The sequence below is a fragment of the Rhodococcus sp. NPDC059179 genome (assembly GCF_042754885.1).
In the GTDB taxonomy this organism is placed as follows: domain Bacteria; phylum Actinomycetota; class Actinomycetes; order Mycobacteriales; family Mycobacteriaceae; genus Rhodococcus_G.
This window is the reverse complement of record NZ_JBHZBV010000004.1, coordinates 57,672-103,344: the sequence shown is the minus strand read 5'-3', so window position 1 is coordinate 103,344 and position 45,673 is coordinate 57,672. Positions and strand designations below refer to the sequence as shown.

Genomic DNA, 45,673 nt, shown 5'->3' with positions numbered 1-45,673 from the left:
TTTGGTTTGTTTTTTGTTTATTAGACCCAGAACGGCCCCCGCGGCCCCCGACCACACCCCCGCTCAGATCTACGCGGGCTGCGCCGCCCGTGCGCGGTTGACGGGTCCAGGGACCCGTCAACCGCGCACAGGGCCGAAGGCCCTACACGTGGACCGGGTAGACCGGTTCCTGGATCTGCGGCACGATCCGCTTCTCCACGAAGATGCCGTGCCAGACCATGAAGCACAGCACCGTCCAGAGGCGACGGCTGTGGTCCGACGCGCCCGCCCGGTGCTCGTTCAGCATCGCCGCGACCGCCGCCTTGTCGAAGATGTGGTCGGTCTGCGAGTCGGCGATCTGCTGATGCGCCCAGTCGAACAGCTCGGTGCCCGCCAGCCAGTGCCGCAGCGGGACCGGGAATCCGAGCTTCGCCCGGTGCAGCACGTGCGGCGGGACGATGCCCTCCAGCGCCTGCCGCAGCGCGTACTTGGTCGTCGTCTTGGTGATCTTCTGGTCCAGCGGCACCCGCGACGCGACGTCGAAGACCTCGGTGTCCAGGAACGGCACCCGCAGCTCCAGCGAGTTCGCCATCGTCATCTTGTCGGCCTTGACGAGGATGTCGCCGCGCAGCCAGGTGAACAGGTCCAGGTGCTGCATCCGGGCGACCGGATCCCAGTCCCGCGACTGCGCGTAGATCGGTGCCGTCACGTCCTGATGCGTCCACTCCGGCCGGAAGTCGCGCAGCACGGCGCGCAGCTGCGCGTCGTTGAAGCTGCGCGCGTTGCCGTAGTAACGCTCCTCGAGGGTCATGGAGCCGCGGTTGAGCAGGCTCTTGCCGCGGGTGCCCTCGGGGATGCGTTCCGACAACTTGCCCGCCGCGCGCCGCAGGGACTTCGGCAGGTACTCGAACGGCTTCAGCGAGAGCGGCTCCCGGTAGATCGTGTAGCCGCCGAACAGCTCGTCCGCGCCCTCGCCAGAGAGCACCACCTTGACGTGCTTGCGGGCCTCCTTGGCCACGAACCACAGCGGCACCAGCGCCGGGTCGGCGACCGGGTCGTCGAGGTACCAGATGATCTCCGGGATCGCCGCCGCGAACTCGGCGGGGGAGACGACCTTGACGACGTGGCGGGCGCCGATCGCGGCGGCCGACTCGGCGGCCACGTCGACCTCGGAGTATCCCTCGCGCTCGAAGCCGGTGGTGAAGGTGATCAGGTTGGGGTTGTGCCGCATCGCCAGCGCCGCGATCGCGGTGGAGTCGATGCCGCCGGAGAGGAACGAGCCGACGGTCACGTCCGCGCGCATGTGCTTGGCGACCGAGTCCTCGAGCGCCTCGGCGATCTCCTGGTAGCGCGCCTGCTCGGAGCCTGCCGCGAACGGCTTGACCGGAAACGTCGGGGAGAAGTAGCGGGTGATCTTCGGCGCCTCGCCGACCCGCACCCAGGCGTGGCAGCCGGACTCGAGGCGTCGGATGCCGGCGTGCAGCGACTCGGGCTCGGGCACGTACTGCAGCACCGTGTAGTGCTCGATGGCGCGCGGATCGAGGTCGGTGCCGATGCCGACCAGCTCGGTCAGTTCCAGCAGGCTCTTCTTCTCGCTGCCGAACGCCGTGCCGCCGGTGCCCGTCGCCAGGAACAGCGGCTTGATCCCGAACGGGTCCCTGGCCAGGAACAGGTCCTTGGTCTCGGTGTCCCAGATCGCGAAGGCGAACATGCCGCGCAGCCTGCGGACCGCGTCGGCTCCCCAGTAGTGGAACGCCGCGACGATCGCCTCGCTGTCGCCTTCGGTGTGGAACTGGGCGTCGTGGTCCCTGGCCAGCTCGGCGCGCAGCTCGAGGTAGTTGTAGATCTCACCGTTGAAGGTGAGCGCGTACCGGGTCGGGTTCTCCGGCGGCCCCCAGCGCAGCGGCTGATGCGAGTGCTCGATGTCGATGATCGAGAGACGGTTGAAGCCGAAGATCAGGTCGTCGTCGTTCCAGGTTCCGTGCTCGTCCGGCCCGCGGTGCCGCAGGCAGTGCATCGCCGAGTCGACGCGCGAGACGGCGTCATCGGTGGTGCCGGAGGAGGTCAGTAGCCCGAGCAGTCCGCACACGGCGTCCATTACCTCTATTCGCTCTTGGGGAAGGCTCCACACTGGTATGCAGCGGATTGCCGAATAACTCTGCCGAGTATGCCGCAGACTCGCCGAAGTGATGTTGTGACCCGACGGTGGAGAGGCGCCAGCTTTGGTCTACGCTGCGTAGTATTCGGGCGTCCGGCTGGGGCTGCCCTTATTCATTGCGGCGATCAGGAAGGCGTGAACGTGGCGCAGAGTCGGATCCTTCGGCGAGCAGGGCTAGCAGCATCTTTGGGCCTTGCTGCCATGCTGCTGTCGGGATGTTCGATCGACAATTCGGTGCTTCGGTTCGGATGGCCGTCGGGCATTACCCCGCAGGCTGAGCGGATGCGTGAACTGTGGACCTGGTCGGTCATTGCGGCCCTGTTCATGGGCGTGATCGTGTGGGGCCTGACGTTCTGGGTGGTCATCTTCCACCGGAAGAAGAAGGACTCTCCGGAGTTCCCCCGGCAGACGGCATACAACGTCCCGCTGGAGCTCTTTTACACCGCGGTGCCGTTCGTCATCATCGCCGTGCTCTTCTACTTCACCGTGGTCGTGCAGAACTATGTCCACGAGAAGAAGGACGACCCGAACGTGGTGGTCGACGTGACCGCGTACCAGTGGAACTGGAAGTTCGGGTACCGCAGCATCGATCTGCGTGAGGGCGGCGCCAAGTACGACGGTGTCGACGTGGCCGCGCAGGCGTACGCCGAGGCTCCGGCCGAGGGCCAGATGCATGACGGCGAGGAGCTTCCCGCGCCGAACGCGGGCTTGGGCGCGAACGACATCTCCTACCTGCGATTCGACAAGATCGAGACCGTCGGATCGAGCGAGGAGATCCCGATCCTCGTGCTGCCCACCGGCAAGCGCATCGAGTTCGTGCTCAACGCGGCGGACGTCATCCACGCGTTCTGGGTGCCGGAGTTCCTCTTCAAGCGCGACGTCATGCCGAACCCGGAGCAGAACCACTCCGACAACGTCTTCCAGATCAGCGAGATCGAGAAGGAAGGCGCGTTCGTCGGCCGCTGCGCCGAGATGTGTGGCACGTACCACTCGATGATGAACTTCGAGGTCCGCGCGGTCAGCCCGGTGAAGTTCGCCGAGTACATCGAGCTGCGCAAGCCGGCCGACGAGGGCGGCCAGGGCCTGACGACCGCCGAGGCACTCGCGAAGATCGGCGAGTCGCCGGTCGCGACGTCCACGCAGCCGTTCAACACGGAGCGGACGTACCGGCAGGCCACCACCGTCCTCGAGGGCGAATACCAGTAGCAGTGCCGACGGCACCCAGACCCATCAACCGCTGAAGGACTTGCTGAAATGAAGATCGAAGCCAAGCTCTTTGAGATCTTGACGGTGTTTTTCATCCTCGTCGCGATCGTGTACGGCGTCTTCACCGCCGCCTCGCGCACCGGAGTCGAGTGGGCCGGACTGACCGCGATCGTGCTGTCCGCCGGACTGACCCTGATCGTGGGCACCTACTTCCGGTTCGTGGCGCGTCGTCTCGACACCCGCCCCGAGGATTACGATGACGCCGAGATCTCAGACGGCGCGGGCGACCTGGGCTTCTTCAGCCCGGGCAGCTACTGGCCCGTCCTGCTCGCGTTCTCCGCGGCGTTCACCGCGGTCGCGCTGGCCTTCTTCCAGCCGTGGCTGATCGTGGTCGGCACCGCGCTGATCCTGGCCTCCGCGGTCGGCCTGATCTTCGAGTACCACGTGGGACCCGAGAAGCACTGACCCGCACCACCTGAACACGGCGAGGGCGCCGAATCCCGACTGGGGTTCGGCGCCCTTTCGCCGTTCCGGGTGTCTCACCGGCCGGGGCCGGGCTCCTGGCTGGCAGTACGAGACGCATGCGCAATCACCTGTGGGCCGGTGATCAAGGCCTTCTTCCACGGTGGAACGCCGTCGATCTCGATCTCGATGGACAGACTGAGCACCGTCCGAATGAGCACGATCATGCCCAGCACGGCCGCATCCGTCAGTGATGGGGTGGACGTGACGGTCTTGACGATGTCGGCAGCGACGAGCAGTTCCAGCCCGAGCAGGATTGCTCCTCCCAGCGAGTCCCGCAAGGTCTTGAACGTTCTGCCGCCGTCCGTCGTCCGCTTCCACGTTCGCACGGCGAGCGCGAAGGCGAAGAGAACTCCCAGAATCATCGACAGGACGCCGAGCACTTCAAAGGATTTCGTGGCCAGCTCGAAGAACCTGTGAGTGTCCATGCTGTCGTGGGTCCTGTTCGGGGATGGCTGCGGCGGCGTCCATTCGGTTCGAGCTTCCCTCCATCCTCCGGTACATGTCGGTGACATGGTGGTCCTTTGACACGGTGATCGACGGAGGGGTCGCTGGAGCGGTGTCCCGCCCGTGCAGCACCAGGGCGTAGGCGAGGGCCGCGAAGGCGGCAGTGCAGGCGACCGCCCGCACGATATTCCATGTGACCCAGCGTGATTCGAAGTGCTTGCGGACCAGGTCGGGGTCAACCATGGCGTCGCCTGCGCGCGCCAGCTCGTTGTTGAGGGGCACGTTGACGACGGCGGTGATGGCGAGCATCGCGACGTAGAGCACCAGCGCGGCGGCGATCCAGGGGAGCGCGCTGCGTGCGGACCGCAGGTGCAGGAACAACGTCGCGACGGTGAGCACCAGGCCGCCGAGGAAACAGATCATGAACCAGCCGTTCAGGATCGCGACGTTGATCTTCTGCATCGCCGCGATGAAGGTGCGGTCGTCGGTGCGTCCCAGTCCCGGCATCACCGCATAGGCGAAGGCCGCGAACAATCCGGCCATGAGCCCGGCGGTGACGCCTGCGCCGAGCAACGTGATCGTCTGGAGGAGTTTGACGTTCATCCCGGTCACCCCACGTTCCAGGTGCCGGTGGCGGCAGCGGCCGATGCGTACTCGGCGAAGTCGCGGGGTGCGCGGCCAAGCGCGCGTTCGACTCCGTCACCCGGGACCGCGTTTCGTCCGTCGAGCACTGTGGTGAACAGATACATCAGCAGGTCGACGACGTCGGCGGGCACCTGATCGGCGGCGAGACCGGCGGCGAAGTCCTCGGCGGTCACCTGCACGTAGGCGACGGTCCGACCGGCGGCCGCAGCGATGGTGGTGACGGCCTCGGCGAAGGTGATCGCGCGGGGCCCGGTGAGCTCGTAGATCTTTCCGCTGTGCCCCGGCTGGGTGAGCGCGGCGAGGGCGACGTCCGCGATGTCCTCGACGTCGACAAACGGTTCGGGGATGTCCCCGGCGGGCAGGTACACCTGGCCGGCGAGGATCGGATCGAGCAGGTAACCCTCGCTGAAGTTCTGGGCGAACCAGCTCGCCCGCAGGATCGTGGTGTCCGCGCCCGAATCGATCAGCGCCTTCTCGCAGGCCTGCGCCTCGACCTCGCCGCGGCCCGAGAGCAACACAAGGCGCCGCACACCGCGGTCCACGGCCAGCGCGGAGAACGATGCGATCGCCTCCACCGAGCCCGGTACCGCCAGGTCCGGGAAGTAGGAGATGTACGCCGCCGTCATGCCCTCCAGCGCCGGTTCCCAGGTCGCGGTGTCCTCCCAGTCGAACGGAACCCCACCCGAGCGGGTGCCGAGGCGCACGGGCAAGTCAAGGCCGGTCAACCGCTGAGCGACGCGGCGGCCCGACTTGCCGGTGCCGCCGAGGACGAGGGTCGTGGGGTTCGAGGCGTGGACGTCCATGTTGTTCTCCTTGCTGATCGAAAGCTGTTGTCCCCTTTACGATCCTTCAGGGGAGAGTGGCCAACAACGGTCGTTTGCGCAATGATCGTTAACCTGTAGGTGAACGAAGGGGGTTGCCGCATGGAGCGGCGCGACATCGAGATCTTCCTGACCCTGGCCGAGGAGCTGCATTTCGGCCGCACCGCGGAGCGGCTGCACGTGTCCACGGCCCGGGTCAGTCAGACGATCAAGGCGCTCGAGCGCCGCGTCGGCGCCCCGCTGTTCGAGCGGACCAGCCGCCGGGTGACACCGACCCCGATCGGCCGGAGGCTCGAGGAGGACCTCAGGCCCGCGGACGAGCAGATCCGTGCGGCCATCGCCAGGGCGATCGCCGCCGGACGCGGGCTGGACGGAGTGCTGAGGGTGGGTTTCGTCGGGACCGCGCTCGGACAGTTCGTGCTCGAGGTCGCGAACACCTTCCAGGAGCGGTACCCCGCCTGCCGGGTCCAGATCCGGGAGAGCCATTACAGCGACGGTGTCGGGCTGCTGTTGACCGACGAGATCGACGGCCTGGTCGCGGCGGCCGACATCGGGCACCTCCGGGAGTTCGAACAGAGCCCGGTGCTGTTGCGTGAGCAGCCGTCGCTCGCGGTCTCGGCCCGACACCCGTTCGCGCGCCTCGAATCGGTGACGGTCGAGGACCTGGCGCGGGCGAAGGTGCTGCGCCCGCGCGGAATTCCGGACGACCTCGACGAGGCCACCGTTCCGCGAACGACCCCGAGCGGCAGGGTCATCGAGCGCGGGCCCGACTTCGGGACGGTCCAGGAGATGCTGGCGCTGGTCGGCGCCGGGCAGGGGGTGTTCCCGGTGCCCACCCACGCCGGTCGATACGACGCGCGCCCGGACGTGACGTACGTGCCGGTCGTCGACGGCGCCGCCCTCGAATGGCGACTGATCTGGCGGGCGGCGGGCCAGACGAGCCGGATCCGGGCCTTCGCGGAGGCAGCTCGGGACTTCGTGGCGGCGCGGGGGAACCCGCTGCTGGAGGAGTGAGCGGCGGCGGTCGCACGCAGGCGCCGGGGGAGGGGAGCGAAGCGGGCCGCCGGAACGCCGAAGGCCCCGAACCCAATGGGTTCGGGGCCTTCGTCAGGTTCTGACGGGGGTCAGTGCCCGCCGTCCGTGGACGGCTTCTGGCCGTCGGCGTACGCGCCGTGACCGTGGGCCTTGTCCTGGTAATCCTTGAGGATCGCCAGCTGGTCGTGCTCGTTCTTGTGCTCGGCCGCGAGCAGCGCCGCGGCCTCGTCGGCCGGATCCGCGACAAGCAGAGATCCGGAGCCGGGCTTGCCTGCCGAACCGAGCTTGTTCATCTTCTTCGGGATCGCGGCACCCTGGTACTCCAGCGGGATCGGGTGGCCGTGGTCGTCCACGGGTCCGAGCGGCTGGTGGACCTCGACGTACTCGCCGTGCGGGAGACGCTTGATCACGCCGGTCTCGATGCCGTGCTCGAGCACCTGGCGGTCGCTGCGCTGGAGGCCCAGGCAGAACCGGTAGGTGAGGAAGTACGCCAGCGGCGGCAGCACGATGATGCCGATGCGGCCCATCCACGTCGTCGCATTGATGGAGATGTCGAACTTGTACGCGATGACGTCGTTGATACACATGATCGTCAGGATGGCGTAGAACGTCAGGGCCATCGCGCCGAGCGAGGTGCGCACCGGGACGTCACGCGGACGCTGCAGCAGGTTGTGGTGAGCGTCGTCCTTGGTGAACTTCTTCTCGATCCACGGGTAGGCGATCAGGACGGTGAACACCAGGCCCATGATGATCGCCACGGCGAACACCGCGGGGATCGTGTAGGTGCCGAACAGGTAGATCTCCCACGCAGGCCACAGGCGGGCCATGCCGTCGGTCCACATCATGTAGATGTCGGGCTGGACGCCGGCGGACACCTGCGAGGCGTTGTACGGGCCGAGGTTCCAGATCGGGTTGATCTGCAGCAGGCCACCCATCAGCGCGAGGATGCCGAAGGTGAAGGCGAAGAACGCGCCACCCTTCATCGCGAAGACGGGAAGGATGCGGACGCCGACGACGTTCTGCTCCGTGCGGCCGGGGCCGGGGAACTGGGTGTGCTTCTGGTACCAGACCAGCGCCAGGTGCGCACCGATCAGGGCCAGGATGATGCCGGGAAGCAGCAGCACGTGCGCGACGTACAGGCGCGGGATGATCAGCTGGCCGGGGAAATCGCCATCGAAGACCAGCCACTGCATCCAGGTACCGATCACCGGGATGCTCAGCGTGATGCCGGACAGCGCGGCGCGGAGGCCGGTGCCGGACAGCAGGTCGTCGGGGAGGGAGTAGCCGAAGAAGCCCTCGAACATCGCCAGGATCAGCAGCAGGCAGCCGATGACCCAGTTCGCCTCACGCGGGCGACGGAACGCGCCGGTGAAGAAGATGCGAAGCAGGTGCACGATGATCGACGCGGCGAACATCAGTGCTGCCCAGTGGTGGATCTGTCGGACGAACAGGCCGCCGCGAACCTCGAACGAGATGTTCAGCGTGGTGGCGTACGCCCGCGACATCTCGACGCCGCGCAGCGGCTGGTAGGCGCCGTTGTAGACGACCTCCGCCATCGACGGGTCGAAGAACAGCGTCAGGTACACACCAGAGATGAGCAGGATGACGAAGCTGTAGAGCGCGATCTCGCCGAGCATGAAGGACCAATGCGTCGGGAAGACCTTGTTGATCTGCCGGCGCATACCCGCGGCGAGGTGGTACCGAGAGTCCATGCTTTCGGCCGCCTTGGCGGCGTGAGCGGAGACCTTGGACTGGTTGTCTGTCATGAAGGACGCTCCCAAAATCCCGGGCCGAGAGCTTCGACGAAGTCGCCGTTGGCGACCAGGAAACCCTCTTCGTTCACTGTAATCGGCAGCTGCGGCAGAGCGCGAGCAGCGGGACCGAAGATCGGCTTACCGAACTGCAGAGCATCGAACTGCGACTGGTGGCACGGGCACAGGATCCGGTTGGTCTGCTGCTCGAAGAGCGACGTCGGGCAGCCGAGGTGGGTGCACAGCTTCGAGTACGCCCAGTAGTCGCCGAAGTTGAAGCTCTCCTGGCCCCTGCGGCGGACCGCGCGGGCGGTGTCCTCGGTGCGCAGACGGATGAGCATGACCGGGTTGTCGGCGCGCTTGAGGGCGTGCGCCAGGGCACGCTCGTCGCCACGCTCGGACTCGCGGAACGGGAAGACCGTCTCCATGGCACCCGCATCGAGATCCTCCGGGCGAACCAGGACGATGTCGTCGGTGCGACCGGTGTAGCGACGCAGGTAGATGGTCTCGCCGGGGAACGTCGGGGTCCAGCCCGAGGTCCACAGGTCGGACTTGTCGCCCTTGGCCCACGGGTTCTTGATCAAGCCGCCGAGCGGCATGATCGCCATGACGCCGAGAGCGGCCGCACCGAAGCCGAGGCTGCGGGTGATCAGCTTGCGGCGACCGATCGTCGAGGTGTCGAGCGTGTCGCTCAGCTCCGCGACGACGGTCTTGCGGTCCTGGTCCAGCGAGCCGCCGTCGTGGCGGTCCTGGATGGAGACCTCTTCGGGGATGAACTTCTTCGTGAACTGCACAGCGCCGATACCGACGCCGAGGATCGCGAGACCCATGGTCAGGCCGATCAGCGGCGTGTACAGGTTGTACGCGTCGTAGCCGTCCTCGCCGATGCCCTTGTACTGCCAGGGCCAGAAGAGGTAGATGCCGATGAACGCGAGGGCAGAGATGCCGGCGATGGTGAACCAGATGGCCACGCTCCGCTCGGCACGCTTCTCCGCCTTGGTGCCCTCGACGGGCCACCGCTCGCGGCGGAATGCGATGTCGACGCCGTCGAGGTTCGTACCGAGTTCGACGAGGTCGTCGCGACTCATCGCGGCGAGCTCTTCCTCGGTGTGCTTCTTAGGCGTGTCGCCGTGACCGGCGTCGCTCATGACTTTGCTCCGATCCAGAGTGCTGCGCCAACAACCGCAACGATTCCGATGACCCACATGGCCAGGCCCTCGGGGCCGGTGCCGAGCCCGCCGAGGCCGTAGCCGCCGGGGTTCTTGGACTCGGTCGCGGACTTGATGTAGGCGATGATGTCCTTCTTCTCGTCCGGGCTCAGCTGCCGGTCGGAGAACTTGGGCATGTTCTGCGGACCGGTGGCCATCGCCTGCCAGATCTGCTGCTCGCTCGCCGGCTCCAGCGCGGGAGCGAACTTGCCGGAGGACAGGGCGCCGCCCTTGCCGGTGAAGTTGTGGCAGGACGCGCAGTTCAGGCGGAACAGCTCGCTGCCGCGGGCCACGTCGTTGCCGCGCAGCGACGACTGGGCGATCTCGCCGTTCTCGTCGCGGATCACGGTCGGGCCGCCGCCGTTCGCCTGGATGTAGGCGCCGAGTGCGTCGGTCTGCTTGGTGTCGAACTTCGGTGGCTTCCGGACGGCCTGCGCCTCGTTGCGCACAGCGGGCATGCGGCCGGAGGACACCTGGAAGTAGACGGCCGCCTCGCCGACACCGATGAGGCTCGGGCCGCGGTCCTGGACGCCCTGCAGGTTCGCACCGTGGCAGGTGATGCAGGAAGTGTCGTAGAGCTGCTTACCCTCGCGGATCAGCGCTGCCGAATCGTCCGACGCGGTGGCCACCTGCGGAGTCGGTGTCAGCGCGGCGGCGAGGAAACCGGCTCCGACAAGGCCCATCATCAGGACCATGGCGCCGGTGACGCGCCGCCGGAACTTTCGCTGCCGACGGGCTTTCGTGGCAGACGCGCTACCGGCGGCTGCTGAAGGGGGGGATGAACTCATCTGTATCCCTTTGGTCTCGCGGGACGGACTGAACGGGCTTGGGCTGTGAACTGCGTTCAGCTTCTTAACGGATGAAATAGATGGTGGCGAACAGGCCGATCCACACGATGTCGACGAAGTGCCAGTAGTACGAGACAACGATCGCAGCCGTTGCCTGTGCCGGGGTGAACTTGCTGACCTTGGTGCGCGCGATCAGGAAGACGAAGGCGACCAGTCCGCCGATCACGTGCAGGCCGTGGAAGCCGGTCGTGATGTAGAAGACGGAGCCGTACGCGCTGCTCGAGAGCGTGGTGCCCTCGTGGACCAGGTGGTAGTACTCGTACGCCTGGCCGAGCACGAAGAAGGTGCCCATGATGAGGGTGATCGTGTACCAGCGGCGCAGCCCGAAGACGTCACCACGCTCAGCGGCGAAGACGCCCATCTGGCAGGTGAAGGAGGAAGCCACCAGCACTGCGGTCACGGGTACCGCGAGGCCGAGGTTCAGCTCGGTGGGCTCCGGCGGCCAGTGTCCGTCCGCCTGCGCGCGCGCGACAAAGTACATCGCGAACAGGCCGGCGAAGAACATCAGCTCGCTGGACAGCCAGACAATGGTGCCGACGCTGACCATGTTCGGCCGGTTCAGCGAGTGCACGCGCTGGGTGATTGCGGATCCTTGGGTCCCTACTGCGCTCGTCACAGACAGAAGTATGACGCTTCGTCGTAAGCGAGTACTACTCGGGTCCGTTCTTGGCGCGTCGCGGCCTGTGACCAGTATGGCGTGGTCTCCGATTGTGCAGGTCGTCGGGCATGCAAGGGTGGTGCCATGGAACGAGTGCGTTGGTGGCGCAAGCGGTTCGGGCGGCGTCGGACGGCTCCGCTCGACGCGGCGCGGACCGATCTGGTGGTGATCGCGTCGAGCTTCGACGACGTCGAGGCGTGCAGTTCGGCGCTGGAGCGGGCCGCGGCGGCGGAACCGGGCTGGATCGCCGATGCGGAGGCGGTCCTGCGGCATCATCTGCGGCTGCCTGCGGACCAGGTGGACGGGGCGGTCGAGCTCGCAGGCCAGGACGGCTACGCGGTGGCGCCACCGGATGCGCCCGCGTGTGTAGATGTCGCGGATGCGACTTCGGTGGAGCCGGGGTCCGGGGAACAGGTGGCGTTGGTCCTGCAGCGGGTGCAGGTTCTCGACGCGCTGCACTGCTCGCAGGAGCGCTCGAGGATGGCGGGACTGGCGCAGCGCGCGGGAGGCCGCGTCCTCGGATGGGATGCGCTGCAGCCGCCGCGGAATCCGGTTGCCCGCACTGACTAGGCTGCATCTTCGATTGTGTTGGCGGCGACGGAAGAGGCGGTTGCGATGGGGAGTTGGCCAGAGGTGCTCGGTGCGCTGACGGACGGACGCGATCTCGATCCCGGGACCGCGTCGTGGGCGATGGACGAGATCATGTCGGACAACGCCACCTCCGCGCAGATCGCGGCGTTCGGTGTCGCACTGAAGATGAAGGGCCCGACCCCGGCCGAGGTGACCGGCATCGCCGACGCGATGCTCGCGCACGCGCGCACGATCGACGTCGACGGCGACGCGGTGGATGTCGTCGGCACGGGCGGTGACCGTCAGCAGACCGTCAACATCTCCACCATGGCCTCGGTCGTGGTGGCCGCCGCCGGTGTCCGGGTGGTCAAGCACGGGAACCGCGCCGCGTCCTCGAAGAGCGGCGGCGCCGACGTGCTCGAGGCGCTCGGGGTGCGGATCAACCTGAGCCCGGACGCGGTCGCGCGGTGCGTGCGCGAGGTCGGGATCGGGTTCTGCTTCGCCCCGACGTTCCATCCCGCGTTCCGCTACACCGCGGGTCCGCGTAAGGAGATCGGGATCCCGACGGTGTTCAACGTGCTGGGCCCGCTGACCAACCCGGCGCGGCCACGAGCCGGTCTGATCGGCTGCGCCTTCGCGGACCTGCAGCCCGTGGTCGCGGGGGTGCTGGCGCGCCGGGGCAGCAGCGCCCTGGTGGTGCGCGGCGACGACGGACTCGACGAGATCACCACCTCGACGACGAGCACCGCGTACGTGGTGACCGGCGGACAGGTGCGCGAGGACAGCATCGACCCGACCGCGCTCGGGATCGCGCGGGTGCCGCTGGCCGCGCTGCGCGGCGGGGACGCCGAGGCGAACGCCGTGATCGCGCGGGCGGTGCTCGGCGGCGAACGGGGCGCGGTGCACGACGCCGTGGTGCTGAACGCGGCCGGGGCGATCGCCGCCTACACCGGACTCTCCGGCCCGCTCGACACCGCGCTGCGCGCGGGCATGGAGCGGGCCGTGCGCGCCATCGACAGTGGCGAGGCGGCGGCGCTGCTCGACCGCTGGGTCGCGGTCTCCACCGAACTGGCGGACTGAGGTCTTCCCCCTCCGGGTTACTCGCCGATGGAGAAGGCTGCCTCGACGTCCGCGCTGGCGTAGGACCGGAACGCGATGTGGGTCGTCGTCTGCACCACACCGTCCACCTTGTTGATCGCGCCGGTGACCACTTCGGCGATCTGCGCGTGGTCGCGCACCTTGACGATGGCGATCAGGTCGACGTCGCCCGCGCACGAATAGACCTCGGAGACCCCGGGAATGTCGGCCACCGCCTGCGCGGTCTCCGGGATCCGGTTCGCTTCGGCGTGAATGAGGACGATGGCGTTGATCATCTCGCTCCTTGGTCTGCGGTGGCGTCCTATCTATAGGAGAGGCCTCCGACTCTTTTCTCTGTTCCTGTCACCCTAGGCGGTGCCCGATCAGACGGCGGCCCGCGCGAGCGCGCACCATTCCAGCCAGCCGCCCCCGCCGCGCGCGGGGTCGGCGTACCCGTGGCTCGCGCGGACGATCCGGACGCCGGGGGACTCGAGCCAGGTCGCGATCAGCCCGGCCTCGCCCGCGGTGGCGCCCCGCAGCGGTGACGGCTCTTCGAGCACGGTCTCGGCGGCCAGGGTCAGCGCCTCGACCACCGGCATCGGGGGGACCCCGCGCTCCGCCACCCCGGCGGACGCGAGCCTGCCTGCCCGGATCACCGCCAGCTCCCATCCGCCGGACCCGGACGGTCGCGCGGCGACGAGCTCGTCGATGGCGGCCAGGCAGGCGAGGCGCTGAGCGCGACGCAGCGCGAGCGCGAGGCCCGCGGTGCGGTCGCGCAGCCGCGCGGCGCTCTCGAACAGTTCGGCCGCGGCGAGCTCCTCGATGCGGGCACGCAAGCGGTGAAGCGGTTCGTCGTCGGTGCCCCGGATGAGCGCGTGCGCGGCGTCGGGTGCGTGGCGGTACTCGGCCGCGCTCTGCGGTGTGCCGCCGGCGGGACAGCCGCCGACCGCAGTATCCGGGCAGTCGGGTCCGTGCGGTTGATCGTCACGAATTCTCTTGGTGCAGGTCCGGATTCGGCAGATCTCGGCGATCGTCGCGGCCACGTCCGCTGCGTCTGTCCGCGAACCGAACGGGCCGAGGGCGTCGGCGGTGGCCGTGCGTGAGAGGGACAGCCGGGGGAACGGCTCGTCGGTCGGGGTGATCCACCATGCCCGGCGGGGGAACTTCGAGCGCCGGTTGTACGGAGGGGCGTGGGCGCCGAGCAGGCGGAGTTCGCGGACCGAGGCCTCGAGCGCGTGCGCGCACTCGACGTGGTCGACCCGGATGGCCAGCGCCACCATCTCCTTCATCCTGGCGCGTGTCTCGGATCCGGTGAAGTAGCTGCGCACCCGGCGCTGCAGGTTGACCGCGGTGCCCACATACAGCACCTCGTCCGAGGGTCCGCGGAACAGGTACACGCCAGGGGTGCGGGGGAGATGGGCGGCGAGCCCACGCTTGCCGCGCTGGGCCGCGGAGACGTTGGGCAGGTAGTCGACCAGCTCCGCAAAGCTGTGCACGCCCAGGTTTCCGACCCGCTCGATGAGCCCGTGCAGCACATCGACTGTCGCCCGGGCGTCGTCGAGGGCCCGGTGGGTCGGCCTGGTGCCGACGTCGAACAGTGTGGCGAGGGCTGAGAGCTTGACCGATGGCGCCTCGTCCCTGCTGAGCACCCGGCGGGCCAACTTGACGGTGCACAACACCTGAAACGGCGGCCAGGGCAGCTCACAGCGGGCCGTGGCGGCCTTGAGGAATCCGATGTCGAACGGTGCATTGTGGGCGACCAGGACGGCGCCCCGCGCGAACTCCAGGAAGCTCGGGAGCACCCTCTCGATCCGCGGCGCCCCGATCAGCATGGCGGAGGTGATCCCGGTGAGCTCGACGATGTACGGGGGCATCGAACGTCCCGGATCGACCAGCGTGGACAGTTCACCGATCACCTGACCACCGCGGATCTTGACCGCGCCGATCTCGGTGATCGCATCCTCGCCTGGCGCACTGCCCGTGGTCTCCAGGTCGACCACGACGAAGGTGGTGTCCCGCAACGGGGTGTCGAGTTCATCGAAGCTCAGCTGGGCGTGGGGCGGACTCGGCGGGCTCACACGGCTGAGGCTAGGGGCGGACACCGACATATTCGGGGCCGTGACGATGCGGCCTAGCAGACCAGATCGAGGGGGCCGCTCTGCGTGAACGACACGTGCACGTGGTCGTAGTGGTTGGCGGTCGGGCTGCCCCGGTCCTCCATGTACGACCAGCCGCTGCCGGCGTTGTACTGCTGTTGCCAGATCACGTAGCTGATACCGAACTTGCTCTGGTTGTTCAGCGCAAAGTCGGCCAGTTCGGTTCCGAGTCCGACATCGTCGACCATGAAGTCGAGTGCCAAGCCGCTTGTGTGGTCGTCATTGCCGCCCCGACCGGACGCGCCGCCGACGTCGCTGATGCCGAACAAGCCCTTCATCAAGTGTCCGGCCTGCGCGACGTGCGGCTGCGCACCCTTCAGCACCGTCGAGCACAGCTCACGGGCCAACTCCTCGATCGGAGGCGGCGATGGGGGAGGCGGGGGTAGGGGTGCTGGCGGCGGCGGGACAACCGAGGTGGTCGTCGGCGCGGTGGTGGTCGACGAAGCCTCGGAAGTCAACGACGAGGACGCGGCGGAACTCTCCGGCTGCAGCTGCTCCTCCGGCTCCCCAAGCACAACCCAGACTCCGCCGATGACAGCGAGCACGGCCGCCAAAGTGGCCGTGGCCTGGAGTTTCCAGGGCGCGGACTTCCTGCGATGTTGACCAGGCACTGCTCGATCACCCTCTGCTCGTGAGTAAGGATCACCGATACATTACGAAAAGGTCGCGAAAATGTCACGACGGGACGTTGCGATACGCCGCACGAGCGCGAGGGGCCCGGTTTGCCCGCTGCGGGACTCCCGGCCAAGGGCTGCCGAAACGCCTGGAAGCCACCGCGCGGAGACGAGGATCACAGTGGTTGTCGAAAGCAACGACTTCGAGGTTTGGAATGCCGCGTGCCGCGGCTGTGTGTGAGGGCGTTGTTCGGGCCGCGGGGTGCCCGGCACGGAGCGGCGGCGGCGGTGTCGACGACATCGGCCGCCGTTGGTATTGAGCAGGACGAACGGGTTGCGATGGAGGTGCCCGCCATCGTCGAGGCTTCGGTTGGTGTGGGCCGCGGAGGCAATGCAGACCGGTCGGTCGTTATCTGCTCGTGATCCGGGAGCGGCCTAGCGGCGTCTCGTGGGCGAAATGTCCGAATTCGCGCCCTGGTCGGGCGTGTTGGGTCGACATGCGCTGGACGCTTTCGTAATCTTCCTGAGACCTAGCGGAGTCTTGCCACACCATCCGGTGCGGCATCGCCAGGTACCGCCTAATCGATCACTCGAGAGAGCGATCGTGCCGGGAACCCAAGTTTTTCTGGGGTGAATCCCGTCGGAGCGCGACACGCGTGCCGCCGGGTAGGGCTGATCTTCCCAGCCCGAACCCGTCAGCTAACTCGGTCGGCGGATGAACGGAAGAAACGGAGTAACCCTTCTCGTGGCTTCATCCAATACTCAGCGTTCGGTGCGTCGAATCGCGGTCGCCAGCGCGCTGACCCTCGGCGCCCTCGCCGTTTCCGCCGGTCCCGCGCTCGCAGAGCCCGTCACCATCTCCGGCATCGGAACCTTCGACATCCCGGGTGTGCCTGCCCAGACCATCGAGCTGCCCGGCCTCCCGGTCGTGCCAGGCGCCCCCGCCGCCCCGGCCCCCGCGCCGCTGGTCTCCGCAGGCGACAAGGCCGTCGAGGCCGCCGCGAGCAAGATCGGGTCGCCCTACGTGTACGGCGCTGCCGGCCCGAGCTCCTTCGACTGCTCCGGCCTCGTGCAGTGGGCGTTCAAGCAGGCGGGCATCAACCTGCCGCGCACCAGCTACGACCAGGCTGCCGCCGGCACCCCGGTCTCCACCTCCGCGCTCAAGCCGGGCGACGTGGTCTCCTTCTACGGCGGCTCGCACTCGGGCATCTACGCGGGCAACGGCGAGGTCATCCACGCCGCGACCTCGGGCACCCCGGTCAAGCGGGCGCCCATCTCCTCCATGCCGATGGACGGCGCGCGCCGCTACTGAGCGCAGCGCAACGAGCTCCTCGTGGTGGGCCCGAATCCGCTCTTGCGGATTCGGGCCCACCACGTTTCGTTTGGGCGGAAATGTGCCTGCCTACGGGTGGACACCGCCGTATGCCATTCCGTAACCTGTCTGAGACCTTCCGAAATCTTGATCCGGCCCCATGAGTTCGCCGGGTAGTGGAAGAAATGGAGTACCAGCTTTCGTGGCGTCACAGAGACTGAAGCGATCCACCGGCGCAGTGCTGGCAACGGGCCTGCTGGCCCTCGCCGCCGTCGCGGTCCCCGCGGGCACCGCGAGCGCGGACCCCGCGCTGGACAATCCGACAGCCGCGCTCGAGAAGCTCTCCGAACTCTCCCGCACGTCCGAGCAGACCAGCGAGGCGTTGCACAACGCGCAGATCGACCTCGAGTCCAAGACCGCGGTCCAGCGCGACGCCGAGGCCAGGCACGCGGCCGACCAGAACCTGCTGGCCGAGGCGAGGGCCAGGATCGCGCAGTTCCAGCCGGCGATCGACAAGTTGACGACGGCCAGCTACCAGGGCGCCCGCGTCAATCGACTGTTCGCCGTGATGGTCTCCGATTCCCCGCAGCAACTCCTGGACCAGATGTCCGCGCTCAGCGTGATCTCCGCCGACACCGCGGCCCAGGTGGGCCAGTTCAAGCAGGCCACCGATCAGGCCGCAGTGGCGGCCGAGGCCTCGCGTCAGTCCGCCGACGGCGCGCGCACCGCCACCGAGCAGGCCAAGTCGATCAGCGACGACCTGCAGAACAAGCAGAGCGACCTGCAGGCGCAGATCGCGCAGGTCACCCAGGCGTTCGGGGCCCTCAGCAGCTCGGAGCGGGCCACGCTCGCCGGCACCCCGTTCCCCCCCGGATTCGATCCGCAGACAATCCTCAAGGGACTCGTCCCCGGGTCGAACTCGGGTGCGCTGCAGGCAGGCATGACGAAGGTCGGCAAGCCGTATGTCTGGGGTGCCACCGGTCCGGACGGGTTCGACTGCTCTGGCCTGATGGTGTGGGCCTACAAGCAGGTCGGCAAGACGTTGCCGCGGTCGAGCCAGGCACAGGCCGCGGGCGGCATGCCGGTCTCGCGCGCCGACCTCCAGCCCGGCGACCTGGTGCTGTTCTACCCCGACATCTCGCACGTCGGCATGTACGCAGGAAACGGCAACATCCTGCACGCGTCCACCTTCGGTGTTCCGGTCAAGGTCGCACCGATGGACGCGTACCCGTTCTACGGCGCCAGACGGTACTGAACGCCGTACCGGACGTCCCGCCGCGGCAGCCACGGCGTCGGATCCGGAAATGGGAGGCGGCTGCGCTGGCGGGGTTGCTGCTCACCGTCGTTGCAGTCGGGGTGCTGACGGCCCGCTCGCAGCCGGCGGAGCCGGAGTCGCGGGGATCGGATGCCCCTGCCACCGTCAATCCGTATGAGCAGGCGCGCCGCGCGGGCGTCCAGGACCTGCTGAACCGCTGGGCGGGCGCGGTCCGGGACGGCGACACCGCCGCGCTCACCTCGCTGTTCGACCGGGCAGCGGTGCCCGAGTTCCTCGACGCCGAGATCCGTCGCACCGACAATCTCGCCGCGGTGCCGTTGGCTGACTGGGGGTATGAGATCGGGACCGATCCCGAGACCCCGGTGCCGACGGACCTGGCCGAGCAGCTCGACGCCACCGACGTGTGGGCGGTGCCGGCGTACCTGCGTTACGCCATCGACGGCGCGGACGTCGGCCCCACCCGCAAGCCGGTTTCCCTGATCGTCGCCAGGCGGGGTGACACGTGGACTCTGGTCTCCGACCGGTCGCTGCCGGAGTACGGACGCCACACCTGGCGGGGCCCTTGGGATTTCGGACCGGTGGTGGTGCGCGAGGTGGCCACCGGTGCGCACACGTCGGTCGTGCTCGGACACGCCGACCAACGGGATCTGATCGATGCGATCGCCGCGGACCTCGACGACGCCGTCGCTTCGGTGACCGAACTGTGGGGGCCCGACTGGTCTCAGCGGGCACTGGTGTTCGTCAGCTCCGATCAGGACGAGTTCGCGGAACAGGTCGGAGCCGACCACAGCGGGTCCGACATCGCGGCGGTCGCCGTGTCCGATGTCGTCGAGCCGGGGGCTGACACCGCGACGGGCCAGCGTGTCGTGTTCAGCCCGGCCGCCGCGGAGCGGCTCACCGAGGACACGCGGCAATCGGTGCTGCGGCACGAGCTCACCCACGTGGCCGCGCGCACCGCGACCACCGACGGATCGCCGATGTGGATGCTGGAGGGCTTCGCCGACTACGCGGGCCACCGGGATTCCGGCATCACCGTCGGCCGGGCCGCACCGATTCTGGCCGCAGCGGTCGGCACGCACGGGCCCCCGGCCCGGCTGCCCGTCGACGCGGACTTCGCTGCGGGAGGGGAGCGGGCACAGGCCGCGTACGAGCTGGCCTGGTCCGTCTCGGCCTTCGTCGCCGACCGGTTCGATGAGCAGACGCTGCGCGAGCTGTACGCGGATCTGGCGACCGGACCGGTCGGGAGCCACGAGCTCGATGCGAAGCTGCACGGGGTCGTCGGGCTCTCCGCGTCGGAGTTCGTGACGGACTGGGGCCATTGGGTGGCCGACGGCCTCGATTGAGGCTCCGCCTACGCGACCCTGCGCAGCGCCCGCCGGTGTCCGGCAATTACGGTGAACACATGCGTCGAACCCTGTTGGTGACGAATGACTTTCCGCCCCGGCCGGGAGGCATCCAGTCCTACCTCCAGTCCTTCGCGAACGCGCTGCCTGCCGACGAGCTGGTGGTGTACGCCCCGCGCTGGCGCGGCGACAGCCACAAGAAGTTCGACGCGCGTCAGTCGTTCGAGGTGGTGCGCCATCCCACGACACTGATGCTGCCCACCCCGCTGGTGGCCCGCCGCGCGGCCAAGCTGGTGCGGTCGCGCGAGTGCGACAGCGTGTGGTTCGGTGCGGCGGCTCCGCTGGCACTGCTGGCGCCCGGGCTGCGTCGGGCGGGCGCCGAGCGGATCGTGGCCAGCACGCACGGCCACGAGGTCGGCTGGTCGATGCTGCCCGGTGCCAGGCAGGCGCTGCGCCGGATCGGGACCACCACGGACACAGTCACCTACGTCAGCAAGTACACACGGGGCCGGTTCGCGTCGGCGTTCGGCGCCGCGGCCGCGCTCGAGCACCTGCCGCCCGGCGTGGACACCGAGGTCTTCCGCCCCGACCCGGCGGCGCGGGCTGAGCTGCGGGCACGGTACGGGCTGGGCGATCGGCCGACGGTGCTGTGCCTGTCGCGACTGGTTCCGCGGAAGGGGCAGGACGTGCTGATCCGTGCGCTGCCCAGGATTCGGGAATCCATCGACGGCGCGGTGCTCGTCATCGTCGGCGGCGGCCCCTATCAGGGTCGGCTCCGTGCGCTGGCCAAGGAAACCGGGATGGAGGACCACGTGGTGTTCACGGGCACGGTGCCCTCCGCCGAGCTGGCGGCGCATCACACCATCGCCGACGTGTTCGCGATGCCGTGCCGGACCAGGGGAGCGGGCCTCGACGTCGAGGGTCTGGGGATCGTGTTCCTCGAGGCATCGGCCGCGGGTGTCCCTGTGATCGCAGGCCGATCGGGCGGCGCGCCGGAAACCGTGCGGGAGAACGAGACCGGACACGTCGTCGACGGGCGGTCGGTTCGTCAGGTGGCCGACTCGGTGGTCTCGGTGCTCGCCGACCGCGACCGCGCGGCCGCGATGGGAGCGGCCGGGCGCGCGTGGGTGTCGGAGCGGTGGCGCTGGGATGCGCTGGCGGCCAAGCTCAGCGGCCTGTTGCACTAGGCGCTACGCACCCGTGCGCGGCTGAGGGGTCTATGGACCCGTCAACCGCGCACGGGCGGCGGAGCCGCCTACTTGCTGTAGATGGCCTCGATGTCGGTCGCGAAGCTCTGGTGGATGATGTTCCGCTTGAGCTTGAGGGTCGGCGTGAGCTCGCCGGTCTCCTCGGTGAAGTCGACCGGCAGGATGCGGTACTTCTTGATCGACTCCGCGTGCGAGACAGTCTTGTTGGCCTCCTCGATCGCCGCATCGACCTCGGCGATCAGATCGGCGTCGGCGATGAGCTCGGCGACCGTGGCCTCGGCGGGCTTGCTGTTGCGCTGCTTCCAGCCCGGCCAAGCATCGGGGTCGACCGTGATGAGGGCGCCGATGAAGGGCTTCTGATCGCCGACCACGAGGGCCTGGCTGATCAGTGGGTGCGCGCGAAGCTGATCCTCGAGCTGCGCGGGGGCGACGTTCTTGCCGCCCGCGGTGACGATGATTTCCTTCTTGCGGCCGGTGATGGTGATGTAGCCCTCGGTGTCGACCGAGCCCAGGTCGCCGGTGTGGAACCAGCCGTCCTCGATCGCCTCGGCGCTGGCCGCCTCGTTTCGCCAGTACCCGCTGAAGACCACCGGTCCGGAGAGCATGATTTCTCCGTCCTCGGCGATTCGAACAGCGTTGCCGGCCAACGGCTTCCCGACGCTGCCGACCTTCTGGTTGCCCGGCGTGTTCACCGCGACGGCCGCGCTCGTCTCGGTGAGGCCGTAGCCCTCGAAGATGGTGACGCCGATGCCGCGGAAGAAGTGGCCGAGCCGGGCACCGAGCGGGGCGCCGCCGGAGATCGCGAGCTGGCACTGGCCGCCGAGTGCGGCGCGCAGCTTGGAGTACACCAGCTTGTCGAACACCGCGTGCTTGACCTTGAGGCCGAATCCGGCACCGCCGGTGTCCTGGGCCTCGCTCCACTCGACCGCGACCTCGGCGGCCTTGTCGAAGATCTTGCCCTTGCCCTCGCCGTGTGCCTTCTGGCGGGCGGTGTTGAAGACCTTCTCGAACACCCGCGGCACCGACAGGATGAAGTCCGGCTTGAACACGCCGAAGGTGGGGACCAGGTTCGGGATGTCGGAGGTGTGACCGACGGTCGCACCCGCGTCGAAGGCTCCGAGGGAGACCGCGCGGGCGAGCACGTGCGCCATCGGCAGGAACATCAGGGTGCGCCTGCCCGGCTGCAGCAGAGTGCCGAATCCGGACGTGGTGATGCCCCGCGACTCCGCGATGAGGTTGGAGTGCGTGAGCTGGCAGCCCTTGGGGCGACCGGTGGTGCCGGAGGTGTAGATCAGGGTGGCGGGGTCGCTCGCCTTGAGCGCGTCGACGCGGGCCAGGACGTCCTCGTCGCTGACGTCGGCGCCGAGGGCGGTGAGCTCCTGGACAGCTCCGTCGGTGCCCTCGATCTGCAGCACCTTGCGCAGCGCGGGGGACTCGGCCGCGACCTGCTCGAGGGCCTTCGCGTGGCCCTCGTTCTCGACGATCAGGCCGACGGCGGCGGAATCCTCGAGGATCCACCGAACCTGCTCGGGGGCGGAGGTCTCATAGATCGGCACGGTGACGCCGCCGGACGCCCAGATCGCGAAGTCGATCAGCGGCCACTCGTACCGGGTCGACGACATCAGGGCGACCCGGTCGCCGGGCTGCACGCCGAGAGCGATCAGGCCCTTGGCGACGCCGGTCACCTGGGCGGCGAACTCGGTCGCGGTCACGTCGGTCCACGCGCCGCCGGTCAGTCGCTTGTAGACGACCAGGCTCGGGGTCTGCGCCGCGTGGCTGAACACCGAGTCGACGGCGGACGCGTCCTCCGGGATGGTGAAAGTTGACGGAACGCTGAATTCACGCACGAAGGCCTCCGGCACTGCAGTGTACTGACGAGTAGGTTTTGCTCCGGTTCCACTTTAACCCCTGTCGATCGGCCCTGGCCCGCACCCGCCGCGCCGAGTGTGTGAAGCTAACCCCGTGAGCAGCATTCAGGTCTCGGACCAGACCTTCATCGCGGCGCCGCCCGAATCGGTTGCGGAGTCGCTCGGCGTGGTGTCGAAGTGGCGGCGCTGGTGGCCGGACCTTCGGATCGCCGTGCGTGAGGACCGAGGCGAGAAGGGGATTCGCTGGACGGTCGCGGGACCGCTGACCGGAACCATGGAGGTCTGGCTGGAGCCGGAGCTCGACGGCACGATCGTGCACTACTTCCTGCATGCCGAGCCGACCGGCGCGGGTCCCGCGGAGCTGGCCAAACTCGATCTCGGCGCCCTCATCCGGGCCCGGCGTGTCGCGGGCAAGGTGATGGCCTTCGAGACCAAGCGTGAGCTCGAGGCCGGCCGGCCCGCGGGCGAGGCCCCGACCCCGAGGCGATCGCCCGCCTGACGGTGTTAGTGGCCGTCCTGGAGTGAAAGGAAGCGTTGGTCGCATGGCCGACAAGACCAAGAGGTCGATCAGCATCGCTGCGCCGTCGAATCGGGTGATGGACGTGATCGCCGATTACGACGCGTATCCCGAGTGGGTGGCGGCGGCGAAGTCCGTCGATGTGCTCGCCCGCTCCGCTGACGGTCGCGCGCGTCGGGTTCGGTTCGTGCTGGACGCCGGGATGGTCAAGGACACCTACGAACTCGACTTCGTCTGGGCGTCGGATGGCAAGTCCGTGCGCTGGTCGCTGGCCTCCGCCGAGATCCAGAAGTCGCAGGACGGCTCGTACACCCTCGAGGACCAGCCGGACGGGACCACGACGGTCACCTACGAGCTGACCGTCGACCTGAACATTCCGATGATCGGGCTGTTCAAGCGCAAGGCAGAGAAGGCGATCACCGACACCGCCCTCAACGAATTGAAGAAGAGGGTCGAAGGCTGACCGGGCGCCGCGCCGACAGGGACACCCAGATCCGGTTCTTCATCGGAAAGGGTGGCGTCGGGAAGACGACACTCGCCGCCGCGACCGCGATCGCGTTGGCGCGCACCGGAGACCGTGTCCTGCTCGTCTCGCTGGACCGGGCGCACTCGTTGACCGATGTGCTCGCGGTGGACGTCGCCGTCCGTCCGGGCGGCGTCTTCTCGGTGGCCGACGGTTTCGACGCGCTCGAACTCGACACCCTCGCGCTGCTCGAGGACCGACTGGTCACGCTGTCGGCGTTGATCCCAGCCGGAGCGGAACACGAGCACGGCTCGCCGCTGTCCCTGCCGGACCCGCAGGAGCTGACGGGACTGCCGGGGGCAGAGGACCTGATCGGTCTGGCGGAGGTCGCCCGGCTCGCCCACGGCGGGGATTGGGACGCCGTGCTCGTGGACTGCCCGCCGACCGGGGATCTGCTACGCCTGCTGACGGTTCCGGACATGGTGTATGACTACCTCGAGCGGATCTGGCCCCGGTACCGCAGGGCCACCGTGCCCGGCGCGCAGCGCTGGCAGGCGATGGCCGCGTTGCTGGTGGACCGGCTCAGCGACTCCACCCTGCCGGTCCGCGCGATGCTCGCGGACGGCGAGAACACCTGTGCGCGAATGGTGCTCACCGCCGATGCGGTGGTCGTGGCCGAGGCGCGGCGAACCGCGGCTGCGATGTCCGTTCTCGGTCTGCGGATCGATGGCGTGATCGTGAACAAGGTACTGCCGCACCATGATTCGGTTCCGACGAACGGTTCGGATCATCCGGTTCTGCGCTGGTATGCGGACCGTGCCGATCGCGAGCGCACGCAACTGGATTCGTTGGCGGTCACGCTCGGCGGACTGCCGGTGCTCACGGCCGACGAGAACGGCCACGAGCCGGTAGGGTTTGATTCTCTCGCTGCGCTCGCCGACGCGCTGTACCCGGCCGGGGTCGATCCGCTGACCGCCGTGGACGGTGATTCGCCGGCGCAGAGGGTGGAACTGGAATCCGGGTCGGGGGTGGAATCGGTGTACGCGCTGCGACTGCGCATGCCGTTGGTCGACCCGTCCACGCTGACCCTTGGCAGGGTCGAGGACGATCTGGTGGTCGGGGCGGCAGGCGTTCGGCGAAGGGTCAAGCTCGCGTCCGTGCTCCGTCGCTGCACCACCGACGGCGCCCAGTTCGAGGGCGGCGATCTGGTGATCCGGTTCCGCCCCGACCCGCAGGTGTGGCCGCAGTGAACGGAGACCACTCGGACCTGGTTGCCGAGCTGCGGGCGCTTACACACGCGGCGTTCGATCGGCTGGAACCGCTGTTGCAGAAGGCATCCGAGGCGGCCGATGCCGCCGCGAACCCCGACGGCGGCGAGCCGGGTCCCTATGGGTGCAGTTGGTGCCCGGTGTGTGCGCTCGCCGCGCTGGCGCGCGGGGAGCAGCACGACCTGATCACGCTGCTTGGGTCACAGGCCGCGGTGCTGCTCGCGCTGCTCCGGCAGATCGTGGACGAGCACGGCGCGCACCCCGACCCCGAGGGTGGCCCCGCTGGGCCGTCCACCGGCGCTGGTCACGGTTCGGACGCGCCGGGGGCTCGCCCGAAGTTCGTCCCGATCTCGGTGAGCGTCGAGCACAATCGGTGACCATGGGCACCCGCATCGGTAGTCGGACCGCACTCACGATCGGTATCGACGTCGGCGGTACCCGCATTCGGGCAGCGGTCGTCGACGGCGACGGTCAGGTTCTGGACTCGACGTTGGCGCCGACTCCGCGCTCCGCGCAGGCCTTGGAGGACGGCCTGGACCGGGCGGTCCGTGAGCTGTGCGGGCGCCACCAGGTCGGCGGGGTCGGCCTCGCGGTGGCCGGATTCATCACGCCGGACCGGACCACGGTGCGCTTCGCGCCGCACCTGCCGTGGGTGGACGCACCGGTCGCGCACGACCTCAGCGACCGTGTCGGCCTGCCGGTGATCCTCGAACACGACGCCAACGCGGCGGCCTGGGCGGAGCACCGGTTCGGTGCCGCCGCAGGCGGCCAGAACGTGTTGATGATGTCGATCGGAACCGGGATCGGTGCGGGGCTGCTGATCGACGGCACCCTCTACCGGGGCAGTCACGGGGTGGCTCCCGAACTCGGTCACGTGCAGGTGATGGCGGGCGGCCGACCCTGTGCCTGCGGAAAGCGCGGCTGTTGGGAGCGGTACTGCAGCGGTACCGCGCTGGTGGACACCGCGATCGAGTTGCTGGCCGCGAACCCGTCCGAGTCGACGATTCTGGCGCGCGAGGTGGCCGCCGACCCCGGCGGGCTGACGGGTCGGCGGGTCGCGGGTGCGGCGCAGGACGGCGACAAGGTCGCGATGGCGACGATGGCCGAGTTCGCGCGCTGGTTGGGCGTCGGGCTCGCCATGGTGAGCGATGTCTACGACCCCGACCTCGTGGTGATCGCGGGCGGAGTCGCCAGCTCGGCTCCGCTGTTCCTCGACCACGCGCGCGAGCACTACGCCACGCTCATCACCGGGTCCGGGCATCGCCCGTTGGCCCGGATCCGGCCGACCCAGCTGGGCGAGGCGGCGGGCATGATCGGCGCCGCCGAACTCGCCAGAACGGTGCTCGATTCCTGACGCAACCCGATGTGACTCGGGTCGCCGCCGCGCCCCTCCGGTGGTCACACTCACCGGCCGTGAGTACAGTCATCACACAAGAAACACAGCGTGAGCACGGATGACTTCGGGAAGGGCGCCATGTGGTACTGGCTGTTCAAATACATTCTTCTCGGACCGATCCTGGCGTTGCTCGGGCGCCCGACTATCGAAGGCGCCGAGCACATTCCGACCAATGGTCCGGCGATTCTCGCCAGTAACCACCAGGCCGTGATGGACTCGTTCTACCTGCCGTTGCGCTCGCCGCGCCGGATCACCTTCCTGGCCAAGAGTGAGTACTTCACCGGGACCGGCCTCAAGGGACGCTTCCAGCGGTGGTTCTTCTCCGCGGTCGGGCAGGTGCCGATCGACCGGACCGGCGCCGACGCCGCCCAGGACGCACTGAACGCAGGCATGCGGGTGCTCGGCGACGGCAAGCTGCTGGGGATCTACCCCGAGGGCACCCGTTCCCCGGACGGCCGGCTGTTCAAGGGCAAGACGGGCATGGCGCGGATGGCGCTGCAGTCGGGCGTGCCGGTCATCCCGGTGGCGATGATCGGCACCGACAAGCTCAACCCGATCGGCTCGCGCTTCCCGCGGCCGACGAAGATCGTGATCAAGGTCGGCGAGCCGATCGACTTCTCGCGCTTCAACGGCATGGGCGGCAACCGCTTCGTCGAGCGCGCCGTCACCGACGAGGTCATGTACAAGCTGATGGAGCTCTCCGGTCAGGAGTACGTCGACATCTACGCAGCCACGCTCAAGGCGCAGCCGGCCGACGCGGCGAAGGCCGCGCCGGTCGCCGAACGGATCCCGGACACCAAGGCCAGCTAGGCCGCGGCTGCTACCCGCGACCGCTCTCCCGTTGCGACCGGTTCCGGACGGCGGGCGACGCCCACCGTCGCGACCAGGATCAGCGTCGCCAGGCCCCACCACACGTACGACGATGCCAGGAACTGGTCCCAGAGCGGCCAGTCGAGCCCACTCGTCCGTCCGGGGGCCAGCCTCCAGTGCGGGGCCACCACGAACAGTGCCGTTCCCGCCGCGGCCCAGGCCGCCCAGCCGAGGCTGCGGCTGGTGTAGGCGAGGTGCGCGAGGACCAGCAGCGTCGGGACCACCCACACCCAGTGATGCGACCAGGACACCGGGGAGACCAGCAGTCCGAACAGGGCGGTGGCGGTGAGCGCGAGGGCGGGCAATCCGGCGGACAGCGCCTTCCGTGCGGCCAGCACGGTGACGACCAGGACCGCGAGGCTCGCCAGCATCCACAGCGGGGTGCGCACCGAGGGGTCTAGGCCGAGGCGGGCCAGCATGCCGGTGATCGACTGGTTCGCCGGGTACGCGGGCCTGCCGATCCGGTTCGAGTCGATGAGGGTGTCGGTCCAGTACTGCTTGGAATCGGTGAACGACACCGCGAAGCCGATGGCAGTGCCAAGGGCGAAGCTCACCGCCGTGACCACCGTGGCCCGGAAGTCCTTGCGCAGCAGGAAGTAGAGCACGAACACCGCGGGGGTGAGCTTGACCGCGGCGACGAGACCGACCAGCGCGCCGCGCGGCCACGGCGTCTTCTTGAGCAGACAGTCGGCGACGACCAGGGCCATCAGCACGATGTTGACCTGGCCGTAGTCGAGGGTGGAGTACACCGGCTCGAGCAACAGCGCCCCCGCGAACGCCGCGCCTGCCGTCCACAGCAGGGTGCTCGCGGGCAGCGCGCCGACGGACATGAGAGTCAGGACCCCCGTGGCGAACAGCAACAGCATCGACAGGGCCGTCAGCGCGGTGCTCGCCTCGCCGAGACTGATCGCGGACATCGGACTGAACACGATCGCCGCGAGCGGGGGATAGGTGAACGGCAGCGACTTGCCGAGTTCGGTCGGCGGCATCTGGCCGTAGAGCGCGACGCCGTTCGCCAGCGCGGTCCCGCCGATCCGGTACACGTCGAGGTCGATCCGGTAATAGCTACCGAGGTGACGCAGTCCGGGGAAACCCACCAGGTTGTAGATCACGCCGATGGCCGCGGCGACCACGATGCCCGCTCGGGCCACCGGGCCAAGGACGAAGCGGCGGATGCCTGTACCGGACCGGTCGGTGGTGGCTGTGTCGGGGCTCACGCTGTCACGGGGAGCGGTTTGATCCTGGCCAGGCACCAATTGTCCTTCGGGTCGGGGGCGGTGGTCATGGGGAAGTGCCGGGCGGCATAGTCTGCCCGGGTGCGCTACTTCTACGACTGCGAGTTCATCGAGGATGGTCGCACAATCGAGCTGGTCTCGATCGGTGTGGCCGCCGAGGACGGTAGGGAGTTCTATGCCGTCTCCAACGAGTTCGACCCCTCGAGGGCAGGTAAGTGGGTGCGCACCAACGTACTGCCCAAGCTGCCGCAGCCTTCCTCGCCGCTGTGGCGCTCGCGCGCGCAGATCCGCGACGACCTGCTCAAGTTCCTCGTTCCGCGCCCGGGGATCACGCCGGAATTGTGGGCCTGGATCGCCGCATACGACCACGTCGCGCTCTGCCAGTTGTGGGGTGACATGACGGCGCTGCCGCGCTCGCTGCCGCGGTTCACCCGCGAGCTTCGCCAGTACTGGGAGGACTGCGGATCGCCCGCGTTGCCGTCGGCTCCGGCCGACGCGCACGACGCGCTGGCCGACGCCAGACACAACCTGGTCAAGTACGAGGCGATCCGGGCGTCGCTCGCGATTCGCTGATTTATTGGCCCCTTTGCGCATCGCGATCGGCGGAGCGAATATCCTGTACTGGTGAACTGGACTGTCGATGTTCCGATCGACCGCTTGCCCGAACTTCCGCCGCTGCCCGCCGCGATGCGCCAGAAGCTCGATGAGGCGTTGAGTAAGCCCGCCGCCCAGCAGCCGTCGTGGCCGCAGGATCAGGCGGCCGCGATGCGCACCGTCCTCGAGAGCGTGCCGCCGATCACCGTCGCAAGCGAGGTGGAGTCGTTGCAGGCCCAGCTCGCGAGCGTCGCGCGCGGCGAGGCCTTCCTGCTGCAGGGAGGTGACTGCGCCGAGACGTTCGCGGACAACACCGAGCCGCACATCAAGGGCAACATCCGCACCCTGCTGCAGATGGCCGTCGTGCTGACCTACGGTGCGAGCCTGCCCGTGGTGAAGGTCGCCCGTATCGCCGGTCAGTACGCCAAGCCGCGATCGGCTGACATCGACTCGCTGGGATTGAAGTCCTACCGCGGCGACATGGTGAACTCCCTCGTCGCCGACGAGGCCGTGCGCGCGCACGACCCGTCCCGGCTGGTCCGTGCGTACGCGAACGCGAGCGCCGCGATGAACCTGGTGCGCGCCCTCACCGGCGCGGGCATGGCCGACCTGCACCGGGTGCACGATTGGAACCGTGAATTCGTCGCCGCGTCGCCTGCGGGTGCCCGCTACGAGTCGCTGGCCGCGGAGATCGATCGCGGCCTGCAATTCATGAACGCGTGCGGAGTCACCGACCCGACCCTGCATCAGGCGCAGATCTTCGCCAGCCACGAGGCGCTCGTCCTCGACTACGAGCGGGCGATGCTGCGACTCGACAACGACGACGACCACCCGAAGCTGTACGACCTGTCCGCGCACTTCCTGTGGATCGGCGACCGGACCCGCCAGCTCGACGGCGCGCACATCGCGTTCGCCGAGCTGCTGGCGAACCCGATCGGTCTCAAGATCGGCCCGAGCACGACCCCCGAGATGGCGGTCGAGTACGTCGAGCGACTCGACCCGACGAACAAGCCCGGCCGGTTGACGCTGATCTCCCGGATGGGCAACGGCAAGGTGCGCGATCTGCTGCCTGCCATCATCGAGAAGGTGCAGGCCACCGGACACCAGGTGATCTGGCAGTGCGACCCGATGCACGGCAACACCCACGAGGCGTCCACCGGCTACAAGACCCGGCATTTCGACCGGATCGTCGACGAGGTGCAGGGCTTCTTCGAGGTGCACAACGGACTGGGCACCCACCCGGGTGGCATCCACGTCGAGCTCACCGGCGAGAACGTCACCGAGTGCCTCGGCGGCGCCCAGGACATCTCCGACCTGGACCTGTCGGGCCGGTACGAGACCGCGTGCGACCCGCGGCTCAACACCCAGCAGTCCCTGGAGTTGGCCTTCCTCGTGGCGGAGATGCTGCGCGGCTGACGACCGAGATCGTTCGAGCGGCCCGTCCCCTGGTGGGGGCGGGCCGTTTCGCTGTGCCGAGGCGATCGTGTCGGTGTCCCGCGTTACGGTCGGGGTGATCGATCGCGTGCCCATCCAACGCAGTGAGGGGATACACCATGAAGATCACCGAAGCTCAACTCGGAGCGCCCTGTTGGGCGGAGCTCGGCACCACCGACATCGCGGCGGCCGGGCAGTTCTACGGCGCGCTGCTCGGCTGGAAAGCGGAGACCGATCCGAATCCCGAAGCGGGCGGTTACACGATGATGCAGCTGGACGGGGACCCGGTCGCGGCGGCCACGCCGCTGTATCAGGAGGCGCAGCCGGTGGCATGGACCGTGTCCATCGCGGTTGCGGACGCCGACGCGTCCGCCGAGGCCGTGAAGCGTGCCGGCGGCAGCGTGCTGATGGAGCCGATGGACGTGTTCGAGCTCGGCCGGTTCGCGGTGATCGCGGATCCCGCCGGTGCCGTGCTCTCGCTCTGGCAGGCGCGCGAGTTCGGCGGGGCCGCGCGGCTGGACGAGACCGGCGCGCTGTGCTGGATTGAGCTGCGCACCCGGGACACCGCGGCCGCGCAGGATTTCTACACCACCGTCTTCGGCTGGACGGTCAACGCGGGCGAGGGCTACACCCAGTGGGGCGTCCGCGGCAAGGACTTCGGCGGCATGATGGCGATGGGCGAGGACTTCCCGGAGGGGGTGCCGCCGCACTGGGCGTTGTACTTCGGGGTGGACGACGTTGACGCCGCGGTCGAGAAGGCGACGAGCCTCGGCGGGGCCGTGCACGTGCCGGGCACCGACATCCCGGACACCGGACGATTCGCGGTCCTGACGGACCCGCAGGGCGGCGCGTTCGCGGTGTTCGATCCGCAGGACTGAGTCGCCGAGCGCATGCCGACGACGTCACCTGGTTCAGGGCACCGCGACCAGCGACACGGTGCTGCCTGCCTCGACCCGAGTTCCGGGCCCTGGACTCTGGGTGAGCACCAGCGACCGATCGGAATCGGTGACCTGCTTGATCTGCGGCACCAGCCCGAGCCCGGTGAGCTCCTCGCGGGCAGAACCGACTGACCGGCCGAGCATCGAGGGCAGCCGGACCGCGGTCGACACGATCAGCGTGACACTCGATCCGGCCCCGACCTCGGTTCCGGTACTCGGGTCGGTGCCGATCACGTCGCCGCCGTCGACGCCGCTGTCGAACTCCTCCCGGGTCTCGCCGACCGTGATCCCGACGGCGTCCAGCGCCGCCCTGGCCTGATCGGCGGACTTGCCGCGTACATCCGGCATCCGGACCGGCGGCGAACCCTTGCTCCGGATCATCTCGACCTGCGACCCGACGTCGAGCACGGTGCCGGGGCCCGGCTTGAGCGCCGCGACACCACCGGTGGGCACCTTGGTGCTGAAGGCCTCACCGCCCTGGACGGGGACGAAGGTGCGCTCGCGCAGCACCCTGTCCACCTGGTCCGGGTCGCCGCCCGACGGCAGTTCGGGGACCGCAGGCCTGCCAAGCGACACCAGGAGGGCCACATTCGAGTCCCTGGGCACCCGCGACCCCGCCGCGGGATCGGTGCCGATCAGGGTGTCGACCGGGTCGCTGTTCGAGTACTCGCCCCGGATCTCGGTGCCCAGCCCGGCGGCCTCGATCGTCGATGTCGCGGCCGCGCGGTCCAGGCCGTCGATCGAGGGCACCGCCGCGTACCGCCCGGATCCCATCCACCAGCCGCCGAACCCGACCGCGATCCCGAGCAGCAGGATCACCATCAGCCACACCATGATGGTGCGGCGCGAACGCTGACGCTCGGCGTCGAAATCGGGGAACTCGTACTGCGAGGGGTCACGTCGGTGCGTCCGCGTCGCGGTCGGGTCCTGGGCGGCACCCGGAACCTCGGCCGCGCGGGGCGTCAGGTCGGTGACCACCTTGGTGTGCTGCGTGGAAGCGTGCGCGGCGCCGGGGTGCACCGCGGTCGGGGCGGGCGCCGCCAGCGCGGTTGTCGCGTCGTGCGGCCCGGCGGTGGCCGTCGCGGGCGGCGGTAGCGCTCCCGCGACCTGCATGGCCGCGCTGAGATGCTGCGCGGAGCGTCGCGGTGCGGGTACCCGGTAGGCGGGCAGTTGCAACTGGTGGCTCACCGAACGCAGTGCCGCAGACATCTCGCCCGCGTTCGTGAACCGCTCCTCGGGATCGCGGGCGGTGGCCTCGAGCACCAACTGGTCGAATTCCGCGGGTACCCCCGGGATCTGAGAGCCGGGACTTGGCACGTCCGCGTTGATCCGCTGATAGGCGATGGAGAGCGAGGTGTCGCCGGTGAACGGTGTTCGGCCGGTGAGCATCTCGTACAGCAGCACGCCGGTCGCATAGACGTCGCTGCGGGCGTCCGCGTGGCCGGTGGTGACCTGTTCGGGGGAGAGGTAGGCGGCGGTGCCGAGGATCACGCTGCTCGAGGTGGCATTGGATCCGGCGACCGCGCGAACCAGCCCGAAGTCGGCGATCTTCACCTCGCCCGCATCGGAGATCAGCACGTTCTCCGGCTTGACGTCGCGATGCACGAGGCCTGCGCGGTGGGCGACCGCGAGCGCGTCGAGCACCGGTCCGGTGACGGCGGCCGCGGCGTGCGGCGGCATCGGGCCGCGCTCGCGCAGCAGCTCGCGCAGGGTTCCGCCTGCGACCAGTTCCATCACCAGGAAGGCGTGTTCGCCGTCGACGCCCTGGTCGTACACGGCGACCAGTCCGGGGTGGGACAACCGGGCCACCGCCCGCGCCTCGAACTCGAATCGGGCGACGAACTGCGGGTCCTGCGCGAACTTGGGGTCCATCACCTTGATAGCGACCGGCCGGTCGAGACGCAGGTCGAGGCCGCGGTAGACCATCGACATCCCGCCGCGCGCGATCGGGGCATCCACCCGATAGCGGCGGTCGAGCAGCGTGCCGATCAGCGCCTGATCTCCTGGCCCCACCCGCGCGTACCCCTTTTCCGTTCGACGCTGTTGGTCACCACAGCAGTTCGACAATGTCCGCATCGATGGTAGCCAGCGGGCTGCCCGCCCGGTGCCGACGGCGCGGGTGGAACGGTCGCGCGGACCGCCGGTCACGGACCGCGACACAACCCGATACCGTTAGCGGTGTGAGTGCAATCCCTTATAGCGACGACGTCCTCGATCCCTCGGTGGAGCTGCTGCAGCTCGCCGATGTGGCCAAACTGCTCGGAATTGTCGTCACCCGGGTGCACCAGATGCTCCGGGACGGCGAGCTGATCGCGGTCCGCCGCGAGGGTGTCGTCGGGGTGCCCGCGGCCTTCTTCACCGCCGACGGCGAGATCGTCCGGCTGCTGTCGGGGCTGCTCGTGGTCCTGCGCGACGGCGGATACGGCGAGGAGGAGATCTTGCGCTGGCTGTTCACCGAGGACGAAACGCTGCCCGGCGCCCCGGTCGACGCGCTGCACACCGACCTCGCCCGAGAGGTCGTCCGGCGCGCTCAGGCGATGGCCTTCTAGGTCGATCTGGCAGTCGGCTGCGGGCCGTCGCGGAGTCGGGCGGCGGCGAGTAGGTCGCTGGGCTGGTAGGCGACGCCGAGTACCAGATTTCACACCCGCAGATGAGGATTGTGCGTCAGCGCGCACCGGCGTGTACTGGATACGAGGCGACGCGGGGCAACACCTCCAAGATCTGAAATGGGGTGAGCCGCCATGGCCGAGATTCCTCAGTGGGCGGTCCGGGGCGACTGGTTCGACGTGTGCAGCTGCGACGTCCCCTGTCCCTGCGAGTTCGCGCGCCCCCCGACCTTCAACCATTGTCAGGGCGTTCTCGCCTACCACGTGCGCGAGGGCCACTACGGCGACGTCCGGTTGGACGGGTTGAACCTGGTTGCTCTGGGCGAGTTCGAGGGCAACGTGTGGGCGGGGGCTCAGGTGTCGATGGCCCTGTACCTCGATGATCGCGCCGACGATGCGCAGAGGGAGGCACTCGGGGCCATCTTCGGCGGTCAGGCCGGCGGTTGGCCGGCGCAGTTCGCCGCGATGGTCGGTGATCAGCGCGGCGTCGAGCTCGCCCCGGTGCATGTCGAGGTGGCCGACGATCTGTCCAGTTGGCGTGCCGAGGTTCCCGGTCGCGTCATCGCGGCGGCTGAGGCGTTGACCGGTCCGACCACACCGCCGGGCGCGCGGGTCCAGCTGCTCAACCCACCAGGGTCCGAGGTCGGTCCCGGACAGACCGCGACCTGGGGCGTGGCCACGACGAATCGGGTGAGCGCCACCAACTTCACCTTCGCGTGGGATTGGGGCGGCCGCTCCAGCAAGCACATCCCGTTCGACTGGAGTGGACCGGACGAATGAGCCTGGGCGGCACGGGCCCCGGTGTGCGCGCGTCGCTGCCCCAGAGCGACCCGATCGCGTCGCTCTCGCGCCGGGTGCTCGTCGTCGTGACGGCGTGGCTGCTGGCGGGTGCGGCGGTCGGGTGGGTCCTGGTGGCCCGGAACTCGGCCGGCATGAGTGGCATGGTCAGCGGTCTGGCCGAAGTGGGGACGGGGATGCCCATGCCGATTGGTGTTCCCGCGTTCCTGGCGATGTGGGTCGCCATGATGGTCGCGATGATGTTCCCCACCGCGGTTCCGCTGGTCGCGGCGCATCATGTGGTGGTCCGCAGGCGGGGCGAGGGGATCGCCCCGACCGTGGCGCTCGTGGGCGGTTACCTGCTGGTCTGGGCTGTGGCCGGCCTGGTGCCATTGGCCGCGTTGGCGGCGTTTCGACGGCTCGCCGATTCGTCGGGCGATTCACGGTGGCTGCCGGTTGCGGCCGGACTGGCCCTGGTCGTCGCCGGGGCGTACCAGTTCACCCGCTGGAAGTCGGTCTGCCTGCGCACCTGTCGGAGCCCCTTCGCCTTTCTCATGGAGCACGATTTCGGTGGGGGATCACCCGCCGCCTTGCGGGCGGGCATCGTCCACGGCGGCTACTGCCTCGGCTGCTGCTGGGCGCTGATGTCCGTGCTGCTGGTGGTCGGGCTGATGAACCTGGTCTGGATGCTCGCCCTCACCCTGGTGTTCCTGGCGGAGAAGTGCTGGCGTCATGGCTGGTTCCTGCCGCGAGTGGTCGGGACGGCCCTTGTCGCGGTTGGTGTTTCGGTGATGATCCAGCCGGTGCTGCTACAGGTCATCTCGGGTGTGACCGGTGGCGGCATGACCGATATGTAGGCATCGGCGCTAGCCGCGGACGACCGTGGCCACCGATTCCAGCAGTCGTGGCGCGACGAGTGCCAGCCTCCGCCGGCGCGGCACCACGGCCCGCCGGTCGAGGACCCGGTAGCCGCCCGCCTCGATCTCGTCGAGGATCGCCGCGTACAGGTCGAAGGCGGCGGTGATACCCGGACGCACCCGCGCCTCGAGCAGTGCCAGGCCCGGCCGGGCGTCGCGGTAGCCGGATCGGTTCAACGCGACGAAATGGGCGAGGGCCCGCCTGACTCTGGGGTCCGCGGTCCCGGTGGACCGGCAGTGCCGCAGCAGATCTGCGTCCACCCCGAACGCGGACAACTCGTCCGAGGGCAGGTAGATGCGCCCCCGGCCGAGATCCTCGCCGACGTCGCGGATGAAGTTGGTGAGCTGGAAGGCCTCGCCGAGTGCGGCGGCCGCTGGCTCCGCCTCGGCGACCGTGGTCACCGTGCCCAGGATCGGCAGCATCTGCCTGCCGATCGCCGACGCCGATCCGTGCATGTAGCCGCGGAGTTCGTCCATCGAGGTGTAGGTCGCCCGGAAGCCGGGCGCGCCGGGCAGGTCCATGCGCATGGACTCGAGGAAGTCGGTGAAGTGATCGAGCGAGATGGAGTACCGGCCGATGGTGTCGGCCACGGCCAGCACGACCGGTCGGACATCGCCGGTGCGGGTGCCCGCGACGGCTGTCGTCAGCTCGGACTCGATCTCTTCGAGCACGGTCAGGCAGTCGGCGGCCGGACGGCCTGCGGGTGCGTCGATGTCCACCACGTCGTCGACCGTGCGGGCGAATCCGTACAGCGCGTGCACGGCGGGCCTGCGGTGTTCGGGCAGCAGCCGCGTCGCGAGGGCGTAGCTGCGGCCGTGCTCGGTCGCCAGTCGCCTGCAGTGCCGGTAGGCGGAGTCGAGATCGCCCGCGACCGCACGGTCGTCCAGCGTCGTCATCTCAGTCCCGGCCGGGAGCCGCCCCGGCTCCCTCGGGCGTTGCGTCGGCGCGGGGCGTGCGCAGCCGCAGCGGGTCGACCGTCACCAGCGACTTGGCCGCGACGAGCGCCGCGAAGGTGGCGAGCAGCACGTGCGCGAGCGTGTACAGCCCGATCGAGCCGTCCGGCTGGAAGACCAGCATCAGCCAGGTGGACAGGCCGACCAGGATCATCAGCGTCGTCGTCGACAGCGCGAAGCCCGCGGCAACGGCGAGCGGCCACGAGTAGTACCAGGGCAGCGCGGCTGGGGACAGCACCACGATCGCGACCAACGCGATCAGGATGCCCATGACCGCCTCGCGCGGCGTCCTGCGAAAGCGCCACCACACGGCGACCAGGATCACCACGAGGGCGATCCCGGACAGCGCCCTTGTCACCTCGAGCACCGGGCCGAGCCGCAGGCCGGTGAACCAGGACGTGCTGACGGTGACGACGTGCGCCATGATCGTCGGCAGTGAGAGCCAGTTGATGATCTTCGCCGAGCCGGACAGCGCGGTGAGCCACCCGATGCCGACGCCCGCGATGGCCGAGGCCGCGGCGAACACGGCGGCGAACACGGCGAGCCCGGCACCGGCGGTCTTCGCGAACAGCGCGAGCGGCGTCAGGGGGGTGCGACCCTCCTCTGCGGCACGCTCGCGTTCGTGAATCATCCAGATCCACACCAGGAACGGCAGCGCGACGCCCGCGGTTGCCTTGATGGCGACACCGACAGCGACCACCGCGATGCCCGCGACGTGGTGCCGCTCGAGCACGAGCGCGATGCCTGCCGTCATCAGCCCGACCATCAGCATCTCGTTGTGCACGCCGCCGATCAGGTGGATCAGCACCAGCGGGTTGAGCACCGCCAGCCACAACGCGGTGGCCTGGTTGCCGCCGAGCTGACGGGCCAGGTGGGGCACCGCCCACATGGTCAACGCGAGACCGGGCAGCATGGTCAGCCTCAGCAGCATGGTCCCGGCGATCACGTTGTCGCCGGTGATCGAGGTGATGCCCTGGCCGAGCAGCAGGAAGATCGGCCCGTACGGCGCCGTGGTGGTGGTCCAGACGTTGCTGACGTTGTCGAGCAGGACGCCGGGATTGGCCACCGGGCCGACCGCATACGGGTCGAAGCCGTCTCGCAGCAGGGCGCCCTGCGCCAGGTACGAGTACGCGTCGCGGCTGAACATGGGCACCGCCAGCAGCAGTGGCGCCGTCCAGGCCGGGACGACCCAGCGCAGCTCGTGCAGCGTGGTCGTGCCGCGGAGCGTGCAGCGGCCCAGCCGGACCCACGCCGTGATCATCAGCAGCACGCCGATCCACACGAGGATGGTCGACAGGATCAGGCCGTGGCCGAATCGCAGCCAGGACAGGTGCAGCGCCTCCAGCAGCGGGTCCTCCCGGCGGACGCTGCCAGAGCCGAATCCGCCGAATGTGATCATCGCCGCGCCCACGAACCCGAGGACCGCGGCGTGCCCCGCATCGCTGCGGGCGAACCCGGCGACCGCGCGGAACCGGCCGTCGCCGGTCTGCCTGTTTGCAGCGGAAAGTGGGGACGTCATCGTGCGGATCTTCCCCCAGGGCTGTGCGTTGAGCGCGGTCCGGACGGGCAGGACCCGTCGGCGGTATGCGTGGACAGCTGGTCAGTTTAGTGGCTCGGTGCTCGACTCCGGGAAACGCCGTGATCCGGCGGGTGTGACCGCGGCCCGACGACGCCCTCGCCCGCGATCCTCTTGGCGGCGAGTTTCCCGGAGACGAGCACGGTCGGTACCCCGACTCCTGGCGTCGTCCCGGACCCGGCGAGCACCACATTCTCGGCACCGGTGTCGAGATTTCCGCGACGGAACGGCCCGGTCTGCGCGAACGTGTGCGCGGCGGCGAACGGGGTGCCCGCGGCCATGCCGCGGTCGGACCAGGTCTGGGGGGTGTCGATCAGGTCGACCCGGAACTGCTCGGCGATTCCGGTGTACCCGCGCCGCTCCAGCTCGGTGAGCAGCTCGCGGACGTAGGGCCGCCCGAGGGCAGCCCAGTCCAGCCGAGCGCTGTCCAGGTTGGGGCAGGGCGCAAGCACCGACAGCGGTTCGTGCGGCTCGCCGTCCCGGTCGATCAGCAGCCCGGGATCGGTGACGGCGGGACGGGTGAGCAGCAGGGACGGGTCGCTCATCAGCCGGCCGCGACCGCGGCGCCCGGTGATCTCGGCGAACGTCTGCTCCCAGGCGCCGCCGAAGTCGATGGTGTGGTGTCCCGAGTCGGCCCAGCGCGCGGCGACGGCGGCGGGGATCATCCCGTGCGCGACGACCGCGGAGGGGGAGTGCCGGACCGGCCGACGCGGCATCGTCCGGTGTGGAAGCAGCGCCCGCCCGCCGCCGGGGTCCGCGGTCAGGACCACCGCGTCGACGTCGAACGCGGATCCGTCGGCCGCGATCACCCGCGTCGCCCGCCCGCCCCGATAGTCGATCCGCGTCACCTCGGTGCCGAGCGCGAGCGTGCCGCCCGCCGTGGTGAAGGCGTCGGCCATGGCCTCGGCGATCGCGCGCATGCCGCCGTCGGGGAAGTACACGCCGAGGGAGGTGTCCATGTGTGCGATCGCGCCGTAGATGCCGAGCGCACGCGAGGGGCTCAACCCCGCATACAGCGATTGGAACGTGAAGATCCGCTGTAGCCGCGGATCGCGGAGGTACTTCTCCACCCGCGGACCGAGCCGGCCGAAGCCGCCGGTCCTGACCAGCGTCCACAGGTCCGAGAGGGCCGCGCGCGAGCCGACCAGGTCCAGTGGCGAGTCGAAGTTCGCGTCGATGAACCGGTCGAACTCGGCGGTGAAGATCGACTCCAGCCAGGACCGCAGGCGGAGGTATCGGTCCGCCTCGTCGCGGCCGCACGCCCGAGTGACCTCCGCGGCCATCGTGTCCGGGTCCGAGTGCACGGCAATCGCCGAACCGTCCGCGAATCGGGCGTGATAGGCCGGCTCGAGGCGGCGCAGGCGCAGCGGTGGCGATACGGACCCGCAGTCGGCCCCGACCGCGGCCAGCGCCTCGGAGACCAGTTCCGGCATGGTGAGAACGGTTGCACCGCTGTCGATCTGGTAACCAGGGCCGTCGTACACGCCGACCCGGCCGCCCACCGACCGGTCGCGTTCGAGGAGGGTGACGGCGCGGCCGGTGCCGAGCAGGTGCAGCGCCGCGGCCAGCCCGGACAGGCCCGCCCCGACGACCACGACCCGGTCGGTCCGGCCGGGGACCCTGCGCAGGCTCACGCCGAGCGTCGGGTCGCGGCCAGCGCCATCGCGCGCAGGCCGTCCTTGGCCTCCGCGGTGGCGGTGCTGGTGTCGAGGGCGCGCAGGCCCCTGGCGGTGAGTTCGTCGATGCGGCGCTCGACCTCGTCCACCGCGCCCAGGTCGGTGATGATCGCGCGCAGCCGCTGGACCTGCTCCTCCGTGAGGTCGGTGCCGATGCTTCGCCGGAGCACATCCGCGGTGCCCCGGTCGGTGGCGTCGGCGCGCAGCAGGGCCTCGGCGAACAGCACGGTGCGCTTTCCCTCGCGCAGGTCGTCGCCGGAGGGTTTTCCGGTGACCGCCGGGTCGCCGAACACGCCGAGCAGGTCGTCGCGGAGTTGGAAGGCGATGCCGATGTCGGTGCCGAACTCCCGGTAGGCGCCGATCAGGTCCGGATCGGCAGCGGCAAGCGCGGCACCCAGGTGCAGCGGTCGTTCGATGGTGTACGCCGCGGTCTTGTACCGATTGATCCGCAGCGCCGCCGCCACCGACTCGTCGGCCGTCACCTCGGTGCTCACGTCCAGGTATTGGCCGCCGAGGACCTCGGTGCGCATCGCCGACCACACCGGGCCGAGCCGGGTCTGGGCGGCGGCGTCGATCCCCGACTCGCGCACCATGTCGTCCGCCCAGGCCAGGGCCAGGTCGCCGAGCAGGATGGCCACCGATTCGCCGAACTTTGCGGGTTCGCCGGACCACCCGCCCGCCCGGTGCTGCTCCGCGAACTCGACGTGCAGGGTGGGGAAGCCCCTGCGGGTTCGCGAGGAATCGATGATGTCGTCGTGCACGAGCGCGCACGCCTGGACCAGCTCGAGGGCGGCACACGCGCGCAGCACGGCGGCGGCGTCGGGACCGTCCGGGTCGCCGCCCGCGCCCAGCCAGCCCGTCCAGGCGAAGGCCGGCCTGACCCGTTTGCCGCCGCGCAGGACGAAGGCCTCCAGTGCGGTGGCCGCGGCGGTGAAGGTGCCGCCGACCGCATCGGTGATGGTCTTGCGACTGTCGAAGAACTCCCGCAGCGCCGCCTCAACGGCGGCGGGCAGCGACTCGGTGGCCTCGGGGGTGGTGGCTCCGGCGGACAGGGTGTCCTCCTCGGTGATTGCCCCGGGAATGCGCCCTGGGAACGTGATCGTCACCCTCACCCTAGTGGTCCGTCGCAGTCGGCCTCACCGGCCGCCACTATGATTGTCAGGTGACATTCGATGCCGTCAGGGGACGGTCAAGCGAGGGCTGGGTGACCAGGACCCCGTCGATCGTGGACCGGATCGGTTCGAGCGGTGGGCGGATTCCCTTCTCGGTGGAGTTCTCGCCTCCGCGCGATGCCGACGCGGAGGCCAGGCTCTGGCGTGCGGTCCGCGAGTTCGAGCAGATGCAGCCGGCGTTCGTCTCGATGACCTACGGGGCGGGCGGATCGACCAGGGACCGGACCGTGCGGGTGACCGGCGAGCTGGCCTCGGAGACGACGCTCCTGCCGGTGGCCCACCTGACCGCCGTCGGTCACAGCGTCGACGAGCTGCGCGCGATGGTCGGCGCCTACGCGGACCGTGGCATCAGCAACATCCTGGTCCTGCGCGGCGACCCTCCTGGCGATCCGCTCGGCACGTGGGAGAAGCACCCCGACGGGGTCGAGTACGCCGAGGAGTTGGTGCGGCTCGTGCGCGACCTCGGCGACTTCCACGTCGGCGTCGCGTCGTTCCCCGAGGGCCACTTCCGGGCGCCCGACCTCGATCACGACACCAGGTATCTGGTGTCGAAGCTGCGCGCGGGGGCCGAGTACTCGATCACCCAGATGTTCTTCGACGTCGAGGACTACCTGCGGCTGCGCGACCGGGTCGCCCGCTTCGACGCCGAACAGGGCCAGAAGCCGATCATCCCGGAGATCATGCCGATCACCTCGCTGCGTTCGGTCAAGCGCATGGTGGAGCTGTCGGGTTCCCGGCTGCCAAGCGAGATCGCGGATCGGCTGGACCGGGCCGCGGGTGAGGGACCCGAGGAGGACCGGGCCGCGGTGCGTGAGATCGGCATCGAGCTGGCCACCGAGATGAGCGAACGGCTGATCTCCGAGGGCGCGCCGTGCCTGCACTTCATCACGCTGAACTTCGCCCGCGCGACCCGCGAGGTGCTGGCCCGGCTAGGACTGGCCAGCTCGGTCAGATAGGCGCGCACCGGCGCGTGCATTACCCCTGCTCACCACCCGGCCGGACCTCCCCAATGTCACATTGATTCGACTCAGGCGAATCAATGTGACATTGGGGAGGACGCGAAGGATCTGTTGGGATGGGTGCGGTCAGCGCTTCGGGTTGCGGCTGAAGTACGCCATCGCGCCGACGACGAGGGCGACGCCGAGGGTGACGCCGCCGACGATGCCCGCCCAGCCGGCGAAGCCGCGGGTGCTGGGGTCGGCGTACCGGGTCTCCGCGCGGAGCGTGCTCACCTCGCCGGGCGGCAGCTTCCAGGTGACGATGGAGTCGGCGTCGCGGGTTCCGTTGGTGGTGGCCACCCGTGCCGGGAAGGCGACACTGAACTGGACGTCGCTGCCGTCGGGCACCGTCTTGAGGTCCGCCTTGCCCTCGAAGACCACGACGTCGCCGTTGCGCTGGAAGTTCAGCTGCACGGAGCCGCCGGTCTGGCTGGACATCGCCCCGAGCTGCTGCACCTCACCGAAGGTCAGGTCGCTGAAGAAGGCCTGACTGCCGACGAAGCCGTCCTGCTTGTACTCCTGCACCCGGACCTTCTGCGTCAACGAGTCCGGCGGGACCAGCACCGGACCCGTGTCCTTGTCGTCCGCGGGAACCGTCGCGGCGACGATCTGACCCGACACCCGGTCGTCGGGCGAGACGCCGACCGACACCTGGACCCGAAGGCATCCGCTGAGTACCGGGATGCAGATCAGGAGGAGCACGGACAGGGCGAACAGTCGGACGCGGGATCGACTGCGGACATCGGAGTGGGGCTGCTGCACAGCGTTATCGTGCCAGGCAGCCGTGCAGGTGTCAGGCGGTAGGGGTGCGCGGCGTGGCGGATCCGGTTGGTGCGGACCGGCTCATCGGCGCAGCAACCGGCGCAGTCCTCCGAACCGGGCGTCCGACAACGCGATCCGCGCGGCACTGCGCCCACTTGCGCCCGACACGCCGCCACCCGGGTGGGTCGAGGCGCCGGTCAGGTACAGCCCCCGTGCGCCGGGCACCCGGTGTCCCGCCAGCTCCGGCAGCGGGCGCCACATGAACATCTGGTCCAGCGACATCTCGACGTGCATCACGTTGCCGCCGATCAGGCCCATCTCGGTCTCGAGGTCCGCCGGGGTCTGCACCAGGCGGTGGCGCACCGAGTCCGTGAATCCCGGTGCGAGCCGCTCGATCTCGGCGACGATCCGGTCGCCCTCGGACTCGGCGAGATTCGCCCAGCTGCGCCCGCCGGTGAGCGCGTAGGGATGCCACTGCGACCACAGCGTCACCTGATGCTCGCCCGCGGGGGTCAGGCTCGGGTCGATTCCGCTGAAACTCATGGCCAGGACCGCCGGGGTGGGTGGGAGTTCGCCCGCCAGTGCGGCGCCGTGCGCGAGCCGGAGCTGCGCGCGATCGGAGACCAGCAGCTGTAGCCCGGAGGTGACCGTGTCGCCTGCCGGGGCGCTGGGATAGGTGGGGAGCGAATCGGTTCCGAGGCGCACCACCATGCCGATCCCCGGCCCGACCCGGATCCGGCGGCGCCACCCGTCCAGTTGCGCCCGGTCGTGTCCGCCGCGCTCGAGGAGGTCGAGGGTGGTCAGGATGTGGCACCCGGCCACCACCGTCCTGGCGTGCACGTCCCGGCCCTGTGCGGTGCGTACCGTCCAGCCCTGCGGTGTGCGATGCATCTCGGTCACCGCGTCGCCCAGTCGCACAGCCCCGCCGTCCGCGGCCAGCCGCGACGCCAGCGCCCGGGTGAGGGCGCCGCTGCCGCCGACGGCCCGGCCTGGCGGCAGGGTGTGCATCAGCGCCGCGAACCCGACCATCGGGGCGGTGCCAGGTTCGGACATCGGTGGACCCGACTGTGCGCCGAACCAGGCCAACGCAGACTTGAGACGCTCGTCGTCGAAGTAGTTGTCCAGCAGGGCATCCCCGGAGGAGAGGAACTCCCTCGACAGCGCCGCGGCGCCCGCGCCCCGGTCCAGGCCGCCGAACGAGCGGGCCAGCCTGCCGCCGGTCGGCGGCCCGGCGAAGGCCCGCATCACGCTCGCGGTCCGTGGGCCCCAGGTGTCGACGAACGTTCGGTACGCCCTGGCGTCGGCGGCCCCGCATGACTCGGCGATGGAGGCGCAGGTTCTTTCGAGGCTGCGGTGGAAGACGATGCCCGGCCGACCGGATTGGTGCGGCGCGGGCGCGAATGCCCATGGGTCGCAATCGAGATAGCGCAGCCCGTGAGAGGCCAGGTCGAGGTCCTCGATGATGCCGGTGTGCCGGATCATGATGTGTGCGGAGGAGCCGCGGTCCACCTGGTGGCCGGGGAACCGTTCGACGGTGGACACCGCGCCGCCGAGGACGGTGTCGCGCTCGAGCACCTCGACCGACCAGCCGGCCTGGGCGAGGTAGCACGCCGACACCAGCGCATTGTGTCCGGATCCCACCACCACCGCGTCGATCATCAGTCCAGGTTAGTGGCTGGGGGAGTGCGCGTTCTCGGTCCCTTCGACGGGGAGCGGCAGCAGGCGTCCCAGCACCGCGAACGGCCTGTTGTCCCCTGTGAAGGTGAAATGCCGCACCACGTCGGTGAATCCGAGCCTGCGATAGAGCCGCCAGGCCCGGTTGTCCTCGCCCTCGACCTCGGGGGTGGACAGCAGCACGTAGCTCTCGGTCCTGCCTTCGAGGAGCCTGCGCAACAGTCCCTCGCCGGTGCGGTGGCCCTGCGCCGCACGCGAGACATGGAGCTCGGTCAGCTCGAAGTAGTCGCCCAGGACCTCACGGATCCGCCGTTCGTCGGCGCCGGATCGGTGCATGCCCTCGCGTACCTGCTGGTGCCACCACTGGTGCGGGGCGCCCCGGTAGCCGTAGGCGATGCCGACCATGGTGCCCGGCTCCGAGGAGTGGGCGTCGTCGCAACCCGGTTGGACCGCGGCGACCGCGCACCAACCGGTCCGGTGGGTGTGCTCGGTCCACATGGGGGCTCGATGGAACTCGGTCCCCTTCGGGTAGTCCATCGCCTCGACGTAGATGGACAGAGCCTCGGTCAGGCGATGCCGTAGTTCCTGCGCGGACAGTTCGACCAGCAGCGGTGTCATGTTGTTACCGACCGGACTCACCCTCTCTCTTGACGACGTGTCGGTGGGGGCAGCTATATTGAATATGTCGAACGAATGTTCGATGTCGGCAATCCGGCGAAGCGCGAGGGAAGCGGGCTTCGCCGGATTCCGACCCTAAGGCCTGATCGGTCGTCACGGCGGGCGTGTGTGGTTGCGCGGGAGGTGTTCGGAAGATGGCAAGTCAGGCAGTTCAGGCAGCGGCGGCCCTCCGGGTGGGGGCTCCGGCGTCATCGGCAATGCATGCGGCGACGCGGGTGGGAGCTCCGTTGTCGCGGCATGCGCGGTCCCTGCTCGACAGGGCGGATGCATTGCTGGCGGAGGCGGCAGGCGCGCGGGACCCGTCCGACCGGTTCCGGTCCGCGTATCTGGCCGCGCTCCGTGGGGCCGGGGCCGCGCTCGGCGTCGAGAGGCGGCCGCGGACACGGTCGCGCAACGCGTGGGTGCTGCTCGCGCGCGCCGAGCCGTCGCTCGAAGACTGGTCGGATTTCTTCGCCGGCTACTCGGC

Annotated in this window: 44 protein-coding genes and 1 riboswitch (1 of these 45 running past the window's edge); of the genes, 23 read left to right on the top strand and 21 right to left on the bottom strand. The window is 69.3% G+C overall.

Translation table 11 applies throughout. The features are described from left to right. Nucleotides 1-142 precede the first annotated feature (142 nt). The gene (gene asnB / locus ACFXMV_RS10945) at nt 143-2,068 is read right to left on the bottom strand and encodes an asparagine synthase (glutamine-hydrolyzing) (RefSeq protein ID WP_378501708.1); all 1,926 of its coding nucleotides are present in this window, start codon (nt 2,066-2,068) and stop codon (nt 143-145) included. Nucleotides 2,069-2,272: 204 nt separating this feature from the next. On the opposite strand from asnB, the gene ACFXMV_RS10940 reads away from it, so the two are divergent. After that, entirely contained in the window at nt 2,273-3,343 is a 1,071-nt protein-coding gene (locus ACFXMV_RS10940) for a cytochrome c oxidase subunit II (RefSeq protein ID WP_378501706.1), read from the top strand. A gap of 48 nt (nt 3,344-3,391) precedes the next feature. Then, nucleotides 3,392-3,808 (top strand): cytochrome c oxidase subunit 4, encoded by a 417-nt coding sequence (locus ACFXMV_RS10935; protein ID WP_378501707.1) that lies wholly within the window; start codon nt 3,392-3,394, stop codon nt 3,806-3,808. 74 nt (nt 3,809-3,882) lie between these two features. Here ACFXMV_RS10935 and ACFXMV_RS10930 read toward each other — a convergent pair whose 3' ends face one another. From ACFXMV_RS10930 to ACFXMV_RS10920, 3 genes are read right to left on the bottom strand one after another with little or no spacing between them, the layout of a single operon-like run. Beyond that, nucleotides 3,883-4,293, bottom strand: coding sequence for a DUF1622 domain-containing protein (locus ACFXMV_RS10930; RefSeq protein WP_378501998.1), 411 nt, complete (start codon nt 4,291-4,293; stop codon nt 3,883-3,885). After that, nucleotides 4,250-4,915 carry a DUF1772 domain-containing protein gene (locus ACFXMV_RS10925; RefSeq protein ID WP_378501999.1) on the bottom strand — a complete coding sequence of 222 codons (666 nt, stop codon included), beginning with the start codon at nt 4,913-4,915 and terminating at the stop codon, nt 4,250-4,252. Before ACFXMV_RS10925 ends, ACFXMV_RS10930 begins: the two co-directional genes overlap by 44 nt. Before the next feature lie 5 nt (nt 4,916-4,920). Then, entirely contained in the window at nt 4,921-5,760 is an 840-nt protein-coding gene (locus tag ACFXMV_RS10920; RefSeq protein WP_378502000.1) for an NmrA family transcriptional regulator, read from the bottom strand. Between the two features lie 120 nt (nt 5,761-5,880). On the opposite strand from ACFXMV_RS10920, the gene ACFXMV_RS10915 reads away from it, so the two are divergent. Next, complete coding sequence (locus ACFXMV_RS10915; protein ID WP_378502001.1) at nt 5,881-6,792, top strand: LysR family transcriptional regulator; 912 nt, start codon at nt 5,881-5,883, stop codon at nt 6,790-6,792. 110 nt (nt 6,793-6,902) lie between these two features. Here the strand turns inward: ACFXMV_RS10915 and ACFXMV_RS10910 are convergent, their stop codons facing one another. From ACFXMV_RS10910 to ACFXMV_RS10895, 4 genes are all read right to left on the bottom strand, one after another. Then, entirely contained in the window at nt 6,903-8,579 is a 1,677-nt protein-coding gene (locus ACFXMV_RS10910; RefSeq protein ID WP_378501678.1) for a cytochrome bc complex cytochrome b subunit, read from the bottom strand. Then, a complete protein-coding gene (locus ACFXMV_RS10905; RefSeq protein ID WP_378501677.1) occupies nt 8,576-9,712 on the bottom strand; it encodes a ubiquinol-cytochrome c reductase iron-sulfur subunit in 1,137 nt (378 codons plus the stop codon). Before ACFXMV_RS10905 ends, ACFXMV_RS10910 begins: the two co-directional genes overlap by 4 nt. Beyond that, the gene (locus tag ACFXMV_RS10900; RefSeq protein ID WP_378501676.1) at nt 9,709-10,560 is read right to left on the bottom strand and encodes a c-type cytochrome; all 852 of its coding nucleotides are present in this window, start codon (nt 10,558-10,560) and stop codon (nt 9,709-9,711) included. Before ACFXMV_RS10900 ends, ACFXMV_RS10905 begins: the two co-directional genes overlap by 4 nt. A gap of 64 nt (nt 10,561-10,624) precedes the next feature. Continuing rightward, nucleotides 10,625-11,236 (bottom strand): heme-copper oxidase subunit III, encoded by a 612-nt coding sequence (locus tag ACFXMV_RS10895; RefSeq protein WP_378502993.1) that lies wholly within the window; start codon nt 11,234-11,236, stop codon nt 10,625-10,627. 126 nt (nt 11,237-11,362) lie between these two features. On the opposite strand from ACFXMV_RS10895, the gene ACFXMV_RS10890 reads away from it, so the two are divergent. Beyond that, nucleotides 11,363-11,848 (top strand): hypothetical protein, encoded by a 486-nt coding sequence (locus tag ACFXMV_RS10890; protein WP_378502013.1) that lies wholly within the window; start codon nt 11,363-11,365, stop codon nt 11,846-11,848. 45 nt (nt 11,849-11,893) lie between these two features. Beyond that, the gene (gene trpD / locus ACFXMV_RS10885) at nt 11,894-12,928 is read left to right on the top strand and encodes an anthranilate phosphoribosyltransferase (RefSeq protein ID WP_378502012.1); all 1,035 of its coding nucleotides are present in this window, start codon (nt 11,894-11,896) and stop codon (nt 12,926-12,928) included. 17 nt (nt 12,929-12,945) lie between these two features. Here trpD and ACFXMV_RS10880 read toward each other — a convergent pair whose 3' ends face one another. The 3 genes from ACFXMV_RS10880 to ACFXMV_RS10870 all read right to left on the bottom strand — a co-directional run bounded on the left by ACFXMV_RS10880 (nt 12,946) and on the right by ACFXMV_RS10870 (nt 15,626). Further along, the gene (locus tag ACFXMV_RS10880) at nt 12,946-13,221 is read right to left on the bottom strand and encodes an Lrp/AsnC family transcriptional regulator (RefSeq protein WP_378502011.1); all 276 of its coding nucleotides are present in this window, start codon (nt 13,219-13,221) and stop codon (nt 12,946-12,948) included. Nucleotides 13,222-13,308: 87 nt separating this feature from the next. Beyond that, nucleotides 13,309-15,033: a DEDD exonuclease domain-containing protein gene (locus ACFXMV_RS10875; protein ID WP_378502992.1), complete on the bottom strand. Its 1,725-nt coding sequence runs from the start codon at nt 15,031-15,033 to the stop codon at nt 13,309-13,311. A gap of 23 nt (nt 15,034-15,056) precedes the next feature. After that, a complete protein-coding gene (locus ACFXMV_RS10870) occupies nt 15,057-15,626 on the bottom strand; it encodes a hypothetical protein (protein ID WP_378502991.1) in 570 nt (189 codons plus the stop codon). 634 nt (nt 15,627-16,260) lie between these two features. After that, nucleotides 16,261-16,425: riboswitch (cyclic di-AMP (ydaO/yuaA leader) on the top strand. 15 nt (nt 16,426-16,440) lie between these two features. Here ACFXMV_RS10870 and ACFXMV_RS10865 point away from each other — a divergent pair. From ACFXMV_RS10865 to ACFXMV_RS10850, 4 genes are all read left to right on the top strand, one after another. Beyond that, entirely contained in the window at nt 16,441-17,007 is a 567-nt protein-coding gene (locus tag ACFXMV_RS10865; protein ID WP_378502112.1) for an NlpC/P60 family protein, read from the top strand. A gap of 202 nt (nt 17,008-17,209) precedes the next feature. Further along, on the top strand, nt 17,210-18,262 hold the full coding sequence (locus ACFXMV_RS10860; protein ID WP_378501732.1) for an NlpC/P60 family protein: 1,053 nt from the start codon (nt 17,210-17,212) through the stop codon (nt 18,260-18,262). A 77-nt stretch (nt 18,263-18,339) separates the two neighbouring features. Beyond that, on the top strand, nt 18,340-19,626 hold the full coding sequence (locus tag ACFXMV_RS10855; protein ID WP_378501733.1) for a hypothetical protein: 1,287 nt from the start codon (nt 18,340-18,342) through the stop codon (nt 19,624-19,626). A 59-nt stretch (nt 19,627-19,685) separates the two neighbouring features. Next, entirely contained in the window at nt 19,686-20,813 is a 1,128-nt protein-coding gene (locus ACFXMV_RS10850; protein ID WP_378501731.1) for a glycosyltransferase family 4 protein, read from the top strand. A 68-nt stretch (nt 20,814-20,881) separates the two neighbouring features. Here ACFXMV_RS10850 and ACFXMV_RS10845 read toward each other — a convergent pair whose 3' ends face one another. After that, a complete protein-coding gene (locus ACFXMV_RS10845) occupies nt 20,882-22,681 on the bottom strand; it encodes an AMP-dependent synthetase/ligase (protein ID WP_378502990.1) in 1,800 nt (599 codons plus the stop codon). A 115-nt stretch (nt 22,682-22,796) separates the two neighbouring features. On the opposite strand from ACFXMV_RS10845, the gene ACFXMV_RS10840 reads away from it, so the two are divergent. From ACFXMV_RS10840 to ACFXMV_RS10815, 6 genes are all read left to right on the top strand, one after another. Then, entirely contained in the window at nt 22,797-23,201 is a 405-nt protein-coding gene (locus tag ACFXMV_RS10840; protein ID WP_378500571.1) for a polyketide cyclase / dehydrase and lipid transport, read from the top strand. A 43-nt stretch (nt 23,202-23,244) separates the two neighbouring features. Further along, nucleotides 23,245-23,682 (top strand): SRPBCC family protein, encoded by a 438-nt coding sequence (locus tag ACFXMV_RS10835; RefSeq protein ID WP_378500572.1) that lies wholly within the window; start codon nt 23,245-23,247, stop codon nt 23,680-23,682. Continuing rightward, nucleotides 23,658-24,932 carry an ArsA family ATPase gene (locus tag ACFXMV_RS10830; RefSeq protein ID WP_378503037.1) on the top strand — a complete coding sequence of 425 codons (1,275 nt, stop codon included), beginning with the start codon at nt 23,658-23,660 and terminating at the stop codon, nt 24,930-24,932. Before ACFXMV_RS10835 ends, ACFXMV_RS10830 begins: the two co-directional genes overlap by 25 nt. Beyond that, nucleotides 24,929-25,327, top strand: a complete 399-nt coding sequence (locus ACFXMV_RS10825) for a hypothetical protein (RefSeq protein ID WP_378500573.1) — start codon at nt 24,929-24,931, stop codon at nt 25,325-25,327. The genes ACFXMV_RS10830 and ACFXMV_RS10825 overlap by 4 nt, the downstream gene beginning before the upstream one ends. Before the next feature lie 2 nt (nt 25,328-25,329). Further along, the gene (locus tag ACFXMV_RS10820) at nt 25,330-26,304 is read left to right on the top strand and encodes an ROK family protein (RefSeq protein ID WP_378502989.1); all 975 of its coding nucleotides are present in this window, start codon (nt 25,330-25,332) and stop codon (nt 26,302-26,304) included. Between the two features lie 120 nt (nt 26,305-26,424). Further along, the gene (locus ACFXMV_RS10815; protein WP_378503036.1) at nt 26,425-27,156 is read left to right on the top strand and encodes a lysophospholipid acyltransferase family protein; all 732 of its coding nucleotides are present in this window, start codon (nt 26,425-26,427) and stop codon (nt 27,154-27,156) included. Here ACFXMV_RS10815 and ACFXMV_RS10810 read toward each other — a convergent pair. After that, nucleotides 27,153-28,433: a glycosyltransferase 87 family protein gene (locus tag ACFXMV_RS10810; RefSeq protein WP_378502988.1), complete on the bottom strand. Its 1,281-nt coding sequence runs from the start codon at nt 28,431-28,433 to the stop codon at nt 27,153-27,155. The two genes, ACFXMV_RS10815 and ACFXMV_RS10810, sit on opposite strands and share 4 nt — an antisense overlap. A gap of 99 nt (nt 28,434-28,532) precedes the next feature. Between ACFXMV_RS10810 and ACFXMV_RS10805 the strand changes: the two genes are divergently transcribed. The 3 genes from ACFXMV_RS10805 to ACFXMV_RS10795 all read left to right on the top strand — a co-directional run bounded on the left by ACFXMV_RS10805 (nt 28,533) and on the right by ACFXMV_RS10795 (nt 31,357). Then, nucleotides 28,533-29,024: a polyadenylate-specific 3'-exoribonuclease AS gene (locus ACFXMV_RS10805; RefSeq protein ID WP_378501930.1), complete on the top strand. Its 492-nt coding sequence runs from the start codon at nt 28,533-28,535 to the stop codon at nt 29,022-29,024. 51 nt (nt 29,025-29,075) lie between these two features. Further along, nucleotides 29,076-30,461, top strand: a complete 1,386-nt coding sequence (locus ACFXMV_RS10800) for a class II 3-deoxy-7-phosphoheptulonate synthase (protein ID WP_378501931.1) — start codon at nt 29,076-29,078, stop codon at nt 30,459-30,461. Between the two features lie 137 nt (nt 30,462-30,598). Next, nucleotides 30,599-31,357, top strand: coding sequence for a VOC family protein (locus ACFXMV_RS10795; protein ID WP_378501932.1), 759 nt, complete (start codon nt 30,599-30,601; stop codon nt 31,355-31,357). A 33-nt stretch (nt 31,358-31,390) separates the two neighbouring features. On the opposite strand, the gene pknB is transcribed toward ACFXMV_RS10795, so the two are convergent. Further along, nucleotides 31,391-33,430 (bottom strand): Stk1 family PASTA domain-containing Ser/Thr kinase, encoded by a 2,040-nt coding sequence (gene pknB / locus ACFXMV_RS10790; protein ID WP_378502987.1) that lies wholly within the window; start codon nt 33,428-33,430, stop codon nt 31,391-31,393. Nucleotides 33,431-33,597: 167 nt separating this feature from the next. Here pknB and ACFXMV_RS10785 point away from each other — a divergent pair, with 167 nt between their 5' ends. The 3 genes from ACFXMV_RS10785 to ACFXMV_RS10775 all read left to right on the top strand — a co-directional run bounded on the left by ACFXMV_RS10785 (nt 33,598) and on the right by ACFXMV_RS10775 (nt 35,657). Continuing rightward, the gene (locus ACFXMV_RS10785; protein ID WP_378499764.1) at nt 33,598-33,966 is read left to right on the top strand and encodes an Rv2175c family DNA-binding protein; all 369 of its coding nucleotides are present in this window, start codon (nt 33,598-33,600) and stop codon (nt 33,964-33,966) included. 192 nt (nt 33,967-34,158) lie between these two features. Beyond that, nucleotides 34,159-34,803, top strand: coding sequence for a DUF1326 domain-containing protein (locus tag ACFXMV_RS10780; RefSeq protein WP_378499765.1), 645 nt, complete (start codon nt 34,159-34,161; stop codon nt 34,801-34,803). After that, nucleotides 34,800-35,657 (top strand): DUF2182 domain-containing protein, encoded by an 858-nt coding sequence (locus ACFXMV_RS10775; RefSeq protein ID WP_378499766.1) that lies wholly within the window; start codon nt 34,800-34,802, stop codon nt 35,655-35,657. The genes ACFXMV_RS10780 and ACFXMV_RS10775 overlap by 4 nt, the downstream gene beginning before the upstream one ends. Nucleotides 35,658-35,666: 9 nt before the next feature. Here the strand turns inward: ACFXMV_RS10775 and ACFXMV_RS10770 are convergent, their stop codons facing one another. From ACFXMV_RS10770 to ACFXMV_RS10755, 4 genes are all read right to left on the bottom strand, one after another. After that, complete coding sequence (locus tag ACFXMV_RS10770; protein WP_378499767.1) at nt 35,667-36,614, bottom strand: phytoene/squalene synthase family protein; 948 nt, start codon at nt 36,612-36,614, stop codon at nt 35,667-35,669. Between the two features lies 1 nt (nt 36,615). Beyond that, a complete protein-coding gene (locus ACFXMV_RS10765; protein ID WP_378499768.1) occupies nt 36,616-38,190 on the bottom strand; it encodes an alpha-(1->6)-mannopyranosyltransferase A in 1,575 nt (524 codons plus the stop codon). A gap of 86 nt (nt 38,191-38,276) precedes the next feature. Next, nucleotides 38,277-39,875 (bottom strand): phytoene desaturase family protein, encoded by a 1,599-nt coding sequence (gene crtI, locus ACFXMV_RS10760; RefSeq protein WP_378499770.1) that lies wholly within the window; start codon nt 39,873-39,875, stop codon nt 38,277-38,279. A 2-nt stretch (nt 39,876-39,877) separates the two neighbouring features. Beyond that, nucleotides 39,878-41,029 carry a polyprenyl synthetase family protein gene (locus tag ACFXMV_RS10755; protein ID WP_378499769.1) on the bottom strand — a complete coding sequence of 384 codons (1,152 nt, stop codon included), beginning with the start codon at nt 41,027-41,029 and terminating at the stop codon, nt 39,878-39,880. 98 nt (nt 41,030-41,127) lie between these two features. Between ACFXMV_RS10755 and metF the strand changes: the two genes are divergently transcribed. Further along, complete coding sequence (gene metF / locus ACFXMV_RS10750) at nt 41,128-42,051, top strand: methylenetetrahydrofolate reductase [NAD(P)H] (protein WP_378499771.1); 924 nt, start codon at nt 41,128-41,130, stop codon at nt 42,049-42,051. A 129-nt stretch (nt 42,052-42,180) separates the two neighbouring features. Here the strand turns inward: metF and ACFXMV_RS10745 are convergent, their stop codons facing one another. The 3 genes from ACFXMV_RS10745 to ACFXMV_RS10735 all read right to left on the bottom strand — a co-directional run bounded on the left by ACFXMV_RS10745 (nt 42,181) and on the right by ACFXMV_RS10735 (nt 45,168). Continuing rightward, the gene (locus ACFXMV_RS10745) at nt 42,181-42,855 is read right to left on the bottom strand and encodes an LppM family (lipo)protein (RefSeq protein ID WP_378502085.1); all 675 of its coding nucleotides are present in this window, start codon (nt 42,853-42,855) and stop codon (nt 42,181-42,183) included. 81 nt (nt 42,856-42,936) lie between these two features. After that, nucleotides 42,937-44,514: a phytoene desaturase family protein gene (locus tag ACFXMV_RS10740; RefSeq protein WP_378502986.1), complete on the bottom strand. Its 1,578-nt coding sequence runs from the start codon at nt 44,512-44,514 to the stop codon at nt 42,937-42,939. Nucleotides 44,515-44,523: 9 nt separating this feature from the next. Further along, the gene (locus ACFXMV_RS10735) at nt 44,524-45,168 is read right to left on the bottom strand and encodes a GNAT family N-acetyltransferase (RefSeq protein ID WP_378502985.1); all 645 of its coding nucleotides are present in this window, start codon (nt 45,166-45,168) and stop codon (nt 44,524-44,526) included. A 173-nt stretch (nt 45,169-45,341) separates the two neighbouring features. On the opposite strand from ACFXMV_RS10735, the gene ACFXMV_RS10730 reads away from it, so the two are divergent. Next, nucleotides 45,342-45,673, top strand: partial view of an SAV_6107 family HEPN domain-containing protein gene (locus ACFXMV_RS10730; protein ID WP_378502984.1) — the 5' portion only. 166 nt of this gene lie beyond the right edge of the window; the window shows 332 of its 498 coding nt (coding positions 1-332); the start codon lies at nt 45,342-45,344; the stop codon falls past the right edge of the window.

Excerpts from the sequence above, each read along its gene's own strand:
- ACFXMV_RS10935 (WP_378501707.1), top strand. The coding sequence starts at position 3,392 with ATGAAGATCGAAGCCAAGCTCTTTGAGATCTTGACGGTGTTTTTCATC.
- ACFXMV_RS10930 (WP_378501998.1), bottom strand. The coding sequence starts at position 4,293 with ATGGACACTCACAGGTTCTTCGAGCTGGCCACGAAATCCTTTGAAGTG.
- ACFXMV_RS10925 (WP_378501999.1), bottom strand. The coding sequence starts at position 4,915 with ATGAACGTCAAACTCCTCCAGACGATCACGTTGCTCGGCGCAGGCGTC.
- ACFXMV_RS10920 (WP_378502000.1), bottom strand. The coding sequence starts at position 5,760 with ATGGACGTCCACGCCTCGAACCCCACGACCCTCGTCCTCGGCGGCACC.
- ACFXMV_RS10915 (WP_378502001.1), top strand. The coding sequence starts at position 5,881 with ATGGAGCGGCGCGACATCGAGATCTTCCTGACCCTGGCCGAGGAGCTG.
- ACFXMV_RS10910 (WP_378501678.1), bottom strand. The coding sequence starts at position 8,579 with ATGACAGACAACCAGTCCAAGGTCTCCGCTCACGCCGCCAAGGCGGCC.
- ACFXMV_RS10905 (WP_378501677.1), bottom strand. The coding sequence starts at position 9,712 with ATGAGCGACGCCGGTCACGGCGACACGCCTAAGAAGCACACCGAGGAA.
- ACFXMV_RS10900 (WP_378501676.1), bottom strand. The coding sequence starts at position 10,560 with ATGAGTTCATCCCCCCCTTCAGCAGCCGCCGGTAGCGCGTCTGCCACG.
- ACFXMV_RS10890 (WP_378502013.1), top strand. The coding sequence starts at position 11,363 with ATGGAACGAGTGCGTTGGTGGCGCAAGCGGTTCGGGCGGCGTCGGACG.
- trpD (WP_378502012.1), top strand. The coding sequence starts at position 11,894 with ATGGGGAGTTGGCCAGAGGTGCTCGGTGCGCTGACGGACGGACGCGAT.
- ACFXMV_RS10880 (WP_378502011.1), bottom strand. The coding sequence starts at position 13,221 with ATGATCAACGCCATCGTCCTCATTCACGCCGAAGCGAACCGGATCCCG.
- ACFXMV_RS10875 (WP_378502992.1), bottom strand. The coding sequence starts at position 15,033 with ATGTCGGTGTCCGCCCCTAGCCTCAGCCGTGTGAGCCCGCCGAGTCCG.
- ACFXMV_RS10850 (WP_378501731.1), top strand. The coding sequence starts at position 19,686 with ATGCGTCGAACCCTGTTGGTGACGAATGACTTTCCGCCCCGGCCGGGA.
- ACFXMV_RS10835 (WP_378500572.1), top strand. The coding sequence starts at position 23,245 with ATGGCCGACAAGACCAAGAGGTCGATCAGCATCGCTGCGCCGTCGAAT.
- ACFXMV_RS10820 (WP_378502989.1), top strand. The coding sequence starts at position 25,330 with ATGGGCACCCGCATCGGTAGTCGGACCGCACTCACGATCGGTATCGAC.
- ACFXMV_RS10815 (WP_378503036.1), top strand. The coding sequence starts at position 26,425 with ATGTGGTACTGGCTGTTCAAATACATTCTTCTCGGACCGATCCTGGCG.
- ACFXMV_RS10795 (WP_378501932.1), top strand. The coding sequence starts at position 30,599 with ATGAAGATCACCGAAGCTCAACTCGGAGCGCCCTGTTGGGCGGAGCTC.
- ACFXMV_RS10780 (WP_378499765.1), top strand. The coding sequence starts at position 34,159 with ATGGCCGAGATTCCTCAGTGGGCGGTCCGGGGCGACTGGTTCGACGTG.
- ACFXMV_RS10775 (WP_378499766.1), top strand. The coding sequence starts at position 34,800 with ATGAGCCTGGGCGGCACGGGCCCCGGTGTGCGCGCGTCGCTGCCCCAG.
- ACFXMV_RS10770 (WP_378499767.1), bottom strand. The coding sequence starts at position 36,614 with ATGACGACGCTGGACGACCGTGCGGTCGCGGGCGATCTCGACTCCGCC.
- ACFXMV_RS10765 (WP_378499768.1), bottom strand. The coding sequence starts at position 38,190 with ATGACGTCCCCACTTTCCGCTGCAAACAGGCAGACCGGCGACGGCCGG.
- ACFXMV_RS10740 (WP_378502986.1), bottom strand. The coding sequence starts at position 44,514 with ATGATCGACGCGGTGGTGGTGGGATCCGGACACAATGCGCTGGTGTCG.